Here is a 45,041-nt window from a genome sequence, read left to right as displayed (position 1 = left end):
GGGCCGGGACGGCGGCCCCGGTGCGCGGGGGCCGGGACGGCGGCCCCGGTGCGCGGGGGCGGGGGCGGGGGCGGGGGCGGGGGCATCGTGGCTGGAGGCGTCGGGCTAGAGGTGCTTCGCGGCGTAGATCCGGAGGGCGTCGCGGACGAAGGCGGCCCCGGCTTCGCCGCCGTAGTTCGCCGCAAAGCGCGGATCGGAAACGTACATCTCGCCAAGGCCGGTCACGTAGCCCTTCAGGTCGCCGCCGCTGCCGGTAGCGGAGGCGGGCGTCCCGGGGATTCCGGTGAGCCACTCGACCTGCCGCCGGGCCAGCTCCTGCGCCTCGGCGCTGTCCGCCCCGACACCGGACTCCGCTGCAGCGATCCAGTCGCTGCCCAGCTGCCGGGAGCGCTGCTTCCAGGCGTCCTTTTCGGCCGGGCCCATCCCCCGCCACCAGGAATCGCCCTGCGCGTACGCGTCCTTGCCCCAGCGCTCCTCGACCTCATCCTTGTACTGGGTGTGGTCGAAGCCGTCGAACATTTTCTCCGCCATGATCTGTTCTCCTTCTCTCAGTGCTTCAATCGTCTGCCGGACCGAGGCGACCTGCCGTGACAGCCGGTCCTGTTCCTGCCGGAGCCAGTCCAGGTGCCGGCCCAGCGCCTTGACGGCATCCGGCTCGTGGCCGAGGACCTCGGCGATAGCCGGGAGCCCCAGCCCCAGGTCCCGCAGGAGCAGGATGCGCTGCAGCCGCACGAGGGAGGCCTGGTCGTAGAACCGGTAGCCGTTGTCACCGGTCCGGCTGGGTTTGAGCAGCCCGACGTCGTCGTAGTGGCGCAGTGTCCGGCTCGTGGTCCCGGCGATCCTGGCGATCTGTTGCACGGACCATTCCACGTTGCTGCCCCTTTCCGTTCCGGAACCGGCCGTTTCCGGGCCGGTAACACGATGCTAGAGCTTGACGCTACGTCAAGGTCAAGGCCCGGCGTGAACGTGGCGCTTCCGCGGGTTCGTGGGGCTTCCGCCGGGATGCCGGCGGTCTGCCGTAGCATTGGCGGTATGCACACGCAGCAGCGATTTATCAGCCCTCGGCCGCTTTCCGGCCGCACGGGCTTCTTGTCGCGCGCTTAACTGCAGCTGCCGGGGTCCGTCCGGTGCAGCGGCTGAGGGTGAAGTTCCCCCTCCCGCACTCCAGACCAAGGACCCCTCATCAAGACGTATTTGAACCCCGCCGAACTGCAATCCGCCCTCGCGCTCCGCGATTTGTCCGATCCCGGTCAGGGCCCCCACGCGATGTCCCTGCTGCTGTCGGAAGTCACCGCGGCGCTGGAAAACCTCTGGGGCCTGGGCGTTGAGACGCACCGGCTCAGCCCCCTCGTCGCCACCGCCGACAATTACGACCGCCTGGGCTACTCCCCCGACGACGTCACGCGCGACTCGCGCTATTCCCGCCATGTCAGCCCCACGGTGATGCTGCGGAGCCACACCTCGGCGGGTGTTCCGGCCCTGCTGGACTCGCTGCGCCAGGAAACGGGCCACTACGACCGGCTGCATGCGCTGCCCGGCCTGGTGTACCGGCGGGACTCGATCGACCGCACCCATGTCGGCGCCCCGCACCAGCTGGATCTGTGGCGGCTCAAGGCGCGCGGCCTGCTGGGTTCCGCCGAGCTGGACCGGATGATGGCGGCCGTCGTGGAGGCCGTGCTGCCGGCCGCCCTGCACCCGGACGTCCAGTGGCGCGCAACCCCGGCAAACCACCACTACACGGACACCGGCAGGCAGCTCGACGTGCTCGTCCGCCAGCCGGACGGCAGCCGGGAATGGCTGGAACTGGCCGAATGCGGCCACGTCGCCGCCCAGGTCCTTCGCGGCTCCGGGCTCGATCCCCGCCGCTGGGCCGGCCTCGCCCTGGGACTGGGGCTGGACCGTGCCCTGATGCTGCGCAAAGGCATCCGGGACATCCGGCTCCTGCGCGCGGAGAACCCCGAGATCCAGGCCCAGCTGCTGGACCTGCACCCCTACCGGCCCGTGTCGGTGATGCCGGGCGTCAGACGGGATCTGTCCCTCGTGCTCGGCTCCCCGGCGGAAGCCGACGTCGAACTGCTGGGTGACCGCGCACGGACGGCCCTCGGGGCGGAGTCCGAGGTGCTGGCCGCGCTGGAAATTCGGGCCGTCACCCCGGTGTCGGAGCTTCCGCCGGCCGCCGCCGAACGGCTCCGGCTCGTTCCGGGCCAGGTGAACGTGCTGCTGCGGCTGGTGCTGCAGCCGCTGGACCGGACGCTGACCGACGGGGAGGCCAACGTCCTGCGCGACCGCGTGTACCTTGCCCTGCACCGGGGCCAGGTGCTCGAGCTGATCTCCGGGTAGGGCCGCGGGGCCGCTGTGGGCCGGCAGCCGGGGAATCAGCTGGCGGCCGCAGCGGCGGTAAGTTGGAGGCATGCTTTTCCTTTTCCCCGGCCCCCGGCGTGCCCGGACCATCCGGCGCACCACCCAGCCCTTCCGGCACACGGCCCGGCCCATCCGGCGCGCTGCGCGGGGCCTCGCGGCGGGCGCCGCCGTCGTCCTGGCCGCCGCCGCGTGCTCCCCGGCCGGTTCCATCGAGTCGGCCGATGTGCCGGCGTGGCAGGCGACGGCGCTTCCCTCGGCCGCGGGGGCGGTGGTCGAGGATGCGGGAAAGATCCTCAACCAGGATCCGATCGTCAAGACCGCACCCGGGATCGGGGCAGGCAGTTACGTCCTGACCATCACCTGTGAGGGCGGCGGCAAGGCCTTCTTCGATGTCTCCCTGGACGGCGCCAGGCTGACCGAGGCCGGCGCGGCCTGTAACGGCAGCCGCGAAACGGCACGCATCAAAGTCCCGGCTGCGGGCACGCTTCAGATCAGCGCCTCCAGCGTGGATGCACCGCTCATCTACGCCTACCACGTGGTGCCTGCGGCGTAGCAGCCTTCCCTCGACACGGCAGCGGGCGGGACTTGTGTTCGAAAACCCCGCCGCTAGGCTCGGTGCATGGTTGCTACTGGGGGTACGCGCCGGCCGGTCCGGGCCGCACTGTTGCTGGCGGTGGCCACCGCTGCCGCGGCGTTGGCCGGATGTGAAGTCGCGGACGACGTCGGACTCCCACCGGACGCAGCCGCGCCGTCCGCCCGGTCCTACCCGGCCAGGGCGCCGCTGCCCACCCGGGACCCGGAACTCGTTGCCGCCGAAGCCCGCAACCTGCTGGAGCTTGAGGCCGTGCTTGGCTCACCGGAGGGTCTTCTCTTCGGCGGATCGGGCGGGATTGGCGGCACCAGCAGCGGAGGACTCGGGACGTCGGGCATTATCACCCGGGCCGGCCAATACAAGGTCACCGCAGCCTGCGTCGGGGCACCCGATGCGCACCTGTCCGTCACCCAGGGCGCGCGCCAGGGCGGCACGCTCCTGGAGCGAAACCTCGACTGCGGCGAGGTGACGGAAGCGCTGATCGACCTGGTCCCAGGGACGGCATCGGCTCACCTCATCCGGTATGGCGGCGGCGTCCCCGGGCCCGGAACCGGCGCCGTTGCAGGGGTCCGGATCAGCTTCGACGAGTCGGGGCAGTAGGCACCGGCGCAGCGCTGCTTTCGGCCGCCGTTGGACTCTGGCGCCCGGGCAGGGGCGGGGTTAAAGTCGGGATATGCCCACTGTTCCGGTGTCGAGCGTGGCCCGGGCTCGCACGGCAACCGCCGTGGGACTCTCGTGGATGCTGGCCATGGCCCTGGCGCTGGCCGGTTGCGCCTACGAATACGCCGACGGTTCTGCAAGCGGGACGGAGTCCCCATCCGCCCCGGCGATGACCGATGCGGCGCTGCCGCGGGACCCGTCGACGCGGTGGCCCGTCTCCGGGGCCGAGCTGGATGCGTGGCTGGCGCAGGTGCTCCCCGCCACCGAGGGCCAGGTCTTCCACACCGGCTACGGCACCCTGGAGGCAGACGAGGTACGGGCGGAGGCCACCGCCCCGATGCCCAGTGGGACCTACTCGCTGACCCTCGCCTGCCGGAGCCCGCGGCGGGTCTCCTTCACTGTCGGCCACGATAACAAGGAGCTGGTGGCCCTGGACCTGCGCTGCAGGACCTCACGCGTGAACGTGGTGTATCTTCCCGCGGGCTCGGTGCTCACCATCACAGTGGAAGCCAACGCCGGAGCCAACTTCGCCTACCGGGTGAGCCGCATCTGACCCCCCGGTCTGCAGACTCGGCCGGCAGGGCATCAGGGCATCAGGGCATCAGGGCATCAGGGCATCAGGGCATCAGGGGCCACAGGACCCTAGGCCGCGCAGCCGTCCGGGCAGCGCAGCGTCTCCGGGCTGGCGGCGCAGTCTGAGCAGTAGAGCGTGAGCGTACGGCAGGACAGGTTGGAGCAGTTCTCGAATTTGCTCGTCGGCGCGGAGCAGCGGACGCAGGCGCCGATGGTCTTCGCGTCCTCGCTGAACTCAAGGTGCATGCGCTTGTCGAACACGTAGAGGGAGCCCTCCCAGAGCCCCTGGTCCTTGAAGGTTTCGCCGTAGCGGACGATCCCGCCGTCGAGCTGGTAGACCTCCTTGAAGCCGCGGTTCACCATCAGGCTGGACAGCACCTCGCAGCGGATGCCGCCGGTGCAGTACGTGACGACCGGCTTGTCCTTGAGCGCGTCGTATTTGCCGGAGTCGAGTTCCTTGATGAAGTCGTGGGTGGTAGCCACGTCCGGGACTACCGCGTCCTTGAATTTGCCGATCTGGGCCTCGAAGCCGTTGCGGCCGTCGAAGAACACGACTTCCTCACCGGCCTCCTTCCGCGCCGCCACGAGTTCGTGCAGTTCCTCGGGTTTGAGGTGCGTGCCGCCGCCGACGACGCCGCCGGCATCGACCCGGAGCTCTCCGGGGGCGCCGAAGGACACAATCTCGTCGCGGACTTTGACGCTCAGCCGGGGGAAATCCGCGGCGCCGCCTTCGGACCACTTCACGTCGATACCGTGGAAGCCCTTGTATTCGCGCGTGGTCTTCAGGTACTGCTTGACCGCGTTCAGCTCACCGCCGACGGTCGCATTGATGCCGTCCTTGGAGATGATGATCCGGCCGGTCAGGCCGAGTTTCTCGCCGAGCGCACGCTGCCAGAGCCGGACGGCGTCCGGGTCCGGGAGAGGGGTAAAGCCGTAAAAGAGCACAATTCTGTTCAAAGCCACGTTTTAAGGGTACTGGGTGGACTGAAAGCCACGGGCGGGCGCCTGGCCGCGCGGGAGCCCGTTGTGCGGACGCGTGGCAGCAGTCCGGCGTCCGCCCGGCCGGCACCGGCACGAAGGTCCGGTCACATTTACGTAAGCAAGACCTGTTCCCGGACCCGGCCCCTGTTACTTGTGGCGGGGCTGGAATACGCTCATCACATGAGTCTTGAGGCCATGGTTGAAGACACCACTCATCTGCTGGAAATCTGGGTCACCGGCTGGGCCGGCTGCCGGGGATATGAGACACGCAGGGAGGGCCGCTTCCCGGCGGCTTTCAGGGCGGACACCACCCACGAATGGGAGTACTTCGCCCATGATCCCTCCGATGCGGAGTTCGCGGCGCTGGCCGCAGCCACCGCGGAGGTACCCCCGAGGGTCCTCACGATCCTCACGAATGACGTTGCGCGGTACCACTTCCTGGCCCAGCAATCCGGACTCAATGTCACGTCCGCCTCGCAGACGATGATGATCGTGGACATGGAGACCCAGGACGCCGAGGATCCCTGGCTTCCGGATGATGATCTCAGATGGGTTCCGTCACGTATCGACGGTGTCCACCATGCCGTGGTCTATGCCGAGGATGAGGTGGCGGCCAGCGGCCGCATGTTCGTGGTGGGCCACACCGCAATCTTCGACAAGATCGTCACCGAGCCCGGGTACCAGCGCCGGGGCCTGGGCAGCTTCATCATGCGCGCCCTCGCCGCCCAGGCCTTCGAGCACGACGTCGAAACCGGGCTGTTGCTCGCTTCACTCGACGGGCAGAAGCTGTACTCGCACCTCGGCTGGACCACGGTGAGCCGTGTGCTGATGCTCTCCGCCTCGGACGAGGGAGCGGACCTGTCCGTGGGCTGAGGCCTGGGCCGGCGGGTCACGCGCCCCGGACGATTTGAGGCCGGGTGAAAGAATGTACGAGTGAACCCACATGAGTCCCTGATTCCGTTGCTGGGCCGCGGCCCGGACCCGGAACAGCTCCGTCATGTGCGCACCATTCCCGCCCGCCAGGCCGTGCACGCGCCCTGGCCCGGGTGGACCCACCCCGATCTGGTGAAGGCCTACGGTTCGCTGGCCATCCACGAGCCCTACCGCCACCAGATCCAGGCCGCCGACCTCGCCCACGCCGGCGAGCACGTGGTGATCGCCACCGGCACCGCCTCCGGCAAATCGCTGGCCTACCAGCTGCCGGCGCTGGACGCGATCCACCGCTCCGAACTGCGGGTCCTCGCCGATCCCGGCAAAATCCACGACGACGGCGCCGTCACCCTGTATCTGTCCCCCACCAAAGCCCTGGCTGCCGGCCAGCTGGCGGCGATCCGGGCGCTGAAGCTCCCCACCGTCCGGGCCGAGACTTACGACGGCGACACCGACCCCGCGTCCCGCCGCTGGATCCGGGACCACGCGAACTTCATCCTGGCCAACCCCGACATGCTGCACTTCGGAATCCTCCCCAACCATGCCTGGTGGGCGCGGTTCTTCCGCCGTCTGCGCTATGTGATCGTGGATGAGGCCCACAGCTACCGCGGCGTCTTCGGATCCCACGTTGCCAACCTGATGCGCCGGCTGCGCCGCATCTGCGCCTACTACAACCCGGAGGGGTCCGGGCCGGTGTTTATCGCCGCCTCGGCGACGGCGTCCGAGCCCGGCACCTCCTTCGGCCGGCTCATCGGCGCTCCGGTCCGGGCCGTGTCCGAGGACTCCTCGCCGCACGGCTCCACGACCGTGGCGTTCTGGGAGCCTGCCCTGACCGAGCTCCGCGGCGAGAACGGCGCCAAGGAACGGCGCACGGCCGTCGCGGAAACCGCGGACCTGTTGGCCAATCTGGTCTCTTCACGGGTGCGGACCATCGCGTTCATCAAGTCCCGGCGCGGCGCCGAGACCATTGCCTCCATCACCAAACGCCTCCTCGACGAGGTTGATCCCAGCCTGCCACAGCGGGTCGCGGCCTACCGCTCGGGCTACCTGCCGGAGGAGCGCCGTGCCCTGGAGAAGTCGCTGCGCTCCGGGGAGCTGCTGGGAGTCTCCAGCACCTCGGCCCTGGAACTGGGGATCGACATCTCCGGCCTCGACGCCGTGCTCGTGGCCGGCTGGCCGGGAACCCGCGCGTCGTTGTTCCAGCAGATCGGCCGGGCCGGTCGGGCCGGGCAGGATGCCATTGCCGCTTTCGTCGCGAGCGATGACCCGCTGGACACCTATCTGGTGAACCACCCCGAGGCGATCTTCGACGTCTCGGTGGAGGCCACCGTCTTTGATCCCTCCAATCCCTATGTGCTCGGTCCCCACCTGTGTGCCGCCGCCGCCGAACTGCCGCTGGGGTCTGCGGAGCTGGATCTGTTTGGTGCCACATCCGAGAAGTTGCTGGACCAGCTGGTGGCCCAGGGATACCTGCGCCGCCGCCCCGCGGGGTGGTTCTGGACCCACCCGCAAAGCGCCGCGGCCATGGTGAACCTGAGGGCCGACGGCGGCGGCCCAGTGAGCATCGTAGACGCCGACACGGGATCCTTGCTCGGGACCATGGATTCCCCGCAGACGCATTACCAGGCCCACACGGGCGCGATCTATGTCCATCAGGGCGAGAGCTACGTGGTGGAGGACCTGAACGAGGACGATCATTGTGTGGTGGTGCGCCGGGCGAACCCGGACTACTACACCACCGCACGGGACGTGACCCAGATCGAGGTACTCGAAACGCAGCGAACCACCCAATGGGGCGACGTGGCCGTGCACTTCGGGGATGTGAAAGTCACAACGCAGGTGGTCTCCTTCCAGCGCAAGGCGCTGATTTCCAATGAGATTCTCGGGGAGGAGCCGCTGCAGCTGGGTGCCCGGGACCTGTTCACCAAGGCGGTGTGGTTTGTCATGGACAACCGCTCGCTGACCGGCGCCGGCCTGATCGAGGCTCAGTTCCCGGGTGCCCTGCACGCCGCGGAGCACGCGGCCATCGGCCTCCTGCCGCTGGTGGCCTCCAGCGACCGCTGGGACATCGGCGGGGTGTCCACGGCCATTCACGCCGACACCGGGGTGCCGACCATCTTTGTGTACGACGGCCACCCAGGCGGGGCAGGCTTCGCCGAGCGCGGCTACGACAAGGCACGGGTCTGGCTTGCCGCCACCCGCGACGCGATCAAGGCCTGCGAATGCGAGTCCGGCTGCCCGTCCTGCGTGCAGTCGCCCAAGTGCGGCAACAAGAACAATCCCCTCGACAAGGACGCCGCAGTGACCCTCATCGACGTGCTGCTCCAGGACGCGACAGACCAGATGCGCACGGGGCAACCCGAACACGCAGCGACACCGCTGCAGGCGTAGCCGCGGCCGCCCCAGGTGACCGCTCACGGCGGCGGCCCCGCCCTGGCCAGACCGGTGGCCGCACCCAGGGGCGTGCGGGCAGCGAGTTCCGTCCGGACCTGGACCGTGTAGCCGGCGCCTTCCGCACAGCTCAGGACCCGGGCGCCGTTCCGGTGTGCCACGTCCACGGCGACGGCGCAGGGCTCCCCCGGAGCGATTCCCCGGGCAGCATCCGCGGCGGCGAGGGCCGCCAGGTCCGCGGCGGCCGCCGCCCGGGACGCCATCGCGGCCGACTGGGCCAGGAGTGCGAGCAGGACCGCGGCGAGCACGACCAGCAGCCCCAGCCCCAGCGCCAGGACGGTGCCGGCGCCACGCTCCCCGGGCTCCCCGGGCTCGGGACACTCCGGGAGTTCCGGGAGTTCCGGGGGCCAGCCCGACGCGCCAGACGCGCCCGGATGGTCCGGAGGCTCGACCGGGAGTCTGCTGCGGCTGCGAGGCCGGCTCATGCAGCCAGGCTCTGCAGCTGATGGCCCCAGGTCGGAGGAACCCGGGCCGCGGCCGAAGGCCCCGACGTTTCGCCCCGGGTCCAGGCGCGGGCCGTGAGCGTCCAGGGCAGGAGCGAGCCAACGGCGCCCGGAACCTTGCCGGACACTGTGACGCTGAGCCACCCACCGTCGGACGCCACCGCCGACGCTGCTGAGGCACCCGCGAGCCTGCGGACGATCACGTCCACGGCGGCGGCATCCTCGCCCCGTGCCAGGGCCCTGGCACCCGCCCGGGCCGCTTCCTCCAGCCGCAGCTGGGTGATTCCCGCCGCTGAGCCGGCCAGCAGCAGGGCGAGCAGGACCAGGACGGCGGGCAGCGCCACCGCGAATTCGGCGGTTACGGCGCCGCGGCACTGGCCCGCTCCCTTCCTCCACCGGTGGCGCCGTGCGGCCGGCGGGAACGACGCTGCCCCTTTCGCTCTCCCGCCAGGACAACCGGAACTCATGGCAAGGCGAGCGCCGTACGGATGAGGTTCAACAGGAAACCCCGGACTTCGTCGCTGCGCATGATGAACACCAGGATGCCGGCAAACCCCACGGCGGCGAGCGTGGCAATGGCGTACTCGGCCGTCGCCATTCCTGTCTCCGAGCCGAACAGCCTCCGCAGCCATGGCAGCCTTCCCGACTTTCGCCCCCTGAGCGGGTCGGCGGTACTGGCTCCCGGATAGATTTCGTGGATCTCGGCGCTCTCCGCCTCCGGATGGACTTCTTGCGCCTCGCGGGTTCCGGCGGACGCAACGGGATGGAGTGACATGGTTTTTCCTTTCCTTGGGTTCCGGCGGGACAGCCGGCTGTTCTTAGACTCTTCCGGCTGGGACCGCGACCCGTAAGGCGTTCCCCCAGCCAAGTGGAAAACTGACGCCTCACGCGGTCTGTGGAGGAAGGGCGCCACTGCCGCCGCCTTTCCACCACCAGGGTCAGCCCGGCAGCAGCGCCAGCAGCACCGGCACGACACCCAGGCAGATGAAGGCCGGCAGTGAACACAAGCCGAGCGGCACCACGAGCTTCACGCCGAGGGCTGCGGCCTGTTTCTCCGCAGTCCGGAACCGCTCGTGCCGCAGGCGAGCCGCCTGGGCGTAGAGGATTGCCGACGACGGGGCGCCGGTGAGCGCGGCAAACCCCAGCGCATCGCGCACGGCAAGGAGTTCCGGCGTCCGGACGTCGGAACTGCCCCAGGCGGTGTCCCAATCGGCGCCAACGGCGAGTGCCGCGACCACCGGCCGCAGCGGGCCACGGACTTCGGGCGCTGCCAAGTCGGCGACGAGCGCCAGGGCACGGCCGAGTCCGGCCCCCGCTTCGAGCATCGCACCGATTAGTTCCAGCAGCATTGCCGCATCACCCAGACCTGGTCCGCGGGCTTGATCGGCCGGCTCACTGCTGCGTTCTGAACTGCCGGTGTTTCCGGCGTCCGGGGCGGGCAGCGTCTGGCGCCGGAGTCTCCGCCTGGCGATGCCACGGTCCGAACACGCGGTCACGGCCGCGGCTGCCAGCACCGCAAGCAACGCAAGACCCGCGGCGTCCGCTGTCACGGCCGAGGCCCCTCTGCCGCTCGGACGAGCCGTGACGACCAGATCCGGCCCGCCGCGGTGAGGGCGAGGCCGGCCGCGAGCGCCGCCACCCCCAGCGGGGTTACCAGCAGCACCGCGACCGGGTCCACCCCCAGCAGCACACCCAGGCCCAGACCCAGGAACGGAAGCCAGGTCAGCAGCCGGACGGTAGCACGGGGCCCGGCCAACGCCGTCTGCCGGGCTGCCTCGGCGTCGTCCTCGGCCTCAAGCTGCGCGGCGAAGCGCGTTAGCACGTCCGCCAGCGGGCAGCCGCTGGCCTCGGCAACGTCAATACACGCGGCGAGCTGGAACCAGATGTGGCGCGCCCGGACGCCCTCGCCGGGACCGCTTCCCCAGGCGTTCCCGGGCTCCGTTCCGCCGGGCCTGTCCGCAGCGGAGCGGATCGCCGCTCCGACCGGTGACCCGCGCACCGCGGCGGCGCGGGCCGCGGCAAGCATCCGCCCCGAACCCGGGGCGAGCCCCAGGCTGCGGCCGGCAGCTCCTGCCCCGGACCCGGGTGGGGGCGCGGCGGGACCGCCCCCATGCAGGAGCCACAGTTCGTCCCACAACCGCGCGGGGCTGCGGCCACCCTTGAGCAAAGCCGCCATCTGCTGCACGAGCAGAGTCATCGAAACCGTCGGGGCGCTCCGTCGCCGCCATCGGGCCATTACACCCGCCCCCGCAGGAGAACCCGCTGCCGGACTGCCCCGTGCGCCGGCCAGCGCCGCGCGAATCCGGCGGCGCGGGGCTCCCGCTGGGAAGAGAGCCAAGATCATGGCGAGGGCCAGCACTCCGGCCAGCAGGGCGGTCATGCAGGCTCCACCAGGGACGGGTCGACTCCGAGGCGGACCGCCAGCCGCGGCCACGCCGGCCCACTGCGGACGACACCGGCGCCAATGTCCAGTGCGGAGCCGACCACCAAGCCCGCCGGGCTGTCTTCAAGCACTCCGACGCAGGCCACGGTCCGCCCGTTGTTCATCCGTACCACGTGGATTACGGCGTCGAGGGCGCTGGCGGCCTGCAGCCGGACGGCGTCCTGGCCCATCCCGGCGAGCGCACCCAGCGCGGTAAGCCGAGCCGGCACGTCGGCCGCGGTGTTGGCGTGGATGGTTCCGCCGCCCCCGCTGTGTCCGGTGTTCATGGCAGCCAGCAGTTCACGCACTTCGGCACCCCTGCACTCCCCCACCACCAGCCGGTCCGGCCGCATCCGCAGGGACTGCCGCACGAGCTCGCCCAAATCCACGGCGCCGCCGCCTTCGAGGTTGCCGTGCCGCGCCTCCAGCGAGACGACGTGCGGGTGAACCGGGTTCAGTTCCGCGGCATCCTCAATCAGGACCAGCCGCTCGCCGGACGGACACAGGCCGAGGAGCGTGGCGAGCAGTGTTGTTTTCCCCGACCCGGTGGCGCCGCTGATCAAGAAACTCAGGCGCCGTTCCACGATCCGCTCCAGCACGGTCTGCACCACGGCCCCGAACATTCCGTTCCGGCGCAGCTCGGACATCGAGAACACCCGTTCACGCCGGATCCTGATGCTCAGGAGCGTCCCCGCGGTGGAGATCGGCGGTAGGACGGCATGGACCCGGTACCCGCCGTCGAGCCGGACATCAACGCAGGGGGAACCGTCGTCCAAACGCCGCCCGCCGGCCGACACGAGCCGGGCTGCCAGTGCCCGGACCTGCGGTTCACCGGAGAACGCGACCGGCGCCCTTTCGAGTCCGCCGCCGCGATCCAGCCAGACGGAGCCCGGTCCGTTGACGAAGATATCTGTCACGGCCGGGTCCCGGACCAGGGCCTGCAGGGGCCCGAGGCCGTTCAGTTCCGCGCTGATCCCCTCAACCGCGGCCAGGGCTCCGGCGGTCCCCAGCAGGCGTCCGCTCGCCTGCACGGCGGCCGCCACGCGGGACGGGGTCACCGGCCCGGCGTCGGACATCACGGATTCGCGGACGGACTCCAGCAGCCGCGCGTCCACCGAGGCCCGGCCCGACTGCCGGTAGCGCGGGCCTCCCGGGCCGGCACCGGCGTCCGGGGGCCCGGGTGCCGAGTGGGCGCTCATCCGGTGGCTCCAACGCCGAAATCAAGAACCACGCCGGCGAACCGCCGGACATTGCGCTGGCGTCCGGTGTCCAGCAGACGCCCCAGTTCCGTGGCGGCCGCGGCGCGCCTGACGTCCGGCATGATCCCGGCCAGGGGCAACCCGACGGACTCGGCTATCAGCTCTGCGTCCAGCGAGGCCCCGGGTTTGCCGCGCACCACCAGCACCGTCTCCACCGCAGGGAGGTCCTGCAGGAGCCGGGCCGTGGCCACAGCCGCCCGCAGCAGCGCCGGGGCAACGACAATGATCCGGTCGCAGTCCCAGGCGAAAGTCCGCAGCGCTTCCGGGCCCCTGCCAATGTCCACGAGGACCAGTTCGAAGCCGCGCCTGGCGGCGTCAAGCACCCCGGCCACGACCGCCTGCTCCACGCCGCTGTGGCGCTCCTTGTTCCCGGGCCACGACAGGAAGGGGAATCCCCCGGCCAGGGGCAGCGAGTCGGCGAGCTGGCGGGGATCGATCGTGCCGCTGGCATCGGCCAGATCCGGCCAGCGAAGACCGGGCGTTTCCTCCGCGGCGAGCGCCAGCTCCAGGCCCCCGCCCCATGGGTCACCGTCCACCAGCAGAACACGCAGACCTTCCCGGGAGGCAGCATGAGCCAGCCAGACAGCTGCCGTGCTGGCTCCGGCGCCGCCGCAACCGCCGACAATCCCGAGGACGAGTCCGCCGGATTCGGGAGCGCGGGAGCGGCTGAGGTACTCGGCGAGCCAGGACGCGGCCTCGGGCAGCACGGCGACGCGTTCGGCACCGATGGCGGCGGCCAGGTGCCACAGGCTGTCGCCGTCACCGGTGAGGCCAACGAGCACGGCCGGCGAACGTCCCCGCGGCGGCAAGTCGCGGATGTCGCTGCCGAGCAGCACCACCGCGGCAGTGTCCCAGAAGGGCGCCGCTTCCCGAATGTTCGCCACCGTGCGCAGCTGGCCGCCGGACGCCGCCACAATGCGTTCCACTTCCCCGCGCAACACCCCGAACCCCGTCACGAGCAGCGTCTCCGCCGACCCGTCGGGCACCCACGGCGCGGCACCGGCCCCGGTGCCCGGCCCAGTGCGTGATGCAGTGCCTGGTCCGGCCCCGGGGCCCCGCGGGCGGCCTGCCCCGGGTCCTGCCCCGGGTCCGGTGCCGGGTCCGGTGCCGGACCCGGCGCCGGACGCTGCTAGCTGGTGCCTGCTCATGCGCCCACTCTTCCCGGCCCCGGAACCGGCCATAACCCGCGCCGGCCGCTATGTGGACAAGCCAGGTCGCCAGGGCAGGTGCACGGGGCACTCCGCACCGCAGGGCAGAATTGACCCTATGTACCTGCTGCTCGCCGCCCACGCCGACGGCGCAGCCCTGCAGGAACTCACCGCGGACGGCGCTCCGCACCCGGCCACACCGGAACCGCGGACCGTGAGCGCCGCCGAGCTGGCCGGCGTCGTGCGTGGCCTCGAAAAGCGCCGGCCGCGCTGGATCTGGCACCGCACCCAGGACTGGTACCCCGCCCTGCTCGCGGCCGGGGTGGAGCTGGAACGCTGTTACGACCTCACGTTGTGCGGCGCGATCCTGGCCCATTCGGAGTTCACCGCCCACACCGCGTATGCGCAGGACGCGGAGAAACTGGTCCAGGACGATGAGCTGCAGCCGCCGCCACGCGCCCTGCAGCCGCCTCCGCCGCCGGCTGACCAAGGCGCCCTGTTCGATGATCCCGGCCTGCGCAAGACTCCCCGCCACAGCCCCGAGGACCTCCGGACCGAATACGCCGCCCAGCAGGAAGCGCTCGGTCAGGCGGGCGGGACCGGCGTCGAACGCCAGAGCGACAACCGCAAGCAGCGCCTCCAGCTGTTGCTCGCGGCCGAGTCCGCCGGGGCCATGATCGCGGCGGAAATGCAGTACACCGGGGTGCCGTGGCGGGAGGAACTGCACGAGCAGATTCTGGCGGACTACCTTGGCCCCCGGCCTCCCGTGGGCCATCGTCCGGCCAAGCTGGAGGCCCTCACCGCGGAGTTGCGGCAGCTGCTGAATTCCCCCTCGCTGAACCCGGACTCCCCGCAGGAGCTCATGCGTGCCCTGCACCGGAACGGCATCGAAGTGAAGACCACCCGGCAGTGGGAACTGAAGGAATCCAGCCACCCGGCGATCGAGCCGCTGCTGGCCTTCAAGAAACTCTCCCGTCTGCACGCCGCCAACGGCTGGGCCTGGCTGGATGCCTGGGTGAAGGACGGCCGGTTCCAGCCGGAGTACGTGGTCGGCGGCGTCGTTTCCGGGCGCTGGGCCTCCCGCGGTGGCGGGGCGCTGCAGATTCCGCGCCAGATCCGTGGCGCCGTCCACGCCGATCCGGGCCACAAGCTGATCGTCGCCGACGCCTCCCAGCTGGAGCCCCGGGTGCTCGTGGCGCTCGCGCAGGATTCCAAGATGGCCGAGGCCGCGCGGGACAAGGACCTGTACGCCGGCATCGCCGCGCAGGGTTTCGGCGGGGACCGTGCCAAAGCCAAGGTAGCGCTGCTCGGGGCGATCTACGGGGCCACCACCGGCGAGTCTGGGCGCCTGATGCCGCAGCTGACCCGCACCTACCCGCGCGCCGTGGGCTTCGTGGAGCAGGCAGCCCGCGAGGGCGAGGCCGGCAGGACGGTCACCTCCCGGCTGGGCCGCAGCAGCCCGCCGCCGTCCGAGGGCTGGCTGCAGAGCCAGCAGTCGACCAGCGCCGAGGAACAGCGCCGGGCGGATTCGATCGCCCGTTCGCGGGGCCGGTTCACCCGCAACTTCGTTGTCCAGGGTTCCGCGGCGGACTGGGCGGCCTGCTGGCTGGCCGAACTGCGACGCAGGCTCCGCGCCATCCGCGCGGACGGCGGCCCCGCCGGGGAACTGGTCTTCTTCCTGCATGACGAGGTCATGGTCCACTGCCCCGAGGCCGCGGTCGCCGACTGCATCCGGGCCATCGAGGAAGCCGCGAACGCGGCCAAGGAACTGCTGTTCGGCAGGATCCCGGTGGAATTCCCGGTCAGCATCGCGGTCGTGGACTCCTACGACAACGCCAAATAATCACGCGGGGCCGCCCGCCGTAACTTACCCGTCGGTAGAATTGTGCACCGTGTGTGACGCCAGTTACCCTCGAAAGAGCCGGTCATTGATCCGACAATCCGCCGGCTATGCAACGACGCATATTATTGGGAGGCAGCACTTTGGCTGGCATTTTTGAGATCGCCGAGGCCGGCGGGAAGAAGTATTTCTTCAAGCTGACAGCATCCGACGGCACGGTGGTCGCCGTTTCACCACTGTTCAACACGATCAAGGGCGCAGCCGCGGGCATCAACGCCGTGCGGGAGAATGCCGCCACCGGGCTGATCGTCGACAAGTCCCAGCCCCGCAGCAAGTCTGTTCCCCCAAAGGTCACCACGGGCCACGGGGCCAGGCTGGCGCCCAGCTAGGGTCCGCCTCAGCCGTCGAGCCTGCTCCACGTGTCGACGTCGAGCAGGCTCGTGCGGTCCCAGGGCACCGCCCACCCCAGCTGGTCGAAGAGCTGGTTGAGAATCATCCCGGTGAAGCCCCAGACCACGACCTCGTTGACGGTAAACGCGGGGCTCTGGAACGTCTGTCCCACCCGGGTCACCGTCGCCATGACGCGGTTGTCCGGATCCAGCAGGTCCCGGACCGGAACCCGGAAGACCTGGGCGGACTCGCCGTAATCCACCACCCGCACGGGCGACTGGGACGCCCACCAGCCCAGGACCGGGGTGACCAGGAAGTTCCCGCGGGGAAGAGCCAGTTCCGGCATCACACCGAGGACCTCGACCCCGGCCGGATCCAGGCCGGTTTCCTCTTCCGCTTCCCGCAGGGCGGCGCCGACCACGGATTCACCCGGGTCGATGCCGCCGCCCGGGAACGCAACCTGGCCCGGATGATCATCCAGGGTCTGGGCGCGCTGCAGCAGGAGGACATCGAGATCGGCCGGCGCGAGCTGCTTGACCGAGCTCGCCGGGACGTTGTCGAGGGAGCCGAAGAGCATCAGCACCGCCGCCCGGCGGACCCGTTCGCCGGGCTCGACGACGAGTTCCCGCCAGCGCGGGTCGGCGGACGGCGCGGTGCCGGCCTCCACCGCGGCGACCAGATCGATGAGGTCCTGGCGGGCCGTCACAGCGGCTTCCTCTGGGAATCCATCCGGATTTCGGCGGCACGGTGCGTCTCTGCGAGGAGCTTCGAGAGCAGCTCCTCCTGCCCCGGGGCCAGCTCGTACTTCAGCAGCTTCTTCGCCTTCTCCGGGTCCGTCTCCCCCATCCCGTAGCTCGGGCACCAGTTCGCGACGGCGCAGGCGCCGCAGGCCGGCTTGCGGGAATGGCACACGCGCCGGCCGTGGAACACCACCCGGTGCGAGAGCATGGTCCAGTCCCGGGGCTCGAATAGTTCCGCGACGTCGAACTCGATCCGTACCGGGTCCTCGGACTCGGTCCAGCCGAACCGCCGGGCGAGTCGGCCGAAATGGGTGTCCACCGTGATTCCGGGGACGCCGAACGCGTTGCCGAGCACCACATTCGCGGTTTTCCGCCCGACGCCGGGCAGCGTCACCAGGTCATCCAGCCGGCCCGGCACCTCGCCGTCGTACTCATCCACGAGCCGGTTGCACAGCGCCATCAGGTTCCGGGTCTTGGCGCGGAAGAACCCGGTCGGCTTGATGATGGCCTCCAGCTCGGCCGGGTCCGCTTCCGCCATGCTCCGCGCGTCCGGGTACCGGGCGAACAGCAGGGGCGTGATCTGGTTGACCGTGACGTCGGTGGTCTGCGCCGACAGCACCGTGGCCACCACCAGCTCGAACGGGCTGCGGAAGTCGAGTTCCGCGTGGGCGTAGGGATACTGTTCCGCCAGGGCCTTGTTGATCCGGCGGGCGCGCCGCTTCAATCCCAGCAGTGACTCCCCCGCGGCCCGAAGGGCGCCGGCGCGCTTCGGGCGCCCGCCCTTCGGGCCCGCGCCCTTGGTGCCCGCGCCCTTGGTGCCGGGACTCTTCGGTCCCGCGCTTGCGGGGTCGGCCCCGGCGCTGCCGCGCACAGGATTGCTGGACTCGCTGGACACGGGGGCTGGCTAACCGCGTTCGATGTTGCTGAGGTCGCGGAGCACGCCCACACGGCCATCGGTGTGCTGGACCAGGAACTCGTGGCCCCGGTCCTCCAGGGCGAGCACCCAGCCGCCGGGTTCGATTACGAAGGCTGCGACGCCGCTGTGCTCGTCCACGGCGGTGCGGGGCTGGGCGACGGCGAACCAGAAGGCCTCGTGGACGACCTGGACCTCATGTTCCTCGGGGCGGCTTGCCGGGTCGACGGTGGCACCGATCGGTTCCTGCTGGCGCACCTGCGGGTTCACCGTGGTGGGGGCACTGTTGCCTGACGTGATGGGGACCTCGGCGGCCCGGGTTTCCTCGGCCTCCGACGTGGCCCGGACTTCCTTGGGCTGCTGTTCCGCAGGGGCCGTGGCGCCAGGGGTCGCGACGGCGGCCTGGGTCTGCTCGGCCGCGGACGGCTTCGTTGCGGTCGCGGCGGGCACAACGCCCGCGACCTGGGTTTCCGGGGAGCTGACGACCGGGGTGGGCGTGGCGGCCCGGGCAGGCGCTTCCTGGGCCGGTGCTCCCTGGGCCGCGGCCGGCGTCGCGGCCGCGGGGCGGACGGCAGCAGTGCCGCCGGTTGCCGGGCCCGAAGTTGCTGCGCCCGTTGCGGCGGCTGTTCCGGCTGCTCCGGCAGCGCCGGCGGCAGTGGCGCCGGAGGCGCCGGACAGCTTGCCCGGCGTCATCCGTTTCGCCCAGCCGGCGACGGCGCTGGTGCCGGCGGCCTTCGGGGCGGTCTCGTCCTTGGCCTCTTTCGGCGCCTTGGGGGCACGCGGCTTGCGGACGGGGACCGCCGACTCGCGGGCCACGATATGGGCGGGGATTTCTGCGCGGTCCAGGAAGTCCCCGGCGAAGATGGGAATCAGGCGGCCCAGCACGGTGGCCGCGAAGAGCCCGAGGGCGCCGACGAGGGCCAGCAGCATGCTCGGGACATAGGCGCCCGCGACGGCCAGGAAGAAGAACGCGACAGCGAAGGATGCCACCACAGAGCCGAACTGGTCCACCGACAGGGAGCCGATGCGGATCTTCGTTCCGGGGCTGACCCGGCGCCCAACAAACAGTGCGGTAACAATCACCGGCAGCAGGATCCCGAGGCCCAGGAAGAACAGGCTGCCCAGGTTCCATAGGTTGTAGCGGACGGCAAACATCGGGATCAACGAGGCCACAAAGAGAATCAGTGTCGAGCCGAACACCGCGAGATCACGGATGGTGAACGGGCCTAGGACCGCCTGGTTCTTCCTGCCGGCCGTCTTCCCGCTCGCCTTGTCCACCGTGAAACGGGGTGCTTCCCCGAAGCCGCCGGTCCGGTCCGCGCCGCCGTTGCCCTGGCTTTGGGCGGGCGGCTTGAGCTGCCCGTTTGTTTGCTCGTTCATTCGGTTCTCCTTAGCATGGCGGCACTCTGGGCAGCGCCGCCTAACGGCAGGCCATGCCGGGACCGCGAGCGGTCCCGTCGCCTCCATCGGATGTCACAATTCCATCTCAGCCTAGTCAAGTGGCTCGCCGATCACTAGCTGACAAGCCGGGGACGGCGGTAGGAAACCGTGCCGCACCGAGGCCGCTGAGGCCGCCGGACCTCCATTCGTCGCATAACAAACACCGCTCACGGTTCACTGTGTGACGCGGCCCACGTTGGGGACGGCGTAGGCGTTATTGTGTATTTCGGAACAGCTCTTTGCGGCACGCCCGTGACCAGCCGACGCCCGATGACGCGCAAGCGGCCCGGCGCTGCGGCGGAACGGGTGTCCCCGCGCAGCACGGATCGATGAATGATGAGGTTCACCATGTCCCAGCAGACCCCCGGCTCTACGACAACGCAGTCGCCCCAAGGCGACGCCTTCGAAAACCTGTCGCAGGAGAACCGCAAGTTCGCCCCCTCCCCCGAGTTCGCCGCCAACGCGGTGGTCACCGCCGCGGATTATGCCGAGGCCGACGCCGACCGGCCCGCCTTCTGGGCGAAGCAGGCCCGCGAGCTGCTGAGCTGGAGCAAAGACTTCAGCCAGGCCCTGGACTGGTCCACGCCGCCCTTCGCCAAGTGGTTCGTCGGGGGCGAGATCAACGCGGCCTACAACGCGCTGGATCGCCACGTCGAGGCCGGCCACGGGGACCGCGTCGCCATCTACTTCGAGGGCGAACCGGGCGATACCCGCAGCTACACGTACGCCCAGCTCACCGACGAGGTCAAGCGGGCCGCCAACGCCTTCGAGTCCCTCGGCGTCGCCAAGGGCGACCGCGTGGCCGTCTACCTGCCGATGATTCCCGAGGCCGTCATCACGCTGCTGGCCTGCGCCCGGATCGGCGCCATCCACTCCGTGGTGTTCGGCGGTTTCTCCGCCGAGGCGCTCCGCTCCAGGATCGACGACGCCGAAGCCAAGCTGGTCGTCACCGCGGACGGCACCTACCGCCGCGGCAAGCCCAGCGCGCTCAAGCCCGCCGTCGACGAGGCCCTGTCCGGCGAGGGCCACACCGTGCAGAACGTCGTCGTCGTCAAGCGCAATGGCCAGGACGTCGACTGGCACGACGGCCGCGACCACTGGTGGGAGGACACGGTCGGGACCGCCTCCGGCGAGCACACCGCCGTCGGGCATGACGCGGAGCACCCGCTCTTCATCCTGTACACCTCCGGCACCACCGGCAAGCCCAAGGGCATCCTGCACACCACCGGCGGCTACCTCGCCCAGGGCGCCTACACGCACAAGGCCGTCTTCGACCTGAAGCCGGAAACCGATGTCTACTGGTGCACGGCCGACGTCGGCTGGATCACCGGGCACTCCTACGTCGCCTACGCCCCGCTCATCAATGGCGCCACCCAGGTCATTTACGAAGGCACCCCGGACTCCCCGCACCAGGGCCGCTGGTGGGAGATCGTGGAGAAGTACAAGGTCTCCATCCTCTACACCGCCCCCACCGCCATCCGGACGTTCATGAAGTGGGGCAAGGAGATCCCGGCGAAGTCGGACCTCTCCTCGATCCGCGTCCTGGGCTCCGTCGGGGAACCCATCAACCCCGAAGCGTGGATGTGGTACCGCGAGGTCATCGGCGGCAACGCCGGCAAGAACGGGGAGCGCAAGGAAAACCCGGCCCCGATCGTGGACACCTGGTGGCAGACCGAAACCGGCGCGCAGATGATCGCGCCGCTGCCCGGCGTCACAGCCACCAAGCCCGGCTCCGCCCAGGTCCCGCTTCCCGGCATCGCCGTGGATGTCGTGGACGAACTCGGCGAGTCCGTGCCCAACGGCCACGGCGGGTTCCTGGTGATCCGCGAACCCTGGCCGGCCATGCTGCGCGGCATCTGGGGCGACCCGGAGCGCTTCAAGGAAACCTACTGGTCCCGCTTCGAGACCATGTACTTCGCCGGGGACGGCGCCAAGAAGGACGACGACGGCGACATCTGGCTGCTCGGCCGGGTCGATGACGTGATGAACATTTCCGGCCACCGGCTCTCCACCGCCGAGATCGAGTCCGCCCTGGTCTCCCACCCGGCAGTGGCGGAGGCCGCCGTCGTGGGCGCCGCGGACGAAACCACCGGCCAGTCGGTCGTCGCCTTCGTCATCCTCCGCGGGGATGCCGTGGACACCGGGGACGCGATCGTCCAGGAGCTCCGGAACCACGTCAGCAAGGAGATCGGGCCGATCGCCAAGCCCAAGATCATCCTCGTGGTGCCCGAACTGCCCAAGACGCGTTCGGGCAAGATCATGCGCCGCCTGCTCAAGGACGTCGCCGAAGGCCGCGAAGTCGGCGACGCCTCCACCCTGGCCGACAACACCGTGATGGCCCAGATCGCGCAGTCGCTGAGAAAGTGAGCAGGCACCCGCTCCGGGCCGGCCAAGGCAGGACATCGCAGCGATGACGGATGCGTGTGACGTCCTGGTGGTCGGCGCCGGCCTGGCCGGGCTGCAGTGCGCCCGGGAGCTGCAGGCCGCCGGGCGCGAGGTGCAGGTGTGGGAGGCCTCGGACGATGTCGGTGGCCGGATCCGGACCGACCGGGTCGACGGCTTCCTGGTGGACCGCGGGTTTCAGGTGCTGAATCCCGTCTACCCGGCGGTCCGCCGCTGGGTCGACGTCGAGGCCCTGGCGCTCCAGGCATTCGGCGCGGGCCTCCGGGTCCGCCGCCAGGACACCCTCGCCGTCCTCGCCCATCCCGTGCGCGAGCCCGGCCTGATCCTGCAGACCCTGCGCAGCGGGCTGCTGCACCCGCGGTCTGCCGCGGGGCTGCTGCGGTGGGCCGCTCCGGCGTTCGCCGGCCATCGGCGGCATCCCGGCAGCGACGCTCCGCTGCGGCGGGCCCTGGACCGGGCCGGAGCCACGGGCGAGCTCCGCCGGGCCGTGGACCAGTTCCTCGCCGGGGTCCTGCTGGAAGACGAGGGCAGCACTTCCAACGACTTCGCGCTGCAGCTGGTGCGGGTCTTTGCGGCCGGGGTGCCAGGGCTGCCGCGCGATGGTATGCAGGCCCTCCCCCGGCAGCTGGCGGACACCCTTACCACCCCGGTCCGCACGTCGACCCGGGTGGAGTCGATCACTCCGGACGGGGACGCGGCCCTGGTCACCGCCTCGGATTCCCGGCTCCGGGCCCGCCACGTGGTCCTCGCCGCTGATCCGGTCAACGCCGCCAGGCTGTCCGGCGGCGCCGTGCCAGCCATGAAGGGAGTGCTTACGCACTGGTTCGCTGCCGACGCGGCCCCCACTGGGGTGGACATGCTCCACGTCGATGGCCGCGCGCACCCGGGCGGGCCGCTGGTCAACGCGGCCGTCATCTCCAACGCGGCACCGAGCTACGCCCCCGCCGGGCGGCATCTGATTCAGACCTCCGCACTGCTGGGCCCGGGCCGGCCGGTCCCAACGGACGACGACGTCCTCCGCCACGCGGCGGACCTTTTCGGCTCCTCCACGTCCGGCTGGGAGCTGGTGGCGAGGCATGAAGTTCCGCAGGCCCTGCCCCAGCAGCCGCCGCCGCTGCGGTTCGGGCAGCCGATGGAGGACAGGTCCGGGCTGGTCATCTGCGGGGACCACCGGGAGACGGCGTCCATAAACGGTGCGCTCGTCAGCGGCCACCGCGCCGCCCTCGCCATTCTCGGACGGCCCCGGTGACCCTCTCCGTATCGCGCCGGATCGCCGCGTCCGCGGAGGATGTCTGGGCGCTGCTCACGGACACCGGGACGTGGCCGGTCTGGGGGCCCTCGATCACCGGCGTGGAGCCGGCCGCGGCCGGAATCCCCGCCGGGCCACCGGCCGGACCATCGGCCGGCCCGGCAGCCGGTCCCGCAGCCGGGGGGCTGGCGCCGGGCAGCCGCGGCAGGGTCCGCACCGTCCTGGGCGCGGCGCTGCCGTACACCGTGACGGCGTTTGAGCCCGGACGCTACTGGGCCTGGTCCGTCGCGGGGATCCCGGCCACCGGCCACCGCGTCGTTCCGCGGGACGGCGGCTGCCTCGTCACGTTCACGGTCCCGTGGTGGGCACCGGCCTACCTTCCGGTGTGCGCCGTGGCGCTGCGCCGGATTGAGCGGCTCGCGACGCGCTAGGGATTCGCGCCGCCGCCGCTCAACCCGGGACCTCAGCCGCCGGAGCAGGCCCGGACCAGGACCACCTCGAAGCTGGTTGCCGCGGGGGTGGCGAATTTCGCGTTGACCAGGGCGAGGGTATTGCCGAACAGCGCCGCCGTCGTCGGGACGTCGAAGTTCTTGCTGGTGATGACCTCCTGCACCTCGCCCCTGCGCAGCGAGCCGTTCAGCTCGATCCGGCTGACCTGGTTGCTGAAGTTCTGCACGGCCCAGAGGATGTTCTCACGGAAAACGATGCCGTCGACGTTCGGCACGGTGACCGGGGCCCCGGAGGAGCCGGTGACCTCGATCAGCCGGTTCGATCCGTCGTCCGGGTCCACGCTGTACAGGGCAGCACGGCCCGTGTGGGCGACGATCAGCCGATCGTCGGCGGCGGCGATGCCGTTGAGGTTGAACCCCTCATCCACAGTGCCGGCGGGCGCGTCCAGCGCCAGCGTCCGGGCCTCGCCCGGTGTCCCGTCGCGGTCGATCGGGACCCGGTAGAGCTCACCGGCGCGGGAGTTGGTGAACCACGCGCCGTCGGGGGTCAGGGCGACGTCGTTGATGAAACTGGCACCGGCCGGCGCCAGATCGTAGACCTTCACGGTTTTCTTCGTCTCCAGGTCATAGACATAGGCCTGGCCGGTGCCACCGCCGGCGACGAAGAGCAGGTCGTTATCCCGGTCGACCTTCATACCCACGGCTGCCCGGCCCTCCGGCGCCGTGATGAACAGTTTTGCCGTGCCTTTGTCGATGTCTCCCCGGAAGATGTTCCCGTTGGGCAGGTCGCCGGCGAAAAACGTGCGGCCCTCCCCCGCGGCAATGCCTTCAGAGCCGGTGGCGCCGGGGAGCCTGATCACCGCGGTCCGGTCGTCCCGGTCCGCTCGGGCGGCGGTGGCCAGGGGCGCCGGCACGAGGAACGCCGCAAGGGCGAGGATGCCCATGGCGGCCCGGCGGATTGATTTTCCTGCATGAATGTTGCGCATGATGTGCTCCGAAATCGGGCTTTCCGCGCGGGCTGACCGGTACGGGAAAACTCCGCACGATGGTCCTTTCAGTTTAGGCAGGCGGGCCGGTGCGGGCCAGAGCCGGCGGGCCGGTCCACCCTTTCCCGGGTTGGTCATCCGGGGGCCGTTTCCGCCGCCGGGGCGGCGGCCCGCAACGCAACGCGATACATTGGCAGGCATGAGCGAAGCCACCCCCGCCGGCGCCGGCCGCGGCACCATCCTGGTCCTCAACGGACCCAACCTGAACCTGCTCGGCACCCGCGAGCCCGAGAAATACGGTACCGCCACCCTGGCCGACGTCGAACAGCTCGCCAAGGACACCGGCGCGGCGCACGGTCTCGACGTCGAGTGCTTCCAGTCGAACCATGAGGGTGCCCTGGTGGACGCCATCCATGCCGCCCGCGGCAAGGCCGTCGGCATCGTCATCAACGCCGGCGCGTACACGCACACCTCGGTCGCCATCCGGGACGCCATCTCCGCGGTGCAGCTGCCCGCCGTCGAGGTCCACATCACGAACGTCCACGCCCGCGAGGCGTTCCGGCACCATTCCTACCTCTCGGACATCAGCAAGGCCGTGATCGCCGGGGCAGGGATCCTGGGCTACCGGTTCGCCGTCGAGTACCTGGCCGGGCTGCAGGCCAGCCGGGGCTGAGCATGTCCCCCGTTGATCCCGGCAGTACCGGCTCTCGTTCCGGGACACCGGCCGCCGGTCATCCGGGCAGTGCGGAGTCCGCCACGGCGCAGTGGTACCGGCACTTCGGCACCGTCGACGCGCCTGGCAACTCCGACTGCTACGCCGAATGGTCGGTGGGCATCGCGGAGGACCCGGAGCTGCTCCGGCGGATCGACGAGTGGCCGTACAACAAGCGCCAGCCGCTGCTGATGCTCGCGGCCGCCCGCTTCCTCGGCGCGCGGATCAGCCCCTACCCGGACTTCCGGGAGTTCCTGGACGCACACTGGGACGACGTCTCGCGGATCGTGCTCAGCCGCGCCACCCAGACGAATGAGGCCGGGCGCTGCGCCACCCTGCTGCCGTCCCTGGCGCAGATCGCCGCCGCCGGCGGACGCCCGCTCGCGCTCCTCGAGGTCGGGGCCTCGGCCGGGCTCGCCCTTTATCCGGACCGCTACGGCTATGAGTACGACGCCGGTCCCGGGCTCACGCGGCTGGCCCCGGTCGGCGCCGCCCCCGGAAGTTACCCGGTCCTGGGTTGCGCCGTCACCGGGCCGGTCCCGCTCCCGGCGGAACTCCCGCAGGTGGTGTGGCGGGCCGGGATCGACCTTAATCCGATCGATGTCAGGAACCCCGACGACGTCGCCTGGCTCGAAGCGCTGATCTGGCCCGAGCAGGACTTCCGCCGCGAACGGCTGCGCCGGGCGATCGCGATCGCCCAGACGGAGCCGCCCCTCCTCGTGGCTGGTGACCTCAACGACCAGCTCCCTGCCCTGGCGGCGCGGGCGCCGTCGGACGCCACGCTGGTGGTCTTCCACAGCGCCGTAATGGCCTACCTCGACGCGGAGGCGCGGGACCGGTTCCGGGCCGCCATGGCGCGGCTCGCCGTCGAACGCGGCTGCCATTGGCTGTCCAACGAAGGGCACACTGTGATCATTCAGGCGGACGGCTCCAGCGTGGTCCCCGAAATGGACGAGGCCCGGCTCCGCGGCCGCTTCCTGCTGCTGCACAACGGCAAGCCCGCGGCGATCACCGGCCCACACGGCCAGAGCCTGGAATGGCTTTAGCGGGCTGAGGCCCGGACTTCGGCTGCGGCCGCTGCTGGATGCACTGTTGGTTCGGGATGCACCGCTAGTTTTGGATGCACTGGCCCGGGGAGACAGCAGCGCCCAGACCCGGCGCCTGGGCGGCCACCGGTCCCAGATCCGTCATCGTGATGGCATAGCCGAGCGAGGATTCGCCCGTGGCCTTTGCAAAAATTACCCCCGCCACCTGGCCGTCGGTGGTCAGCAGCGGGCCTCCCGAGTTGCCGGGCTGGACGTTCCCGGCAATCCGGTACACGTCCTCCGGCGCGGGGTTGTTGCCGTAGATGTCCGGGACCAGCACGGTCGCAATGTCCTGCACCGTGGCGGGCCTGGACTGGAACGGGCCGCCATGCGGGTAACCGGAAAACGCCGCCGGACTGCCGGCCGGCAGGTCGGAACTGAGCGCCAGCGGGGCGGAACGCAGCCCGTCCACGGCCACCACGGCGAGGTCGTGCTGGGCGTCGAAGTACACCACCCGCCCGGGCAGGGCCCCGCCGCCGGGAATCTCCACGACCGGTTCCGGCACGCCGGCGACCACGTGGGCGTTTGTGACGACCCGGCCCGGCGACACCACGAACCCGGTTCCGGTCTGGTTCTGGCCGCACTGGTAGGCGGTTCCCGCGATCTTCAGGACCGACGCCGCAGCCCGGTTCAGGGCGGGCGTGTCGGTGCTGGCATCCGGGACCGCCACCGGCTGGCCCTGCCCGATGCCCTCGAACAGCGTCGGGATGCCGTCGCCGATTACGGCGGAGCGCAGCTGGGCCATGGAGGTTTTCAGCGGCACGGGGGTCGCGCCGTCGATAAAGCGGATCACCTTGGACTCGGCCAGCGGCTGGGAAACGAAGGGCACGCCGAGCGCCCCGATGCTGAAGGCCAGCATCGACATGACCAGCGCGGAGACCACCACGTTGACGCCGCCGCCGGCCAGCCGGTCCATGGACCGGAGCGGGCGGATCCGCACGACGCTGCGGATCCGGCGCCCGATGGCGGTGCCCAGGCTGTGACCCAGCACCATCAGCAGCACGGCGGCGGCAATGATCGCCGTGAGGCGCCAGCCGCTGTCCTCGACCAGGCCGCTGACAATGGGGACGGACACAAACGCAGCCACAGCCCCCGCGGCGAAGCCGGCGATGCCTCCGACGGTGACCAGGAAGCCGTTGCGCAGGCCGTGGAACAGGTAGGACAGCAGCGTCACGATCAGCACGAGGTCCAAGATGGTCAAGCCGAACACCAATGCTCCTTATAGGCAGGTAAGCCCCAATTCTACCGGCGCCGGCTGAGAGTTTGCCGCGCGCGGGCGGACCCCGGAGCCGGCCGTCGCCCGCCCCCTGCCACGACGTTTGGCGCGTTTCGGTGCCAAGTACGTCACAGACGCGCGAAAATTCTGAAACAATGGCTGAAGCGCCCCAGCCGACACAGTTTTAGTCAGGAGATTTCATGGATATCGAGGTATTGCGCCGCGCCCCCCTTTTCGCCACGCTCGACGACGAGGCGTTCCGTCTGCTGACGGACGAACTCACCGAGGTGGACCTCTCACGCGGAGCCTCGGTATTCCGGGAAGGCGACCAGGGCGACCAGCTCTATTTCATCGTCTCCGGCAAGGTCAAGCTCGGACGCACGTCCCCGGATGGCCGGGAGTCGCTGCTCGCCATCCTCGGCCCGGGCGAGCTCTTCGGCGAAATGGCACTGTTCGATCCGAGCCCGCGTACCGCCACGGCAACGGCCGTCTCGGAAACGCGCCTGGCCGGGCTGAAGAATGAGAGCCTCAACGCCCTGCTGCGCACCCGCCCGGAGGTGTCCGCGCAGCTGCTGCAGGCTCTGGCCCGCCGCCTGCGCCGCACCAACGATTCGCTGTCCGACCTGGTCTTCTCCGACGTGCCCGGCCGTGTGGCCAAGGCGCTGCTGGACCTGGCCGACCGCTTCGGCCGTCCCGCTACCGACGGTGTGCTGGTGGCCCACGAACTCACGCAGGAAGAACTGGCCCAGCTGGTCGGAGCCTCCCGCGAAACGGTCAACAAGGCCCTCGCCGAATTCGTGCAGCGCGGCTGGCTGCGCCTGGAGGCCCGCGCCGTCGTCATCCTCGACATGCAGCGCCTCCGCCAGCGCTCTCGCTAAGCCTGTTTGGCAGCACCCCGAAGGCCGGCGCGTGAAAACGGCGCCGGCTTTCGGTGGTTAAGCCTGCTGCGCGCCCCGCGGGACATGCCCACTGGTGGGCTCCAGGTCCGCGGGACATGCCCATTCCTGGTCACAGCGCATGCACACAACGCCTTCATGTCCACCGACCCGGCCCAGCAGGGGACATGTCCATCCGCGGACGGGGAGAGCAGAGGGCACGCTCATTCTTGGGCTCCAGGTCCGCGGGACATGCCCATTCCTGGTCACAGCGCATGCACACAACGCCTTCATGTCCACCGACCCGGCCCAGCAAGGGACATGTCCAACCGCGGGCGGGGCGAGCAGAGGGCACGCTCAATCTTGGGCTCCAGGTCCGCGGGACATGCCCATTCCTGGTCACAGCGGGTGGACACTACGCCATCATGTCCACCGACCCGGCCCAGCAGGGGACATGTCCAACCGCGGTCGGGCCGAGCAGGGGACATGTCCAGCCGCGGGCGGGGTCAGCGTTCGCGCTGGGGGTCTCCGGCGACGGTCTTGGCCGCCTCGACCTCGAGCATGAGCTGGCCGTCTTCCTCGACGAGCTTCGGCTGGTACACGTGGGCCTTGCGTTTGTAGCTCAGGTAGGCGATGCAGCCGTTCGCGGCGGCCATTTTCTCGAGCATGATCTCCGAGCCGGGCACCAGCAGCTGGCCAAGGGTGCGCCCGACCGCGTTCTCCTGGCCCACCTCATCGCCGAGCGCGGACGTGTTCCGTTCCTCGATGACCTTGCCGGCGCACACCCAGCGGCCCCAGACGCCCTTGCTGGCCAGCAGCGACGGCTGCTGGTTCATCGGCACCGTGGCCGCGAAATAACGGGTGTTGAAGCGGCGGTGCGCGAAGTCCGGGCTGAGCCAGTTGACCAGGGGCTTGAGCAGGTCCGTCCGCACCGAGAGGCCGCGTTTGGCGAGCACGTCCGTGAAGGACTTCTCCTGCTCCGCCACGGCCACCCGGGCCCGCATCCACTCGGCGCTCGACGTTGCCTCCACCGTGGTGGACAGGTCCGGTCCGGCCAGCAGGACGCCGGTTTCCTCGAACAGCTCGCGGATGGCGCCCACCACATGGCGGCGCGCCAGGCCGATGTCGGCCGTCCCCATCTGCTCGGCCCAATGCTGCGGCGAGGGGCCCAGCCAGCCGACGGCGTCGTCGTCGGAGGCCTCCAGCGACCCGCCCGGAAAGGCGAGCACACCCAGCGGCGAGGATCCGGGCCGGTACCCCAGCCAGGTCTCCAGACCCGTGGGCGAGTCGCGCAGGAGCACCACCGAGGACGCGAACCGGGCCGCGCGGGGGGTCCGTTCGCCGTGTTCAAGCCAGCTGCGGGCCGCCCCCTCAAGATCCGGGGGAAGGGCAAACAGGCGTCGGGCTAACTGGGGCACGGGAAACTGACCTGGCCGCTAGGCGAATTCGGCGATGAGTTCGACTTCAACCGGGGAGTCGAGGGGCAGTACCGCAACGCCGACGGCGGAGCGTGCGTGCTGGCCGGCGTCGCCGAGGACCCGGCCGAGCAGTTCGGACGCGCCGTTGATGACACCCGGCTGGCCGGTGAACGACGGGTCGGAGGAGACGAAGCCGACAACCTTGACGATCCGGGTGATGCGGTCCAGGTCCCCGATGACGCTCTTGACGGCGGCCAGGGCGTTGACCGCGCACACCGCGGCGTACTGCTTCGCGGCTTCCGGCGAGACCGTGGCCTCGTCCGAGGCGCCCTCGGCGCCGGAGGAAACCTTGCCGGTGGCTTCGAGCTTGCCGTTGATGAACGGCAGCTGGCCGGAGGTGTAGACGTGGTTGCCGGAAATCACAGCGGGGACATAGTCGGCAACCGGGGCGGCCACCTCCGGCAGGGTCAGGCCCAGCTCGGCCAGGCGCTGCTCGACGGCGGACGGCGCGCCCGCCGCCGCGGTGCCGTCCGCCGGTGTTCCGGGGACGGCGGAGCCGCCCGGGGCGGCCGATGCGGGGGTGCTCATGACTACTGCTTCTCCCGCTTCAGGTAGGCAACCAGGCCGTTTCCTTCGGGGCCGGGGACAACCTGGACAAGCTCCCAGCCGTCGTCACCCCACTGGTCCAAAATCTGCTTTGTGGCGTGGATAATGAGCGGAATCGTGGCGTACTCCCATTTGGTCATGAGCTAAAGCCTAGTCCTTGCCGGTAAAGTGGAAAACATGGCGACTGGTAAGAACCCTTTATTTGACACGGCCACCACCCTCGGAAAGATCTTTCTTTTCCTGGGCGTGAGCGCCATTTGTGGCGTCCTGGTGGCGGGACTGCTGGTCCCTGCGGCCGCCGTCACCGGCAGCTCGGCCAGCGGATCGATCAAGTTCTTCGAGACGCTGCCGGCCGAACTGCAGGTCGACCCTCCGAGCCAGTCGACGTCGATCCTGGCCTCCGACGGCAGCGTGATCGCCAACCTGTACGCCGAGAACCGCACCCGGGTCTCCCTCGACCAGATGTCGCCGTACGTCAAGGACGCCGTCATCGCCATCGAGGACAGCCGCTTCTACGAGCACGGCGGCGTGGACACCACCGGCATCATGCGCGCCCTCGTCAGCACCGCCCGCGGCAACCGCCAGGGCGCGTCGACCATCACCCAGCAGTACGTGAACAACGTCATCAACTCCTCCCTCGAGGCCGAGGGCAAGAGCGACCAGGTCCTGCTGAACGGCGTGAACAAGGGCGTCGGCGACAAGCTGCGGGAAATGAAGCTCGCCATCGCGCTGGAGAAGAAGTTCACCAAGGAGCAGATCCTTGAGGGCTACCTCAACATCGTGTTCTTCAACCGCGATGCCTATGGCATCGAGGCCGCCTCCAAATTCTTCTTCAGCAGCTCCGCCAAGGACCTGACCCTGCCGCAGGCCGCGCTGCTGGCCGGCCTCGTCAACAGCCCCTCGTTCTTCGACCCGATCAACAACCCGGAGAACGCCCAGGCCCGCCGCGACCTGGTGCTCGAGTCCATGCTGACCCAGGGCAAGATCCAGCAGGCCGACTACGACGCCGCCGTGGCCACCCCGGTGGAAACCAAGGTCACGCCGGCGCGCCAGGGCTGCGCCTACTCGTCGACGGCCCCGTACTTCTGCGACTACGTGCTGCACCTGATGCTGAACAACCCGGCCTACGGCGCCGACGCCAAGGAACGCGAGCGGAAGGTCTTCCGGGGCGGCCTGACCATCAAGACCACGCTGGACCCGAACGCCCAGGCCGTGGCGCAGGGCCAGGTGGAGGGCTCCGCCGGGGAGAACCCGGACAAGTGGGGCGCCTCGCTGGTCTCCGTGCAGCCGGGCTCCGGCAAAATCATCTCGATGGCCCAGAACACGCAGTTCCTGGAGGCCGAAGGCAAGTTCAACAACGTCATCAACTTCAACGTGGACATGCGCGACGCCCAGGGAAACGACCTCGGCGGCTTGGGCGGTTTCCAGCCCGGTTCCACGATGAAACCGTTCACCTTCGCGCAGTGGCTCGACGAGGGCAAGTCCATGAACCAGGTCCTCAACGGCTCCGTGCGCCGGTACCCGCTGAACTACCGGTGGAAGAACACCTGCCCCACCCGCGTGGACGGCGCCTACAACACGGCCCAGAAGGGCCTGGGCGCGGCGGATGACCTGCAGAACGCCGAAGACGGCTACTACAAGAACATGAGCGTCGTCGACGGCCTGGCGAACTCGATCAACACCATGACCTTCGCGACGGCGGCGCAGGTCGACCTCTGCGGCATCCAAAAGATCGTTGACGCCGCGGGAATCCACGCCGGCCAGACCAACGAGCCCGTCCCGATGACCCGCCTGTCCAACCTGATCGGCGCCACCCAGACCTCGCCGCTGACCATGGCCAGCGCGTTCGCCACCTTCGCGAACAACGGGAAGTACTGCCAGCCGATCGCCATCGAATCGGTGACGGACGCCGCCGGCGCCCAACTGCCGGCCCAGGCCACGAACTGCCGCGACGCGATCAAACCCGAGGTTGCCCGCGGCGTGAGCTACGCGTTGCAGGAGGTCCTCAACCGCGGCTCCGGCTCGCTAATCAAGCCGCGGATCTCGACCCGGACCAGCTTCCCGATCGCCGCCAAGACCGGCACCAACGACCCCAACAACTCCACCTGGGTGGTCGGCTACACCAGCGGCCTGGCGACGGCTTCCTGGTTCGGCGACGCGCTGGGCGGCCAGGACCGGCCGGGACGCAACCTGACCCTCAACGGCCAGTTCTACAAGGCCATCGACGGCTACATGATCGCGGGCCCGCAGTTCTCGAACTACATGACCCAGGTGGCACCGGGCTATGGCACCGACCCGTTCACGGCCCCGCCGTCGAGCCTGGTGACCGGTCCGGCACCGACACCCAGGCAGTCCACCCGGGCGACGCCGGCGCCGTCCAGCTCCGCACCGGCGAGCCCGGCGCCGAGTGAGCCCGCTCCGCCGGGCCAGGATAAGAAGGAAGACGAGCCCAACCCGTGACCGGGCTTGACTCGCTGGCAAGCCGCGCCCGGAGCATCGGGCGCGGCTTTGCCGTCACCGCCGCCGCGGGGGCCGTGGCCGGTGCCGCGGCTGCCGGGTACGGGCTGTGGGAGACGAAACAGTTTGTGCTGCGCGAAGAGACCCTGCCGATCCTCCCGGCCGGCTTCGGGCCCATCCGGGTGCTGCACGTCAGCGACATCCACTTCGTTCCCGGCCAGCACCTGAAGGCCGAATGGCTGTCCTCGCTGGCGGCCCTGGAGCCGGATCTGGTGGTAAACACCGGTGACAACCTCAGCCATGTCAAGGCGGTGGACCCCCTGCTGGCATCGCTGCGCCCGCTGATGAAGTTCCCCGGCGTCTTCGTTCCCGGCTCCAACGACTACTTCGCGCCGCGGCTGAAGAACCCGGCGTCGTACTTCCTCGGGCCGTCCGCCAAACCCAAGGACCCGGCCAAGCTGGACTGGCCGCGGCTCCGCGCCGGCTTCGGGATGGGCGGCTGGGTGGACCTGACCAACCGCTGCCAGTCGCTCGTGATCCGGGGCCTGCGCGTTGACTTTTCCGGCGTCGACGATCCGCATCTGGGCCTCGAACGGTACGCCGGCTGGCCCCGGGGAACCAAGGGCCAGGACACCAGACCGCACCTGCGGGTCGCCGTCATCCATGCCCCGTACCAGCGCGTCCTGGACCGTTTCACCGAGGACGGCGCCGATCTGCTGCTCGCCGGGCACACCCACGGCGGCCAGATCTGCGTCCCCGGCTTCGGGGCCCTCGTCGCCAACTGCGACCTGCCGACCTGGCGCGCCAGGGGCCTGCACGACTGGGGAAGCAAGGGACGCACGACGCCGGTGAACGTCTCCGGCGGCATCGGCACCTCACGCTTCGCCCCGGTCCGCATCGCCTGCAAGCCCGAGGCCGTGCTGCTCACGCTGACCGCGCGTTCCTGAGCCTGCCCGCTGCCCCGCCACCACAACGGGACATGCCCTCCCCTGGGCTCCGCGGCTGGACATGATGGGTCTATGTCCACTCCCGCGGTGTGGACTGGACATGACCCGCGGGGGAATGGCGCGCCGCGGCCCATTGCGGAATGTAATTACTGGGCGAGATCCTGATGCTGTCCATTTTCATGTGAACGCGGTCACCCGATGGCCTAGGGTAGTTGCTACAGGAAACCACATCCAGTTGCGTTAGATATCCGCACGTGCATTTGAAGAAGCAGGCATGGCCAAGCAGACCTCATTTTTCTCCTCCATCAGCCGCCTCTACCCCCACGTCAAGCCGATAATTCCGCGGCTCGTCCTGGGGCTGCTCTGTGCCCTGCTCGCCAGCGTCGTGGCCCTGACCATCCCCCAGGTGCTGCGCGTGCTGGTCAACGAGTCCCTCCAGCCCGGCGGCAGTGCGGACGCGGTCTGGATCGCCTCCCTCATCATCCTGGGCCTCGGTATCGCCGAAGCCTGCCTCGTGGCGCTGCGCCGGCAGTTCGTGATCAACCCCGCCACCACGGTCGAGACGCGGATGCGGGTGTCCCTCTATGACCACCTGCAGGACCTGACGGTGTCCTTCCACGACCGCTGGGGCTCCGGGCAGCTGCTCTCCCGGGCCATGACGGACCTGAACTTCCTGCGCCGCTGGATGGCCTTCGGCGCCATCATGCTGGTGGTGACCACCCTGACCGTGGTGATCGGCGTCGTGGTGATGTTCACGATGAGCTGGCAGCTGGCGCTGATCTTCCTCGCCGCCGCCGTGCCGATCATGATCTACGGCTTCCGGTTCCGCACCCGCTTCAGCAAGGTGGCCCGCCGCAGCCAGGACCAGGCCGGTGACCTTGCCACCACGGTCGAGGAATCGGTTCACGGGATCCGCGTGCTCAAGGCCTTCGGCCGCAGCCGCGAGGCGTTGGAGAACTTCAACGAACAGGCCGAGGAGCTCCGCCAGACGGAGATCGTCAAGGCCAAGCACCTCGCGACCTTCAGCCTTGTCGTCACCCTCCTGCCCGAGCTGGCCCTCGGTGCCGGCCTGGTCGTCGGCGTCATGCTGGCCTCCACCGGCGAGCTGAGCATCGGCGCCCTGGTGGCGTTCTTCGCCACCGCCGCCGTGATCGCCACCCCGGTGGAGTTCTCCGGCATGCTGCTGGCCATGGCCCTCACCGCCAAGACCGCCGTGGACCGGCACTTCGAGGTCATGGACGCGGCGAACACCATCACCAGCCCCGAACAGTCCCGCCGCCCGGCCGAGCTCAGGGGCGCCCTCAGCTTCAACAGTGCCACTTTCGCGTATGAGGACGCCCCGGACAAGCCGATCCTCAAGGACATCAACCTGGACATCCGGCCGGGCGAGACCATGGCCCTGGTCGGCATCACCGGCAGCGGTAAAAGCGCGCTGCTCCAACTGGTCCCCCGGCTTTATGACGTCACCGACGGATCCATCACCATCGACGGGGTGGACCTGCGCGAGTTCAGCGTCGAGGAGCTCCGCACGGTGGTCGCCGTCGCGTTTGAGGACACCACCTTGTTCTCCAGTTCGGTCCGCGACAACGTTCTGCTCGGCGCCCCGGCCGGCCTGCCGGCCGAGCGCCGCGAGGCCGCCCTGGAGGAGGCGCTCGACGTCGCCCAGGCCCACTTCGCGCACTCGCTCCCGGACGGCCTGGACACCCTGATCGGCGAGGAGGGGCTTAGCCTCTCCGGCGGGCAGCGGCAGCGCATCGCCCTAGCCCGGGCCATCGCCGCCCGGCCCAAGGTCCTGGTCCTGGACGATCCGCTCTCCGCGCTGGATGTCCACACCGAGGAACTCGTCGAGACCAGGCTGCGGGAGGTGCTCACCGACACCACGACCCTGATCGTGGCCCACCGGCCCTCCACCGTGGCGCTGGCGAACCGGGTGGCGCTGCTGCAGGAGGGCCGGATCACCGCGGTCGGCACCCACACGGAACTGCTCGCGGAGAACCGGCACTACCGCCACGTAATCGCCAGCCTCGACCCGGAACCGCGGGACCTGGACTCCGATCTGCTGGACTCCGAACTGTCAGGGTTCAACGCCGAGGAGGTTTCCCGATGAGCAGCGCAACCTTCGGCACCGCGAACGAGGACAACGCGCACCTGACCAAGAGCGAAAGCAAGACCGTCCGGCGCCGCTCCCTGGCCCTGCTGGGCTCGCTCATCCGCCCGGTCCGCCGGCGGTTCTGGCTGACCATTGCCGCCGTCGTGCTGTCTCAGGCGGCGCGGGTCGCCGGGCCCGTGCTGATCGCTTTCGGCATCGACCGGGCCCTGCCCGCCCTGAGCGCCGGCGACAACCTCCCGCTGCTGCTGACCGGCGTCGCGTACCTGGCCGCCGCCGTCGCGACGGCGTGCCTCACGGCCCTGTACGTGACGTCGACGGCGCGGCTGAGCCAGGCGATGCTGCTGGACCTGCGCGTCCGGGTGTTCCGGCACACCCAGCGGCTGAGCCTGGAATTCCACGAGAAGTACACCTCGGGGCGCATCATCGCCCGGCAGACCTCGGATCTGGAGGCGCTGCGCGAACTCCTGGACTCCGGGGTCAGCTCGCTGGCCTCGGGGATGCTGTTTATGGTGTTCACGGCCGTGACGGTGTTCGCGCTCGACTGGCGCAGCGGGCTCCTGGTCCTGGCCGCCGGCGTGCCGATGTACTTCCTGGCCCGCTGGTACCAGAAGCACTCCCAGATCGCGTTCCGCGAATCCCGCGTCGTCTCGGCCCGGCTGATCGTGCACTTCGTCGAAACCATGACCGGCATCCGCGCGGTCAAGGCCTTCCGCAAGGAACGCGAAAACGCCGCACGCTACGCCGACCTCTCCGAGGACTACCGCAAGGTCACGGTCCGCTCGATCAACCTCAACGGCATCTTCCAGCCCGGCCTGGTGCTGATCGGCAACGTCTGCGTCGCCGTCGTCCTGCTCCTCGGCGGCTTCCGCGTGCTCGGCGGGGAGCTCGCCGTCGGTGTGCTGCTGGCCCTGATCCTGTCCACCAAGCGCTTCTTCCAGCCGGTGGACCAGATGGCCATGTTCTACAACTCCTTCCAGAGCGCCCAGGCGGCGCTGGAGAAGGTCTCCGGGCTGCTCGAGGAGGTCCCGACCGTCCGCCCGCCGAAGAATCCGGTGGCCCTGCACGATGCCAAGGGAACCATCGACTTCAACGGCGTGGAATTTCGCTACGGCGACGGCCCGGTCATCATCCCGACCATGGACCTGCACATCCCGGCCGGCCAGACCGTGGCGCTGGTGGGCCAGACCGGCGCCGGGAAGTCCACGTTCGCCAAGCTGATCGCCCGCTTCTACGACGTCTCCGCCGGCTCGCTCACGCTCGACGGCGTGGACCTGCGGGAGCTTGCGACGGCGGATCTGCGCCGGAACGTCGTGATGGTCACCCAGGAGGCCTTCCTGTTCAGCGGCTCCGTCGCGGACAACATCGCCCTGGGCCGGCCCGGGGCCTCCCGCGAGGAGATCGCGGCGGCCGCGAAGGCCGTGGGGGCCCACGAGTTCATCCAGGAACTCCCGGAAGGCTACGACACGGATGTCAACAAGCGCGGCGGCCGCGTCTCCGCCGGGCAGCGCCAGCTGATCAGCTTCGCCCGCGCCTTCCTGGCCCGGCCCGCCGTGCTGATCCTGGACGAGGCCACCTCCTCGCTGGACATCCCGTCCGAGCGGCTCGTGCAGGCCGGGCTCGCCAGACTGCTGCAGGGAATCGGCGCCGGCAGCGGCCGGACCGCCCTCATCATCGCGCACCGCCTGTCGACGGTGGAGACCGCCGACCGGGTCCTCGTGGTCCACGATGGGCGGGTCGTCGAGGACGGCACCCCGGAGCAGCTGATCGGCGGCGGCGGCCGCTTCGCGCAGCTGCACGGGGCGTGGAGGGATTCGCTGGTCTGAGGCGTTTCGGGCCGGGCGGATTCCGATGCGGGGGCGCCGGCTGCCCGATTTCGCATCCGGGGTCCTGATCGGATACTCTAGTGAAGTTGCTTTTGAAGTAACGGATCGGGATGTGGCGCAGCTTGGTAGCGCGCGTCGTTCGGGACGACGAGGTCGCAGGTTCAAATCCTGTCATCCCGACCAATCAAGAAGAGGGTCTTCCAGCTGGAAGGCCCTCTTCTTTTGTGCGCCCGCGCCTAGGACCGCCCTGCGAGCGGCATAAAAATAGCCCCGGAACAGGGTTTTTGCGCCTGTCCCGGAGCCACAAAGCTGGTGCCTACATCGGGTCCGGCCAGTTGCCGATGTTGGTCGAGAAGGTCATCGGGTCCGGCCAGTTGCCAATGGCCGAGAGGCTGCCCTGGGTGGAACTCATGGGATCGGGCCAGTTGCCGATCGCCAGCGTGGTGCTGCCCATAGGGTCAGGCCAGTTGCCGATGGCGCTGACTGACAGGACTGCCGGAGCCGCTGCGGAGAGAGCCAGCGCCCCCGCCAGGGCGACGGAAGCTGCAATCTTCTTGATCATGTGGGTTCCTCAATACGGGTCGGAAACGCGAGTCGGACACATTACAAAGCAAGCACGAGCCCTTGTTGACATACATTGTAAAATGGCTTGCACAGAGACTGTCAAGCATTTAGTACAAAGACTGTCCGGAATTAGGAGGTATCCGTGGGGAACGGATTCGGGGAGAAACTCCGAGCGGAACGGCTCGAGCGCGGCCTGACGCAAGCGGAATTGGGCCGGGATCTGTACTCGCCCAGCTACATCTCCCTACTGGAGACCGGGCGCCGCGAACCAACAGCGGATGTGATCGAGGAGCTGGCCCGCCGGCTCGAACTCGCCCCCAAGGCGCTGGAAGCGTGGAGCCAGCCGGTGTCGGTCAGCGACGCCGAGTATGTTCTCGCGGGCCTCTATGCGCGCCAGGCCTGGGACCTCCGGGATTACGCGCTGGCGGCGACCCACGCCGCGGCTGCGGCCCAGATTGCCCTCGAGGCCAAGAACACCAGCGCCTGGTGGAACATGAGCTACATGCAAGCCGAGTGCCTGATGAAGCAGGGCCAGCTGAAGGACTGCCAGGACCTTGTGCAGCGACTGCTGGACCACCCCATGGCCGCCGAGTCGGCAGGGCTGGGGGTCCGTGCCCGCCAGATGCTCGCGGCCGTGTGCCACGGCCAGGGGCAGCTGGCCGTCGCCGTCGAACATGCGCAGGAGGCCGTGCGGCTCTGCGCCGAACTTCCCAAGGGTTCGACCCTGATCATTGGTGCGCTGCGGGCCCTCATCGGCGCGCTGGCCGAAAGCGGCCGGCTGGATGAGGCCTGGGAGTACTGCCAGGCCATGAACGAGCAGATGGATGACCACTCCATGACCCAGCTCGCCGGCGAGGTCGCCTGGGTGATCGGGAACGTGGCCTTCATGCGGCATGACTACACGGAGGGCATCAAATACCACGAGCGTGCGGCCCAGCTGCTCTCCCCCGCCAACGACATCGACCTCTGGGCGCGGTTCAACAAAGCCTCGGCCGCCGTCCGCCTGTCTTCCGGGATCGTGGAGCCTGAGACCCTGACGTCGATCGAGCGTGCCGAGCTGGCGCTCTCGATCGTGGGCGGCAACAAGACGGACCAGCTCGAGGTCGCGTTCATCCGGGCCCGCTGGCTCTACCTGACCGGGGACATCGTGGCGGCGGTGCAAAAACTGCGCGAGATCCACGCCGAAAAGGATGCGCTCGCCAAGCACGTCGCCGGGGAGGTGGCCCTGCTGCTCGGCAAGGCGCTCAAGGCCGCGGGGGAATCCGACGAGGCCCTCGTCTACCTGGACGAAGCCCAAAAGGAATTCAGTGCAGCCGGCGCCTCGGACCGGGTCCAGCAGGCGATGGACGCCGTGCTGGAAATCCGGCTCGCGCAGCGCCGCGCGCAGGCCGCGTCGACCGGAACCTAGGCGGCCTGCCCCGCGCGAGGTCCCGTCCCGCGCGGTGTACTACGCGAACGTCCGGCCGGTGAGCTTTTCGTAGGCCTCGACGTAGCGGCTGCGCGTGCGGGCGATGACGCCGGCCGGCAGCGCCGGCGGTGTCTCGTCCGAGGACTTGTCCCAGCCGGATTCGGCCGAGGTCAGCCAGTCACGGACATACTGCTTGTCGTAGGAGGGCTGGGCTTGGCCCGGTTCATACGTGGCGGCGTCCCAGAACCGTGAGGAGTCCGGGGTGAGCACCTCGTCGCCGAGCGTGATGACGCCGGTGGCGGCGTCGAAGCCGAACTCCACCTTGGTGTCGGCGAGGACGATGCCGCGGCTGCGGGCGATCGCCTCGGCCGTCGTGTAGATCTCCAGCGTCAGCTCGCGCAGCCGGGCTGCGATGTCCGCGCCCACGATTTCCACGACGGCGTCGTAGGTGATGTTCTCGTCGTGCTCGCCCACCTCGGCCTTCGCGGACGGGGTGAAGATGGCCTGGTCCAGCCGGGACCCGTCCACCAGGCCTTCCGGCAGGGGGATGCCGCACACCGTGCGGGACTGCCGGTACTCCAGGAGCCCCGAGCCGGTGAGGTAGCCGCGGGCGATGCATTCGACCGGGAACATGTCCAGCTTCTTGCAGATCATCGCCCGGCCCTCCACCGCGGCGGGCACGCCGGCCTCCACGGAGGACGCAAGCACATGGTGCTCCACGCCGAGCTGCTCGAACCACCACAGGCTCAGCTGGGTCAGGATGCGGCCCTTGTCCGGGATCTCGCTGGCGAGGACGTGGTCATAGGCGCTGATCCGGTCGCTGGCCACGACGAGGACGCACTCCTCGCCGATGCGCTCCGTGATGGACTCGTCCGCCGGAACATAGAGGTCACGGACCTTGCCGGAGTAGATGTGCTTCCAGCCCGGCAGGTCCAGCGTCGCGGTGTCCAGGCCGCCCTTGGGAGCGGACGGGGCGGCGTCAGTGGCTTCCGGCACGGAGGATTCGGGGGTCGTCATGCTCAGGCCTTCGCTTTCGGGACGGCGCCGCGGGTCTGCACCTTAATCTCGCCGCGGGCTGCTTTGCCCCCGATGTCGGTGCGGAACTGGCTGCCCTCCAGATGGACGAGTTCGATGCCGTCGTACGCCCGTTCCCGGGCCTCCACGAGGTCGGTGCCGAGCGCCACCACGGCGAGGACCCGTCCGCCGGCGGACACCACCTTGCCTTCGTCGTCGAGCCTGGTGCCGGCGTGGATCACGTGGACACCCTCGACGGACTCGGCTTTCTTGAGCCCCCGGATGCGGTCGCCGGTGCGCGGCGTGTCCGGGTAGTTTTCGGCGGCGACGACGACGGCGACGGCGGTTTCCTTGGACCAGCGCAGCGGCTGGACCTTGTCCAGTTCGCCCTTGGCGGCTGCCATCAGCAGCCCGCCGAGGGGCGTCTTGAGCCGGGCGAGGACGGCCTGGGTTTCCGGGTCGCCGAAGCGGACGTTGAATTCGATCACGCGGGTGCCGCGGGAGGTCAGGGCCAGACCGACGAACAGGACACCGACGAACGGGGTGCCGCGGTGCGTCATCTGGTTGACCGTGGGCTGGGCAACCCGGTCGAGGACTTCCTGGACGAGGCCTTCGGGGGCCCATTCCAGCGGGGTGTAGGCGCCCATGCCGCCGGTGTTGGGGCCTTCGTCGTTGTCGAAGATCCGCTTGAAGTCCTGCGCCGGAGAGAGCGCAACGGTGTTGCGGCCGTCGCAGAGGACGAAGACGGAAACTTCGGGGCCGTCGAGGAATTCCTCGATTACGACTGTCCCGCCGGCATCGAAGCAGCTCTGCGCGTGCGCCAGCGCCTCGTCCCGGTTCTTGGTGACGACCACGCCCTTGCCAGCGGCGAGCCCGTCGTCCTTGACCACGTAGGGCGCGCCGAAGGTGTCGAGCGCGTCGGCGGCTTCCTCGGCGTTGCTGGCCACCCGGGCCATGGCGGTGGGGACTCCTGCCTCAGCCATGACCTCCTTGGCGAAGGCCTTGGAGGCTTCGAGTTGGGCCGCGGCCTTACTGGGGCCGAATACGGGGATGCCGGCGTCGCGGACGGCGTCGGACACTCCGGCGGCAAGCGGTGCCTCGGGGCCGACCACCACTAGGTCAACCGTGAGCTTGGCGGCCAAGGCCGCGACGGCGTCGGGATCGTTCGCGTCGACGGCGTGTGTGGGGACCAGTTTGCTGATGCCGGCGTTGCCCGGGGCCGCATGGACCTCGGACACGTTCGGGTCGGCAAGCAAGGATCGGACAATGGCGTGTTCGCGGCCGCCGGGGCCGATGACAAGTACCTTCACAGTTCCCAAGGGTACTTTGTGGACTGGGCAGGCTCCTAAGCTGTGACCGCCCCCGGACATGCCCAGTCCCTGCCGCGCCTCTTCACGCTGCTCGCACGGGACATGCCCAGCCCTGGCCACGGCCGCTGGACATAATGCCTACATGTCCATCCCTGAGCCCCAGCGGAGGGCATGTCCCCGGGGCGCGCCAGCAGCCCCACAGGGACATGCCCAGCCCTGATCAGGACCGCTGGACATAATGCCAGCATGCCCATCCCTGAGCCCCAGCGGAGGGCATGTCCCCCGAGGTGCCGCCGCCCCGGCCGGCAATCCGCGGCCCGGGCTGCTACGAAGACCCAGTATGGACAAGCCCAGCACGCAGACGCCCCGCGCGGAAGAACTCAGGATAGAGAACCCCGCCCGGAAGCCGCCCGGCGGGCACACAGCCTCGAAGCGGCTGGCCGGCCCCACCGTCCTTGCCGCGCTGGCTGGGGTCGCCGCGGCCGCCGTCGTCCTGTCCGTGGCGGAACTGATCGGGGCCTTCTTCACGGCACGGGCGACGCCGGTGATCGCCCTAGGCTCGACCTTCATCGACTTCACGCCGTCGTGGCTGAAGGATTTCGCGATCGCCACGTTCGGCACCAACGACAAGGTCGCCCTGTTCGTTGGCATGGCGGCGACCATCCTGCTGCTTGCCTGCGTTCTCGGCGTCGTGGCGTACCGCAGATGGGCGCTCGGCGTCGCCGGTGTGCTGCTGATGGGCGCCGTGATCGTGACGGCCGTCGTGACGCGGTCCGGGGTGAAGCCGCTGGATGCGATTCCCACGGTGATCGGCACCGTGGCCGGACTCGTTGCACTCCGCTTCCTGATCACGAGGCTCTGGCGTATGCAGCAGTGGCCGGACCTGGACTCGGACCTGGCCGCCAAGGCTCCGGACCGTCCCGCCACGAGCCGCCGCGCTTTCTTCGCCGCGACCGGTGTCACCGCCGCGGCCTCAGCCATCGCGGCGACCGGCGGGCGCATGCTCAGCGCGGCCCGCAGCAACGTGGCCCAGGCCCGCGAATCCCTGCAGCTCCCGACACCGGCGAAACCGGCCCCCGCGGTCCCCGCCGGAGTGCAGTCGAACGCGCCCGGCGTGACGCCGTGGCTGACGCCCAACAACGACTTCTACCGCATTGACACCGCACTAAGCGTTCCGGAAATCAACGCCCAGGACTGGGAACTGCGGGTCCACGGGGTCGTGGACCGGGAAATCCGGCTCACCTTCCAGGACCTGCTCGACGCGGACCTGATTGAGTCCCATGTCTCCCTGACCTGCGTGTCCAACCCGGTCGGCGGGAACCTGGCCGGAAACGCCAAATGGCTGGGCATGCCCATCCGCGACGTGCTCAAGATGGCCGGGCCCAAGGACGGCGCGGACATGGTTCTCTCCACCTCGATCGACGGCTTCAGCGCCTCCACTCCGCTCGAGGTCCTCCAGGACGACCGCGACGCCATGCTGGCGTTCGGCATGAATGATGAAGCGCTCCCGCTCGAACACGGGTATCCGGTGCGCATGGTCGTCCCCGGCCTCTACGGCTTCGTCTCCGCCACCAAGTGGGTCGTGGACCTGGAAGTCACCCGCTTCGCGGACAGCCAGGCCTACTGGACGCAGCGCGGCTGGTCCGAGCGCGGCCCCATCAAGACCATGGCCCGGGTGGAAGTCCCCAAGTCCTTCGCCAAGGTTCCGGCCGGGCGGGTCGCGATCGGGGGCACCGCCTGGGCCCAGACCCGCGGCATTACCAAAGTGGAGGTGCAGATCGACAACGGGCCCTGGACCGAGACCGTGCTTTCCACGGAGGCTTCCGTCGTGACCTGGCGCCAGTGGTCCTTCGACTGGGAAGCCACCCCGGGCCCGCACTACATCAAGGCCCGCGCCACCGACGGAACCGGCGAGGTTCAGACAGACCAGCGCGCGGATCCGGTGCCCGACGGCGCCTCAGGCTGGCAGTCGCTGATGGTGACCGTGGAATAACGGGGTATCACCGGCAGGCACCATAGACTTGCTGCATGCCCCTGAATTCTCACGCCACCTTCACCGTCGAGTCCGCCGTCGAACTGGCCGTCATTGAACGCAGCGGCTTTGTGGAGTCCCGGCACATCGGCTCCGCCGTCCTCCTTGCCGGGGACGGCACCGTCGTCACCGAGCTCGGCGACATCACCACCCCGATCTACGCCAGGTCCGCGCTTAAGCCGCTGCAGGCCCTCGCATCCATGCAGTCCGGCGTGCCCCTGCGCGGCGCGCAGGCAGCGATCGCCTGCGGCAGCCACGTCGGCTCGCTGGACCACATGGACGTCGTCGAGGGCATGCTCAAGGCCGCCGGCGTCAAGGAAGAGCAACTCCAGTGCCCGGCAGCCTGGCCCGAGGATGAGACCGCCCGGAACTGGCTGGTCCGCGCCGAGCGGGGCAAGTCCAAGCTCGCATTCAACTGCTCGGGTAAGCACGCCGCGTTCCTCTGGGCCTGCACCGAAAACGGCTGGGACACCCACAGCTACCTGGAACCCAATCACCCGCTGCAGCAGCGCATCCGCTCCGTCATCGAGGAATACTGCGGCGAAGGCATCGCCCACCTCGGCATCGACGGCTGCGGCGCGCCGGTGGCCGCCGTCTCCCTGACCGGACTGGCCCGGGCCTTTTCCAAGCTGGCCAAGGCCCCCGGGGACAAGAACTCGAACGCCCGCGCCGCCACGATCGCGACGTCGATGCTCGACTACCCGTGGGCCGTGCAAGGCAAGGGCGAATGCAACACGATCGTCATGGACGACCTCGGCATCCTCGCCAAGATCGGTGCCGAGGGCGTGCTGGTGATGGCCACCCCGACGGGAGCCTCGGTCGCCATCAAGATCCTCGACGGCAACATCCGCGCCACCACGCTCGTCGGACTGACCCTGCTCGCAGCCGCCGGCGCCGTCGACGTCCCCGAAGTGGCCAGTGTCCTGGACAAGGTGGTCACCCCCGTGCTCGGCGGCGGCCGGCCGGTCGGCAAAATCCGATTGGGCCACGCCGTTTCGGCGCTGCTCGACTGACCGGCACCGCCTGACGGCGGGACAGACAGACCGGCGCGCGCTCCACCGCAGCGCTGGGCTGCCACTCACACGCAGCCCCGGTCGACGGCGGTGGCTGTCAGCGTGTGTATGCCTGGATTTCGGCGAGGCCGACGTTTTTGGTGGTGCCGCTGACGGTGGTGACGGTGAGGCGAAGGCTGGTGGTGGCGCGGTCGGGGAAGCTGACCGTGGTCGCCTTGCCG

The 45,041-nt window shown here is 69.6% G+C and carries 42 protein-coding genes and 1 tRNA gene; 22 read left to right on the top strand and 21 right to left on the bottom strand.

Features of this window, described 5'->3' with window-relative positions:
* Positions 1 to 105 precede the first annotated feature (105 nt).
* Complete coding sequence (locus ACZYZ5_RS19765) at positions 106 to 870, bottom strand: MerR family transcriptional regulator (RefSeq protein ID WP_463904016.1); 765 nt, start codon at positions 868 to 870, stop codon at positions 106 to 108.
* Between the two features lie 324 nt (positions 871 to 1,194).
* On the opposite strand from ACZYZ5_RS19765, the gene srmL reads away from it, so the two are divergent.
* The 4 genes from srmL (at position 1,195) to ACZYZ5_RS19745 (ending at position 4,166) form a co-directional block, all read left to right on the top strand.
* Positions 1,195 to 2,340, top strand: a complete 1,146-nt coding sequence (srmL, locus tag ACZYZ5_RS19760; protein ID WP_463904015.1) for a PheS-related mystery ligase SrmL — start codon at positions 1,195 to 1,197, stop codon at positions 2,338 to 2,340.
* 70 nt (positions 2,341 to 2,410) lie between these two features.
* The gene (locus tag ACZYZ5_RS19755) at positions 2,411 to 2,914 is read left to right on the top strand and encodes a DUF6023 family protein (RefSeq protein ID WP_463904014.1); all 504 of its coding nucleotides are present in this window, start codon (positions 2,411 to 2,413) and stop codon (positions 2,912 to 2,914) included.
* A 66-nt stretch (positions 2,915 to 2,980) separates the two neighbouring features.
* Entirely contained in the window at positions 2,981 to 3,553 is a 573-nt protein-coding gene (locus ACZYZ5_RS19750) for a hypothetical protein (protein WP_463904013.1), read from the top strand.
* Between the two features lie 73 nt (positions 3,554 to 3,626).
* Complete coding sequence (locus ACZYZ5_RS19745) at positions 3,627 to 4,166, top strand: DUF6023 family protein (RefSeq protein ID WP_463904012.1); 540 nt, start codon at positions 3,627 to 3,629, stop codon at positions 4,164 to 4,166.
* An 89-nt stretch (positions 4,167 to 4,255) separates the two neighbouring features.
* Here the strand turns inward: ACZYZ5_RS19745 and trhO are convergent, their stop codons facing one another.
* Entirely contained in the window at positions 4,256 to 5,149 is an 894-nt protein-coding gene (gene trhO / locus ACZYZ5_RS19740; protein WP_463904010.1) for an oxygen-dependent tRNA uridine(34) hydroxylase TrhO, read from the bottom strand.
* 198 nt (positions 5,150 to 5,347) lie between these two features.
* Here trhO and ACZYZ5_RS19735 point away from each other — a divergent pair, with 198 nt between their 5' ends.
* Both ACZYZ5_RS19735 and ACZYZ5_RS19730 read left to right on the top strand, forming a co-directional pair.
* Entirely contained in the window at positions 5,348 to 6,040 is a 693-nt protein-coding gene (locus tag ACZYZ5_RS19735; protein ID WP_463904009.1) for a GNAT family N-acetyltransferase, read from the top strand.
* A 60-nt stretch (positions 6,041 to 6,100) separates the two neighbouring features.
* Positions 6,101 to 8,488: a DEAD/DEAH box helicase gene (locus ACZYZ5_RS19730; protein WP_463904007.1), complete on the top strand. Its 2,388-nt coding sequence runs from the start codon at positions 6,101 to 6,103 to the stop codon at positions 8,486 to 8,488.
* 23 nt (positions 8,489 to 8,511) lie between these two features.
* Here the strand turns inward: ACZYZ5_RS19730 and ACZYZ5_RS19725 are convergent, their stop codons facing one another.
* The 7 genes from ACZYZ5_RS19725 to ssd all read right to left on the bottom strand — a co-directional run bounded on the left by ACZYZ5_RS19725 (position 8,512) and on the right by ssd (position 13,820).
* The gene (locus ACZYZ5_RS19725; RefSeq protein WP_463904006.1) at positions 8,512 to 8,973 is read right to left on the bottom strand and encodes an Rv3654c family TadE-like protein; all 462 of its coding nucleotides are present in this window, start codon (positions 8,971 to 8,973) and stop codon (positions 8,512 to 8,514) included.
* Complete coding sequence (locus ACZYZ5_RS19720) at positions 8,970 to 9,458, bottom strand: TadE family type IV pilus minor pilin (protein ID WP_463904005.1); 489 nt, start codon at positions 9,456 to 9,458, stop codon at positions 8,970 to 8,972. The genes ACZYZ5_RS19725 and ACZYZ5_RS19720 overlap by 4 nt, the downstream gene beginning before the upstream one ends.
* Positions 9,455 to 9,766, bottom strand: coding sequence for a DUF4244 domain-containing protein (locus ACZYZ5_RS19715; RefSeq protein ID WP_463904003.1), 312 nt, complete (start codon positions 9,764 to 9,766; stop codon positions 9,455 to 9,457). Before ACZYZ5_RS19715 ends, ACZYZ5_RS19720 begins: the two co-directional genes overlap by 4 nt.
* A 163-nt stretch (positions 9,767 to 9,929) precedes the next feature.
* Complete coding sequence (locus ACZYZ5_RS19710) at positions 9,930 to 10,541, bottom strand: type II secretion system F family protein (RefSeq protein WP_463904001.1); 612 nt, start codon at positions 10,539 to 10,541, stop codon at positions 9,930 to 9,932.
* The gene (locus tag ACZYZ5_RS19705) at positions 10,538 to 11,371 is read right to left on the bottom strand and encodes a hypothetical protein (protein ID WP_463904000.1); all 834 of its coding nucleotides are present in this window, start codon (positions 11,369 to 11,371) and stop codon (positions 10,538 to 10,540) included. Before ACZYZ5_RS19705 ends, ACZYZ5_RS19710 begins: the two co-directional genes overlap by 4 nt.
* A complete protein-coding gene (locus ACZYZ5_RS19700; RefSeq protein ID WP_463903999.1) occupies positions 11,368 to 12,612 on the bottom strand; it encodes a TadA family conjugal transfer-associated ATPase in 1,245 nt (414 codons plus the stop codon). The genes ACZYZ5_RS19705 and ACZYZ5_RS19700 overlap by 4 nt, the downstream gene beginning before the upstream one ends.
* Positions 12,609 to 13,820 (bottom strand): septum site-determining protein Ssd, encoded by a 1,212-nt coding sequence (gene ssd / locus ACZYZ5_RS19695; RefSeq protein ID WP_463903997.1) that lies wholly within the window; start codon positions 13,818 to 13,820, stop codon positions 12,609 to 12,611. Before ssd ends, ACZYZ5_RS19700 begins: the two co-directional genes overlap by 4 nt.
* A 118-nt stretch (positions 13,821 to 13,938) precedes the next feature.
* Here ssd and ACZYZ5_RS19690 point away from each other — a divergent pair, with 118 nt between their 5' ends.
* Both ACZYZ5_RS19690 and ACZYZ5_RS19685 read left to right on the top strand, forming a co-directional pair.
* The gene (locus ACZYZ5_RS19690; protein ID WP_463903996.1) at positions 13,939 to 15,663 is read left to right on the top strand and encodes a bifunctional 3'-5' exonuclease/DNA polymerase; all 1,725 of its coding nucleotides are present in this window, start codon (positions 13,939 to 13,941) and stop codon (positions 15,661 to 15,663) included.
* 140 nt (positions 15,664 to 15,803) lie between these two features.
* Positions 15,804 to 16,049, top strand: coding sequence for a YegP family protein (locus ACZYZ5_RS19685; protein WP_463903994.1), 246 nt, complete (start codon positions 15,804 to 15,806; stop codon positions 16,047 to 16,049).
* Between the two features lie 8 nt (positions 16,050 to 16,057).
* Here the strand turns inward: ACZYZ5_RS19685 and ACZYZ5_RS19680 are convergent, their stop codons facing one another.
* The 3 genes from ACZYZ5_RS19680 to ACZYZ5_RS19670 form a co-directional block, all read right to left on the bottom strand.
* The gene (locus ACZYZ5_RS19680) at positions 16,058 to 16,756 is read right to left on the bottom strand and encodes an NUDIX hydrolase (RefSeq protein WP_463903993.1); all 699 of its coding nucleotides are present in this window, start codon (positions 16,754 to 16,756) and stop codon (positions 16,058 to 16,060) included.
* On the bottom strand, positions 16,753 to 17,523 hold the full coding sequence (gene nth, locus ACZYZ5_RS19675; RefSeq protein ID WP_463904021.1) for an endonuclease III: 771 nt from the start codon (positions 17,521 to 17,523) through the stop codon (positions 16,753 to 16,755). Before nth ends, ACZYZ5_RS19680 begins: the two co-directional genes overlap by 4 nt.
* A gap of 171 nt (positions 17,524 to 17,694) precedes the next feature.
* A complete protein-coding gene (locus tag ACZYZ5_RS19670; protein WP_463903992.1) occupies positions 17,695 to 19,083 on the bottom strand; it encodes a hypothetical protein in 1,389 nt (462 codons plus the stop codon).
* A gap of 408 nt (positions 19,084 to 19,491) precedes the next feature.
* Between ACZYZ5_RS19670 and acs the strand changes: the two genes are divergently transcribed.
* From acs to ACZYZ5_RS19655, 3 genes are read left to right on the top strand one after another with little or no spacing between them, the layout of a single operon-like run.
* A complete protein-coding gene (gene acs, locus ACZYZ5_RS19665; RefSeq protein ID WP_463904019.1) occupies positions 19,492 to 21,510 on the top strand; it encodes an acetate--CoA ligase in 2,019 nt (672 codons plus the stop codon).
* Between the two features lie 43 nt (positions 21,511 to 21,553).
* The gene (locus ACZYZ5_RS19660) at positions 21,554 to 22,795 is read left to right on the top strand and encodes an NAD(P)/FAD-dependent oxidoreductase (protein WP_463903991.1); all 1,242 of its coding nucleotides are present in this window, start codon (positions 21,554 to 21,556) and stop codon (positions 22,793 to 22,795) included.
* A complete protein-coding gene (locus tag ACZYZ5_RS19655) occupies positions 22,792 to 23,226 on the top strand; it encodes an SRPBCC family protein (RefSeq protein ID WP_463903990.1) in 435 nt (144 codons plus the stop codon). The genes ACZYZ5_RS19660 and ACZYZ5_RS19655 overlap by 4 nt, the downstream gene beginning before the upstream one ends.
* A gap of 32 nt (positions 23,227 to 23,258) precedes the next feature.
* Here ACZYZ5_RS19655 and ACZYZ5_RS19650 read toward each other — a convergent pair whose 3' ends face one another.
* Entirely contained in the window at positions 23,259 to 24,230 is a 972-nt protein-coding gene (locus ACZYZ5_RS19650; RefSeq protein WP_463903989.1) for an SMP-30/gluconolactonase/LRE family protein, read from the bottom strand.
* Positions 24,231 to 24,429: 199 nt separating this feature from the next.
* Between ACZYZ5_RS19650 and aroQ the strand changes: the two genes are divergently transcribed.
* Together aroQ and ACZYZ5_RS19640 are read left to right on the top strand one after the other, a co-directional pair.
* A complete protein-coding gene (gene aroQ, locus ACZYZ5_RS19645; RefSeq protein WP_463903987.1) occupies positions 24,430 to 24,903 on the top strand; it encodes a type II 3-dehydroquinate dehydratase in 474 nt (157 codons plus the stop codon).
* 2 nt (positions 24,904 to 24,905) lie between these two features.
* Positions 24,906 to 25,988: a DUF2332 domain-containing protein gene (locus ACZYZ5_RS19640; protein ID WP_463903985.1), complete on the top strand. Its 1,083-nt coding sequence runs from the start codon at positions 24,906 to 24,908 to the stop codon at positions 25,986 to 25,988.
* A gap of 64 nt (positions 25,989 to 26,052) precedes the next feature.
* Here ACZYZ5_RS19640 and ACZYZ5_RS19635 read toward each other — a convergent pair whose 3' ends face one another.
* Positions 26,053 to 27,237, bottom strand: a complete 1,185-nt coding sequence (locus ACZYZ5_RS19635; protein WP_463903984.1) for a MarP family serine protease — start codon at positions 27,235 to 27,237, stop codon at positions 26,053 to 26,055.
* A 206-nt stretch (positions 27,238 to 27,443) separates the two neighbouring features.
* On the opposite strand from ACZYZ5_RS19635, the gene ACZYZ5_RS19630 reads away from it, so the two are divergent.
* Positions 27,444 to 28,121 carry a Crp/Fnr family transcriptional regulator gene (locus tag ACZYZ5_RS19630; protein ID WP_011693220.1) on the top strand — a complete coding sequence of 226 codons (678 nt, stop codon included), beginning with the start codon at positions 27,444 to 27,446 and terminating at the stop codon, positions 28,119 to 28,121.
* Positions 28,122 to 28,624: 503 nt separating this feature from the next.
* Here the strand turns inward: ACZYZ5_RS19630 and ACZYZ5_RS19625 are convergent.
* The 3 genes from ACZYZ5_RS19625 to sp36 are packed head-to-tail and all read right to left on the bottom strand — an operon-like array spanning position 28,625 to position 30,282.
* Positions 28,625 to 29,536, bottom strand: a complete 912-nt coding sequence (locus tag ACZYZ5_RS19625; RefSeq protein ID WP_463903983.1) for an NUDIX hydrolase — start codon at positions 29,534 to 29,536, stop codon at positions 28,625 to 28,627.
* An 18-nt stretch (positions 29,537 to 29,554) separates the two neighbouring features.
* Positions 29,555 to 30,124 (bottom strand): RidA family protein, encoded by a 570-nt coding sequence (locus ACZYZ5_RS19620; protein ID WP_463903982.1) that lies wholly within the window; start codon positions 30,122 to 30,124, stop codon positions 29,555 to 29,557.
* A gap of 2 nt (positions 30,125 to 30,126) precedes the next feature.
* Positions 30,127 to 30,282, bottom strand: a complete 156-nt coding sequence (gene sp36 / locus ACZYZ5_RS19615; RefSeq protein WP_144671455.1) for a Sp36 family protein — start codon at positions 30,280 to 30,282, stop codon at positions 30,127 to 30,129.
* A gap of 37 nt (positions 30,283 to 30,319) precedes the next feature.
* Here sp36 and ACZYZ5_RS19610 point away from each other — a divergent pair, with 37 nt between their 5' ends.
* The 5 genes from ACZYZ5_RS19610 to ACZYZ5_RS19590 all read left to right on the top strand — a co-directional run bounded on the left by ACZYZ5_RS19610 (position 30,320) and on the right by ACZYZ5_RS19590 (position 37,662).
* Positions 30,320 to 32,602, top strand: coding sequence for a transglycosylase domain-containing protein (locus ACZYZ5_RS19610; protein WP_463903981.1), 2,283 nt, complete (start codon positions 30,320 to 30,322; stop codon positions 32,600 to 32,602).
* Positions 32,599 to 33,546, top strand: coding sequence for a metallophosphoesterase (locus tag ACZYZ5_RS19605; RefSeq protein WP_463903979.1), 948 nt, complete (start codon positions 32,599 to 32,601; stop codon positions 33,544 to 33,546). Before ACZYZ5_RS19610 ends, ACZYZ5_RS19605 begins: the two co-directional genes overlap by 4 nt.
* A 274-nt stretch (positions 33,547 to 33,820) precedes the next feature.
* A complete protein-coding gene (locus ACZYZ5_RS19600) occupies positions 33,821 to 35,653 on the top strand; it encodes an ABC transporter ATP-binding protein (protein ID WP_463903978.1) in 1,833 nt (610 codons plus the stop codon).
* A complete protein-coding gene (locus ACZYZ5_RS19595) occupies positions 35,650 to 37,479 on the top strand; it encodes an ABC transporter ATP-binding protein (RefSeq protein WP_463903976.1) in 1,830 nt (609 codons plus the stop codon). The genes ACZYZ5_RS19600 and ACZYZ5_RS19595 overlap by 4 nt, the downstream gene beginning before the upstream one ends.
* Before the next feature lie 106 nt (positions 37,480 to 37,585).
* A tRNA-Pro gene (locus ACZYZ5_RS19590) sits at positions 37,586 to 37,662 on the top strand.
* A 133-nt stretch (positions 37,663 to 37,795) separates the two neighbouring features.
* On the opposite strand, the gene ACZYZ5_RS19585 is transcribed toward ACZYZ5_RS19590, so the two are convergent.
* Positions 37,796 to 38,041, bottom strand: coding sequence for a hypothetical protein (locus ACZYZ5_RS19585; protein WP_463903975.1), 246 nt, complete (start codon positions 38,039 to 38,041; stop codon positions 37,796 to 37,798).
* Positions 38,042 to 38,185: 144 nt separating this feature from the next.
* On the opposite strand from ACZYZ5_RS19585, the gene ACZYZ5_RS19580 reads away from it, so the two are divergent.
* Positions 38,186 to 39,451, top strand: a complete 1,266-nt coding sequence (locus ACZYZ5_RS19580) for a helix-turn-helix domain-containing protein (protein WP_463903974.1) — start codon at positions 38,186 to 38,188, stop codon at positions 39,449 to 39,451.
* Positions 39,452 to 39,490: 39 nt separating this feature from the next.
* Here the strand turns inward: ACZYZ5_RS19580 and ACZYZ5_RS19575 are convergent, their stop codons facing one another.
* Positions 39,491 to 40,468: a phosphoribosylaminoimidazolesuccinocarboxamide synthase gene (locus ACZYZ5_RS19575; protein WP_463903973.1), complete on the bottom strand. Its 978-nt coding sequence runs from the start codon at positions 40,466 to 40,468 to the stop codon at positions 39,491 to 39,493.
* 2 nt (positions 40,469 to 40,470) lie between these two features.
* Positions 40,471 to 41,775: a phosphoribosylamine--glycine ligase gene (gene purD / locus ACZYZ5_RS19570; protein WP_463903971.1), complete on the bottom strand. Its 1,305-nt coding sequence runs from the start codon at positions 41,773 to 41,775 to the stop codon at positions 40,471 to 40,473.
* A 340-nt stretch (positions 41,776 to 42,115) separates the two neighbouring features.
* Between purD and ACZYZ5_RS19565 the strand changes: the two genes are divergently transcribed.
* Positions 42,116 to 43,768, top strand: coding sequence for a molybdopterin-dependent oxidoreductase (locus ACZYZ5_RS19565; RefSeq protein ID WP_463903970.1), 1,653 nt, complete (start codon positions 42,116 to 42,118; stop codon positions 43,766 to 43,768).
* A 35-nt stretch (positions 43,769 to 43,803) separates the two neighbouring features.
* A complete protein-coding gene (locus ACZYZ5_RS19560) occupies positions 43,804 to 44,820 on the top strand; it encodes an asparaginase (RefSeq protein ID WP_463903968.1) in 1,017 nt (338 codons plus the stop codon).
* 97 nt (positions 44,821 to 44,917) lie between these two features.
* Here ACZYZ5_RS19560 and ACZYZ5_RS19555 read toward each other — a convergent pair.
* A partial coding sequence (locus tag ACZYZ5_RS19555; protein WP_463904018.1) for a DUF7402 domain-containing protein occupies positions 44,918 to 45,041 on the bottom strand: 124 nt, incomplete at its 5' end.

This window comes from Pseudarthrobacter ribosi (assembly GCF_055412865.1).
The sequence above is the reverse complement of the archived record's forward strand: the minus strand, read 5'-3'. Positions and strand labels throughout refer to the sequence as shown.

Bases quoted from the DNA above. Each gene is read 5' to 3' on its own strand.
- ACZYZ5_RS19640 (WP_463903985.1), top strand. From the start codon at position 24,906: ATGTCCCCCGTTGATCCCGGCAGTACCGGCTCTCGTTCCGGGACACCG.
- ACZYZ5_RS19725 (WP_463904006.1), bottom strand. From the start codon at position 8,973: ATGAGCCGGCCTCGCAGCCGCAGCAGACTCCCGGTCGAGCCTCCGGAC.
- ACZYZ5_RS19575 (WP_463903973.1), bottom strand. From the start codon at position 40,468: ATGACGACCCCCGAATCCTCCGTGCCGGAAGCCACTGACGCCGCCCCG.
- aroQ (WP_463903987.1), top strand. From the start codon at position 24,430: ATGAGCGAAGCCACCCCCGCCGGCGCCGGCCGCGGCACCATCCTGGTC.
- ACZYZ5_RS19585 (WP_463903975.1), bottom strand. From the start codon at position 38,041: ATGATCAAGAAGATTGCAGCTTCCGTCGCCCTGGCGGGGGCGCTGGCT.
- sp36 (WP_144671455.1), bottom strand. From the start codon at position 30,282: ATGACCAAATGGGAGTACGCCACGATTCCGCTCATTATCCACGCCACA.
- ACZYZ5_RS19715 (WP_463904003.1), bottom strand. From the start codon at position 9,766: ATGTCACTCCATCCCGTTGCGTCCGCCGGAACCCGCGAGGCGCAAGAA.
- ACZYZ5_RS19745 (WP_463904012.1), top strand. From the start codon at position 3,627: ATGCCCACTGTTCCGGTGTCGAGCGTGGCCCGGGCTCGCACGGCAACC.
- ACZYZ5_RS19705 (WP_463904000.1), bottom strand. From the start codon at position 11,371: ATGACCGCCCTGCTGGCCGGAGTGCTGGCCCTCGCCATGATCTTGGCT.
- ACZYZ5_RS19595 (WP_463903976.1), top strand. From the start codon at position 35,650: ATGAGCAGCGCAACCTTCGGCACCGCGAACGAGGACAACGCGCACCTG.
- ACZYZ5_RS19660 (WP_463903991.1), top strand. From the start codon at position 21,554: ATGACGGATGCGTGTGACGTCCTGGTGGTCGGCGCCGGCCTGGCCGGG.
- ACZYZ5_RS19670 (WP_463903992.1), bottom strand. From the start codon at position 19,083: ATGAACGAGCAAACAAACGGGCAGCTCAAGCCGCCCGCCCAAAGCCAG.
- ACZYZ5_RS19690 (WP_463903996.1), top strand. From the start codon at position 13,939: ATGTACCTGCTGCTCGCCGCCCACGCCGACGGCGCAGCCCTGCAGGAA.
- acs (WP_463904019.1), top strand. From the start codon at position 19,492: ATGTCCCAGCAGACCCCCGGCTCTACGACAACGCAGTCGCCCCAAGGC.
- ACZYZ5_RS19600 (WP_463903978.1), top strand. From the start codon at position 33,821: ATGGCCAAGCAGACCTCATTTTTCTCCTCCATCAGCCGCCTCTACCCC.
- ACZYZ5_RS19755 (WP_463904014.1), top strand. From the start codon at position 2,411: ATGCTTTTCCTTTTCCCCGGCCCCCGGCGTGCCCGGACCATCCGGCGC.
- ACZYZ5_RS19610 (WP_463903981.1), top strand. From the start codon at position 30,320: ATGGCGACTGGTAAGAACCCTTTATTTGACACGGCCACCACCCTCGGA.
- ssd (WP_463903997.1), bottom strand. From the start codon at position 13,820: ATGAGCAGGCACCAGCTAGCAGCGTCCGGCGCCGGGTCCGGCACCGGA.
- ACZYZ5_RS19700 (WP_463903999.1), bottom strand. From the start codon at position 12,612: ATGAGCGCCCACTCGGCACCCGGGCCCCCGGACGCCGGTGCCGGCCCG.
- ACZYZ5_RS19650 (WP_463903989.1), bottom strand. From the start codon at position 24,230: ATGCGCAACATTCATGCAGGAAAATCAATCCGCCGGGCCGCCATGGGC.
- ACZYZ5_RS19630 (WP_011693220.1), top strand. From the start codon at position 27,444: ATGGATATCGAGGTATTGCGCCGCGCCCCCCTTTTCGCCACGCTCGAC.
- ACZYZ5_RS19565 (WP_463903970.1), top strand. From the start codon at position 42,116: ATGGACAAGCCCAGCACGCAGACGCCCCGCGCGGAAGAACTCAGGATA.
- ACZYZ5_RS19720 (WP_463904005.1), bottom strand. From the start codon at position 9,458: ATGAGTTCCGGTTGTCCTGGCGGGAGAGCGAAAGGGGCAGCGTCGTTC.
- ACZYZ5_RS19735 (WP_463904009.1), top strand. From the start codon at position 5,348: ATGAGTCTTGAGGCCATGGTTGAAGACACCACTCATCTGCTGGAAATC.
- ACZYZ5_RS19560 (WP_463903968.1), top strand. From the start codon at position 43,804: ATGCCCCTGAATTCTCACGCCACCTTCACCGTCGAGTCCGCCGTCGAA.
- ACZYZ5_RS19750 (WP_463904013.1), top strand. From the start codon at position 2,981: ATGGTTGCTACTGGGGGTACGCGCCGGCCGGTCCGGGCCGCACTGTTG.
- ACZYZ5_RS19620 (WP_463903982.1), bottom strand. From the start codon at position 30,124: ATGAGCACCCCCGCATCGGCCGCCCCGGGCGGCTCCGCCGTCCCCGGA.